Origin of the sequence: Nonomuraea sp. 3N208 (assembly GCF_052245935.1) — a bacterium.
GTDB lineage: Bacteria > Actinomycetota > Actinomycetes > Streptosporangiales > Streptosporangiaceae > Nonomuraea.
In genome coordinates this window covers 55,429-110,388 of record NZ_JBQQBR010000025.1, presented here as the reverse complement: position 1 = coordinate 110,388, position 54,960 = coordinate 55,429, and the positions used below count along the sequence as shown (strand labels likewise).

Sequence of the window (54,960 nt, the reverse complement as noted above, 5' to 3'; positions counted from 1 at the left end):
CTCCGCCCAGGGGATGGTCACGGCGGTGGCGGGGACATCCGCGGCGTCGAGCTTGGCGGCCAGGTCGGCGGCCTGGGTGGCGGGGATCATGTGGTCGCGGTCACCCTGGATGAGCAGGGTCGGCGGGAGGCCGGGCCGGGCGTGCGTGACCGGGGAGGATGCCTCGTAGCGGTCGCGGTGGCTGTCGATGCCGCCACCGAGGTAGTCGCTCGCGACGGTGGCCGCCACGCCGGGCAGGCCGTTCTCGTTGAGCAGGCGGGGCAGGTCGGTCGGCGCGTACCAGCCCATGACGGACTTCACCGGCGCCTGGGGCACCTGGCAGGAGGGCGGGAACTGGGCGTCGTCGACGGTGTAGGCGGCGATCATGGAGAGTTGACCGCCGGCCGAGTCTCCGGCGATCGAGACGTTGGACGGCGCGATGCCGTACTCGCCGGCCTTGCCACGGATCCAGCCGAGCGCGCACTTGACGTCACCCACCGCGTCCTGCCAGCGCGGCGGCGGGGCCAGCCGGTAGTCGATGGAGAAGACGGCGATGCCCTGGTCGGACATCCAGCGTAGCCAGGGTGCGCTGTCGGCGCGGGTGCCGGAGTTCCATGAGCCGCCATGGACGTAGAGCAGCGCGGGCTTGCTCGCGGCGAGCGCGCGCGGCTGGTACACGTCGACCTTGAGGTCCTGGCCGTCGACGGTGGCGTAGGTCTCGGTCGAGGTCGGGGTCGCCGCGGCCGGCGAGGCGAAGTACTCCGACCAGGAGACTTCCGCGGTACGGGCGGCCACCGCCCAGGGCACGACGACCATGAGCACGGCCAGCAGCCCGGCCAGCACACCGGCGCCGAACAGGGCATGGCGGCCGGACCGCCATGCCATCACCGCCGTGGCAGCGGCGCCGAGCGCACAGACCATCAGGAACCCGGTCAGCCAGGGCACGAACAGCGCGATCACGCCCAACGCGTCCTGCACCGGGGTGATGGGCAGGCGCGGCGCGAAGAACGCCGCCCCTAAGACGACGACCAGCACGCAGATGGCCCAGGCCGACACGCGGCCGACTCGCCGCCTCAGGCTCTTCTTCCTGGGCTCGCCCGCGTCATGCGGGAGCGCGGCCGTAGGGCTGGCGGTCACTGTCATGTTTCCTCCTCAAGCGATGCGAACACTGTTCTCGTTCGGGAACGGCGTACGCTCATGAACGTCAAGAACTCATGAGAACGTGGGATGCACGCTCAGGCGCCCGCGGGCGGCACCCATTCCACGAGCCGGACCACGACGCCGTTGGGATCGGTCAGCTGGAACAGCCGCTCCGCCCATGGCTCCTCGCGCAGCGGCATGCTGATGGGAGCCCCCCTCCCGCACGGGCCTCTCGTACTCGCCGGCGACGTCGGTGACGGTGAGGCTCACCACGACCCCGGCCACGGGCCGCGGACGCCACCGCCGCCGAGATCGGTGCCGCCGTCGCGGCGCTCGCCGCCTCGCCGGACGTGGACGTGGTCCTCGTCGTCTACACCCCGCCCTTCGGTGACGGGCTGGACGCGACCCTCCAGGCCGTCGCAGACGCCACCAAGGGCGCGAGCAAGACCGTGCTGGCCTGCGTCGTTGGCCATGCCATGCCGGCCTGATCGACGGTCGGGTCCCCAGCTACGCCTTCCCGGAGCAGGCCGTCCAGGCCCGCGCCCACGTCGTGGGCTACGCCGAGTGGCGCCGCCGCCCCCGTTGAACCACCCACCGCACGATTGCTCGGCTGCTATGGCGTGAGACTGGTGGAGTCGATCGACGTGGACTGCCCCGAGGCCGCCGCCAGGGCTGCCGCGCGTGTCGGGTTGCCCGCGGACCCCCTCGACGTCGACGTGCCGGTGAACGGTGCGGGCGATCGGGAGGATGATCATCACTCATGCCTTTCACGGGTGGAGCGGGAAGTTGCTGCGGAAGACGTTGTACGGATCGTGGCGACGCTTGATGTCGCGCAGGCGATCCAGCGCGGCCGAAGTGAAGGCGTCGGCCGCGCTCTCGCCGGAGTTGAGGAAGGTGAAGGGCTTGCGGCCGCTGACGGGCAGAGCGCCGGCGAGAGCGGCCTGCTTGCCCGTGACTGCCTCGGCCGTGGCGGGATCGGCGGGGATGCCGAACAGGTAGAGGGCATACGGCTCCATGAGCGGGCCGTGCGGGCTGTCGGACGGGCGGGTGAACGCACCGCCCAGATGCCGGATCTGCACGCTCAGCAGCGGGGCGATCGGGTCGGCCAGCAAGGTCTTGACCGCAGCGTCACCGAGGTCGCTCAGCAGTTCGCCGCGCGAGAGGCCCGCGCCGGGATCGGTGGGTTCGGCCGCGATGCCCCCGACGTCGGAGACCGGCATGCTCCGCCTGCTGTCGGACAGGGGAACCGGCAGGCAGTCCAGGAGGCCGAGCAGGTCACACGCCTGGCTCTCGGCGCCCAGGTAGGTGGCGTCGATGGCCACCATGGGGTCGGCGCCCGGGAAGTGCAGCAGGTCCAGCCAGACCGTCAACTCGGGCGGGGCGTCGGCGGTGATCTGCCGGTAGGCGTCCATCACATCCGGCGCGTGCTCGGCCGCCCACAACATCCGGCCGCCGTACAGGCGCGGGGCGGGGTGCAGGGCCAGTTCGAGGGCGGTGACGACGGCGAAGTCGCCGCCTGCGCCGCGCAGCGCCCAGAACAGATCAGGGTCGGTGCCGGCGGTGACGTGCCGCTGGCGACCCTGGCTGTCGACGATGTCGAAGGCGGTGACGCTGTCGGCGACCCACCCGTACGTGCGGCCGAACCAGCTCAACCCGCCGCCGAGGGCGACACCGGCGACGCTGACCACCGGAGAGCTGCCGGGCAGGCCGGTCAGGCCGTACGGCGCGGCGGCGGCCTGCACCCGGCCGGAAGGCACGCCCGCACCGACGCGGGCACGCCGGGCCGCCGGATCGACCTCCAGAGTCTCCAGCCGACCGGTGCGCAGCAGGATCGTCCCGTCAGTACGGCCGGTCGCCCCGTGCCCGTTGGGCTGGGTCGCGATGGCCAGCCCGGCGGAACGGGCATGCCGGACCAGCGCGGCGACGTCTTCGGCGTCGGCGGCCTCCACCACGGCCGCCGCCGGCTGCTCGATCGCCAGGTTCCAGGGACGGCGGGCGCCGTCGAAGCCGGGATCGCCGGGCAGCCAGACCCGGCCGCGGATGACGGAGCGCAGGGCGTTCAGTGTGTTCATGAGTCTTCCTCGGGTGATGGAGGTTGTCAGGCGGCCGTGCGGACGGCGGCGCGTTCGCTGGCGCCTGCGGGAACGGCCCGGCGGCGGGCGAGGGTGGAGCCGGGCGCGACCAGGACAGTGAGGGCGATGCCGGCGGCCACGGCGAACACCGCAGTGCGCGAGGCGGCACCGTTCAGCACCCGGTGCGGCTGTCGGTGATCGCGACCAGGACGGCCAGGCCGCCGGCGATGCCGACCTGCTGGGCGGAGGTGGTTGCGGAGGCAACGCCCTGCTGATGCGGGGCGTGCCGGCGGTGGCGGCGCCGAACATCAGCGTGTAGCCCGCGCCCTGCCCGATCCCGAGGATGCGTCCTTGTCTGGGAATGTGACATGAGGACACCTCCGTACGGCTGTGAGCGCACGCTTAGCCGGCGCCACCGATAACGGGACGAGGCGTCCCGTATGGCTATCGTGCGGGAACGTCTCTGTATTGTCAAACCCAACGTCCCGTCCCGATATGGTGGCACCATGAACGCACGCCGCCGCTCCGACGACCGGACCGCAACGATCATGCAGACAGCCCTCGACCTGGCCCTCGAGGTCGGCTACGCCAAGCTCAGCATGGAGGCGGTTGCCGCCCGGGCCGGCGTCGGCAAAGACACCATCTACCGCCGATGGCCCTCCAAGGCCCAGCTGTTCCTCGACGCGGTTCTCAGCTCTATAACCACAGGTCTGGAGCATCGCGACACCGGCGACATCGTGGCCGACCTGCGCGAGGTGATGACCCGGGCCGTCGACCTCCTGGCCCGGCCACCATGGGGACCGCTGTACCAGGACCTCATCGGCGAAGCCCAGCACACCCCCGAGGTCGCCGCCGCCCTCAACCAGCGCTTCATCCAGCCGCAGACCGCCAACACCCTGGCTCGCCTCAAAACCGCCAAGGAGCAAGGGCAACTGGCACCCGACTTCGACCTGGACCTGGCCTTCGAGATCCTGTCAGGCCCGTTGTACTTCCGACTGCTGATCACACAGCAGCCGATAACACACGCTTACATCGACCGCTTGCTCCAAGCCCTCTTCGCCGGGATGGCGCCTGCACCCCATCCCCGGTGAGTGCAGCTCTGGCGCGTCGTCTCCAGACCGGCGTGGCCGCCGAAGTCGCAGACCAAGAAGGTCGACGCCGCGTTTCTCGGCGAGCGCCGGCACGAACGCATGCTCCCCCGACCGCCATTTCGCGTACCAGGGCGAGGCCCCCTCGAAGAGCGGAAGCTCCGGGTGGGTGATGACCAGGTCCTCCTGCGCCTGCGCCCACGCCGTGGCAGTCCGCACAGCTCCCTTCCGGCGTGTTGCGGTCGAAATGAGCGGTCGTCAGATGCCCGGCCCCGCTCTCCGCCGCCGGGTCCGCGCCGATTCCCGGAAGGCGCGAGTACAGCAGCCCCAGGTGCCCGTCGATACCGGTGATCGTCGCGACCGTGGAGCGGGGGTTGCGGTTCAGGCGGCGCTGGTCGACCGCGAGCGTCGCGCCGAGTCCCAGGATGCGGTCGACCTTCGGCCGGTTGCGCTGGGTGATGTACTGCCGCACGAACGGCGAAAGCCCCTCCAGATACCGCAACTGCGCCTCATTGTGCAGGGTATCGATGGCCAGCGAGGTCTTGCCGCTGCCGCTCACTCCGGTGAAGGCGACAAGCTGCCCTTTGGGGATGCTCACCGACACGTCCCGCAGATTGTTGGTACGGGCCCCCACCACCTCGATGGTCTCGCACTCGATACCCGCGACGTCCCGTACGAACGCAGTCAACCTTCGTCTATCCTCTCGCAACACAGCAGAACATGGGCAGGCAGACACCCACCCATGCCGAACAAACCGATCACGCCACCACGCGGCCGCTCGTCACGATGGCGAGCGGCCGCTTCACCAGACGCCTCAGCACGTGGCCGGTTTCGATGCGGCCCGTGCTACAGATCAGGACCGCAGCACCGAAGTGAGCTTGTCGACGCCGGGGGCGTAGGCGGTCATCCAGTGCGGATGCAGCCGGTAGTAGACCACGTCGTTGTCCCAGTCGGAGAAGTCGCCGTAGAAATCCTTGAAGTAGGCGAGCAGGTCCGGCCAGTCCTCGGCCGGTTCGCTGTCCTCAGGGTTGAGGATCTCCACCGTGCCGTGGGTGAACACGCCCAGGTCCTCACCGCGCATGTGCGCGGCGCTGACGGCGGGGCGGGCGGCCAGGTGGCGGGCCTTGGCGGCGCCGCGCGCCGTGCCGAAGTGCCACTTGCCGTGCAGGAAGTGCCCGTCCACACCGCTGATCCGCGGCTCGCCCTTCGCCGTCACGGTGGACAGGGCGAGGGTGCACATTCCGGTCAGGATCCGGGTGAGCTGCTCCGCGGTCAGGGTGTTCTCGGTGACGATCGAGCGGAGGTGCAAGGTAGAGCGGGAAAGGGAGGCTTCGAGGAGAGCCTGAAGTTCCTTGAGCTCCTCGGACTTGTCCCAGCCGCCGCCCGGATTGGCGAGCGGTCACGTCGTCTCGATGACGACCCCCAGTCTTGTGGCTGGAGTTGTGGCCGTTCGTGGGTGTTCCGTTTGGGAGTCCCCCATCGGAACACCGGCGGCCCGGGTGGCCGTCTGTCCGCTGCGCTCAACACCGCTACCGACAGGGTGATCGGCGAACTGTCGGCCCGTCACCGCGCCGTCGACTTCCGCGACTTCCTAGACGAGATCGACCGCCAGGTCGAGCCGGGCCTGGGCGGTCCATCTCATCTGCGACAACCTTTCCCCGCATAAGGCGCCGGTGGTGCATGCCTGGCGGCTGGCCCACCCGCGTTTCGTGCTGTACCGGCCCGTCAACGCCCGGGAACGGTTGAACGCGGTGGCTATTGCAGGCGGATCGCCTCGGCCGCGCGGCGGCAGACCGGGTACACCGGGTTCCCGCCCGCGTCCAGCCCTTCCACCAACCGGTCATCGATCACCACGATGTCCCACTCGCCCGGGGCGGCCATGCCCACCACCAGCCCCGTCAGCCACGGCCACGACGTCTCATCGGTGTCGTCGGCCGTCAGCGGGTGGCGGACCCGCACCGGCGACGCGTCCGGGAACGGGTTTGCCTGCCGGGCCAGCGCCCCCGCCAAGGTCTCCACGCCCAGCTCCAGGTCCGACTTGGCCGCCACGTACTGATCGACCTTCGCGGCCTCGGCCACGGTCAGGTCCTGGGGCTGCCAGCGCTCGCCGATCTCGACCCACAGCCACATGTCATCGCGCTGCTCCCCGAACACCTGCTTGATCCGCCCGATGGTGTGGTCGTCCAGCAGATGCGGAGCGCGCCGCGCCGGCTCCAGAGTCCGCAACTGATCGCGGTTGGCGCCCAGCTGCTCCAGGACGACCGCGGTCATCATGTCCACGTCGCTCACCGGCCGCCACTGGGGCTCCCCCCTGCCGTCCCTGCCGCCACCATCACCACGCGCCATGCCTCAGATCGTCCCAGACCCCCACCAGCCGCCCGCCGCACCTTCACCACATCGAGACCCTGGACTGCCTCCCACACCGTGATCATTATCGGCGCCAGCCTTCTGTGCGATGGAACGGAATCCGGCGTTAACCACGTGCGGAGAACCGTAACGACAGGGGCTCGCTGACCAGCGGGAACCCCGTTAACGCCGGATTCCGTTCCAAATCTCTCTGACCCCCGACGCCCTGGCGGCCAGCGGCTACGACGAACTGGTCATGGAAAAGGAGTCGGGGTGCTGGGACTATCCGGCCGAAATTGAACGATAGGCCTCCACCGCAGGTCAGGCAGGCTTGCGAAGGATCGTGGGCGGATGGGGACGCCTACGATGCGACACGCCTGTCCTGTCTGTAGGTCATCGGCCTGGAATCGACCGGTACGATCGGGAGAAGATCACGAGTTGTCGCGTAGACGTGGCACGAGGAGTATGGTTGAGCGACAGCGGGGCCGTCGATGCTGAGGGTGAGGCCGGTGAGGCGGTTGCGCCACCTCCGTTCGAGCCGGTGCGAGTGGTGCCGACTCGGCCGGACGGCTGGCCTGACTGGCTCGGTCGTAGGCCGATCAGCTTGGCCGACCGGGACAGGATCCTGAAGGATCTGAGTGCCGATCAGGAAGCGTTGGACGCTGCCAAGCGGCAGGACGGCCTGCGTCTCGCACCGCTGTTCTCGTCCGTGACGATTGAAGGATTCGGCGGGCAAGGTGATCTACGAAAAGTGGCCCGGCTGCGAGCCGCCATCAACGCGGCGTGCCGGGTCGCGGCAGGCGATCGGCGGACCAGCTATCACGCGACCGATGAGCGCATCACGATCGGGATCGCTGGGCCGGACGCGCGTGAGCGGATCGCGGTGCTGCGCCGGCAGCTCGCCAAGATCGGCGGCAGCCGCAGCTGGACGATCACCGAAGATCTGAACTGACCCAGCTCTCTGAGTGGAACTGGGTCAGCCAGATGCCACAGTCTCACCCGCCGACTCTGCCGTCTCCAACCGCCTTGCGGTCGAACTGCTCGGAATTCAACTCGCCGTTGGAACGAGCCGTGATGAGCACATCGAAGGTGTCCATGACGCCGTTGTACGCCACCGGACCGACACGATTCCACCTGATGTCACCCGGTGCGGTTCGATGAGCTCGATCTCGATCGCGAGCACCGAACCGAGGGCCTCCTTTTCGGGGCCGGCACCTGGGCGATCATGCGGTCCCTGATCCGTCTGGCACCGCCGGTGGGGCTGCGCCTGCTGCTGCGTAGCCGGTCAGCCCTGCCCACGCGCCAGGTCCTGGCGGGCCTGTCCACCGGCGAACGTGCCACGCTGGCGGGGCTGTTCACCATGATGCGCTCGGGCCGAAGCCCGCAGCTAAGTTACTCGCGGGTACCGCCAACGGCTGTCCGCAGGTTACTCAACCCCGAACATGCCCATGCAGCCCAGCCCCACGGCCGACACCTGCAGACCTTGTCCCAGTGTCCTGATGCGCACCACTAGCTCCTTCGTATCGACGAACTGCTGCTGCCGCCCGCAGGCCGGTCGATTCGCGGGGCGCAGATGGCCTTGCCCGGGTTGCGGCAATAATCAGGCAAACCCCCTGAGCAGTACCAAGCGTTTGATGGCCATGAGCTCTGCTATGCGGTGGGGCGGGTCGGCTGCGTGCGGCTCACCCGTGCGGCCTTTCGCGCCGATCCGCCAGTTGCGGCTGTCCTATGCTCGCGGGCCGGTGTAGCGGGCCGCGAGGGTGGGCTGGTTTCCACCGGTCAACAGGGCGATTTCTGCGGCGAGCAAGGCGTCGAGGGCGGCGGCCTGATCCTCCAGGCCAGGGACACAGATGGTCTCGCCGAGGCGAAGCCCGGCCAGACTGGCCGAGACCACGTCCTCAGGCGACATGGCCCAGGGGATGGTGCGGCTGGCTCCGCTGTTCCACTCCGTGGCCACCACGCCGGGGCACACTACCTGGACACGAACCGGGGTGCCGGCGAGCTCGCAGGCCAGTGTTCGGGTGAAGCCCAAGGTGGCGGCCTTCGCGGCGACGTACAGCGTACGCCGGGGCGGCGGCTCCATGCTGCCTGCACTGAAGGCGAGCAGAGAGGCAACGGTGACGATCGTGCCTTCGCCTGCCGTGAGCATTCCGGGAAGTGCGGCGCGGACCAGCCGGATGGGGGCTACGGCGTTGAGAGTGAGCAGACGGTCGATGTCGGCCGGGTCGACATCGGTGAGCGGGGCGTAGCCGCTGGCGCCGGCGTTGCTGATCAGCATGCGGACGTCGCTGGCGGCCAGCCGGTCGGTGACGGCGATGATGCCGTCGTGGGTGGCGAGGTCGGCGGGTAGTACCTCGATGTCGGCGCCGCTGGCGCGCAGTTCCTGCGCCGGTCGTTGAGCCGGTCGGCGCCATCAAACGCTGATTTGATGTCAAACGCTTGATAGATGTGAAGTGTCGTATGCTTTGAGGGTGAGGCAAAACGATGCAGACCTGGTCACGATCGATGCGCTGGACCGGGTGACCTGGGCGCTGCGCCGCACGGAACTGGCCGTGCAAGCACTGAAGGAGCAGCGGCTACGGTCGCTGGACATGGCGGTGGCGCACTACTCGCTCCTGATCTCGGTGCACCACGAACCGGGGCTGACCGGCGCCGAGCTGGCCCGCCGCCTCAACGTGACCCCGCAGGCGGTGGCGTCACTGGTAGCCCGACTGGAGGGCCGCGGCCAGCTCGAACGCCGCGAACACCCACGCCACCGGCACGTGCAAGAGCTGCATCTCACCGACGCCGGACGTGAAGCGCTGCGCGCCGCCGACGTGGTGATCGCCGGGGTCGAGCAGCAGATCACCGATGACCTCGGTCCGGACGCAAGCGCTCAGCTTCGGGCGCTGCTCGCCCGGGTGGCCGAGACGGTTCGCGACGGTTGACGCCGAAGCTCGATCATTGCCGGTACAGGCCGGGGTACGGGGTCTCCGTGGCGGCATCCGCCGCAGACCCGACATGTTTACGCGAGCAGCAGAAACGACGGTTTGGGTCGTAGGTTGCGGCGGGTGCCGGCCCTCCGCCAGCGCGCTCGCCGCCGACCAGGCCGACCCCACCGTGGCCGAGCTCGGCTCGCACCTGCGTGCCACACTGGAGAATGCCGTCGCCACACTGCTTGACGATGCACGCTCCGGCCGAGGTCGTCGCCGAGCACATGCCGGCCATGATGGGGACGATCGAGCTGGTAGCTGTCAGCGGCCGGTCGGAAGTCCCCACGTACGGCCAGTTGGGATGTCACTCCTGGTTACGCTCGGGCTCGGTTGGTGGGTGTGGTGCCTCTGGCCAGGCCGCCATCGCTGTCTCGGCCACACGCTCCAGTGTCTTCCGTCCTGCCCCGTCGCATGCCTGCTGGTTCATCCCCTGGATAACCGCCGCGTAGAAGGTCGCCAGCCCGTCGGCGTCCGTGTCGGCGGGGAGCCGCCCCGCGTCGACGTCGGCGCGGATACAGGCGGCGATCGAAGCCTTGGTTTCCTCGCGCATCGCACGCAGCTTGGCCTTCACATCCTGCGAGCCGGGGCTGCAGTTGGTCGCCCCGGTGATGATGATGCAGCCCGGCGGGTGGCTCGGGTCGGTGTAGTCGGCGGCTAGGTGCCGCAGCATCGCGGCGATGCCCGAGCGGGCGTCCGGGCCCTTCGGCGGGGGAGATCCGTAGGTGCACGTGTACAGCTGGATGGCCTCGTCGAACAACTGCCGCTTGTCGCCGAAGGCGGCGTACAGGCTCGGCGGGTTGATCCCCATCGCCTCGGTGAGTGAGGCGACCGATGTCGTCTCGTACCCGTGTGTCCAGAACTCCCGCAGGGCGACAGCCAGGGCCTGGTCACGGTCGAAGGCGCGGCGGCTCCGCCGTGACGCGGCCTTGGCCGGGGTGTGTTTGCTGCTCATGACTACAACTTACCGCCACTTGTAGCGATCGCTAAAGACGCTCTGGTACTGTCGTCGACGTCAACTAGCTTTAGCGATCGCTAAATCTAAGTGGTCGGGCTGACCGGCCGACACCACGAAAGGGAACTCTGATGACCACGCCATCACTCGCCGCCTTCGCCCGCACGCGCCGCGGCACCGGCCCCGGCCTCCTCCTCGCCCACGGCGCGGGCGGCGGCATCGAGGCCAACTACGGACCAATCATGGAAGGGCTCACCGCACGGCACACCGTCGTCGGGGTCGACTACCCCGGCGCCGGCGCTACCCCGAAGGCCCAGGGACCCCTTGACATCGACGAGCTGGCGGACCAGCTGGTCGCAGCGGCCGACGCCGAGGGACTCGGCACCTTCGCAGTCAGCGGTTACTCACTCGGCGGAGCCGTCGCCATCCGCCTAGCCACACGTCACCCTGAACGCGTCAGCTCACTGGTGCTGAGCGCGGCGTTCTCGCACGCCGACACCCGCACCGTCCTCGTCTCCTCCATCTGGCAGCACCTGTTTGAAACCGGTCCGCACGCCGTGCTTGCCGAATACCTGAACCTGATGACGCTGAGCGAACCGGCTCTCAACTCCCTTACTCCCGCCCAAGTCGACGCCTCCGCCGAGCAGCTCGCGACCGCCCTCCCCTCCGGCACCGGCGACCAGCTCGACCTGGTCCGAAGGATCGACGTCCGCCGCGACCTCGCCGGGATCGAAGTGCCCACACTCGTCGTCGTCACCACCGCCGACCCCCTCATCTCCCCGGCCCTTCAGCGAGAGCTCGCCGCCACCATCCCCACCGCCGAGACCGCTGAACTCCCGACCGGACACCTGCCGTTCATCGAAGACCCTCAAGGGTGGTTGAAGCTCATCAGCGACTTCCTCGCACGGACCTGAAACCTCTGACAGGGCCCGTCAGTCGGTCGCGTACTCCCCCTATCGGCCTATCGGCGGGGACCTGAGACCAACCTCCGCTGCAACCAGGCGCACCGGATTCCATCAAACTCTCCTAACACACCGTAACCACTGGCGGCCAGACAACTCCCCACCGACTGGCCGCCAGTGGGGAATCACCGGCCACTGACAGATAGCCAGGCGACACCGGCATATGCGCCGTTGGTCGCCGCGGCCGAACTTCTGCTGCGTGCCAACGACCAGGCCGGCACGAGCCGCCCGGGAGTGACCGTCGACGACTTCTTCCTCGCTGTTGCCGGCCTTTTGGCAGATCGACTCCCATGGCGACTGGCAACTGCCCCTCATCGGGCTGCTGGACCTGGTCATGGACGAATGCGCGCGGGGGCGCCCGGGCCGTGGCGGACATGCCGATCCGCCCGCTCGCAGACCACCACGTCGCCGCTGTTGCGTGTCATAGCTGACCATCCAGGTCCGAGCCGCTGCGCTCGCGGTACGCGTCGATCATCGACAAGATCGGCGTCACGCCGTACGCCCGGTGGCGGCGCTCGCGGGCCTGGGCTGGGGCGGCCCCCTACCCGTCAGCGCGGTTGCGCGGATCTGGGTGAGATGAGTGCCGCCTCGGTTGAGGCGAAGTCACCACCAGTAGTTGTCCTGCGGCTGGTAGTGCTCCTCAAGCTCGGCGATCTCATCATCGGTGAGTGAGAGCTCCAGCGCCGCGACAGCGTCCGCCAAATGGTTCGCCTTCGTCGCACCCACGAGCGGGCAGGCGACCACCGGCTTGGACAGTAGCCAGGCCAGGGCCACCTGAGCCATCGGGACAGCGCGGGCTTCGGCGACCTTCTGGATGGTGTCCACGACGGGTTTGTCGACGTCCCGGTCGAATGTCTTGGCGACATCGTCCGAGGACGAGCGTGCGGTCCGTTGGCCCCAGGGCCGGGCCGCGCGTCCCTTGGCCAGCGGGGAGTACGGGGTCAGTCCGACGCCCTGGTCGAGGCACATGGGGATCATGTCTCGCTCCTCTTCCCGCTTGAGCACGTTGTACTGGTCCTGCATCGCGGAGAACGTCGTCCAACCGTTGATGACCGCGACGTGCTGCATCTTCGCGAACTGCCAGGCCCACATCGACGACGCGCCGAGGTAGCGCACCTTGCCCGCTTTGACCAGGCCGTCAAGGGTGGCCATGGTTTCCTCGACGGGCGTCTCGGGGTCGAAGCGGTGGATGTAGTAGACGTCGATGTAGTCGGTGCCCAGCCGCCGCAAGGAGGCGTCGACCTGTTCGAGGATGGCCTTGCGGGACAGGCCACTGCCGCCGGGGCCGTCGTGCATCTTTCCGCTGACCTTGGTGGCGAGCACGATGTCCTCGCGGCGGGAGAATCCGGTGATCGCTCGTCCGACGAACTCCTCCGAGGTGCCGCCCTGGTAGACGTTCGCGGTGTCCCAGAACGTGACGCCCAGTTCGACGGCTTGCCGGAAGTACGGGGCCGCGGCGTCCTCGTCCAGTGTCCACCGATGCATGCCGGCGGTCGGGTTGCCGTAGCTCATGCAGCCCAGCCCGATCCGGCTCACCTTCAGGCCGGTGTGGCCCAGCCGTGTGTACTCCACCTCATTGCCTCCAACTGATGGTGCGGCAGGGTGACGCCCTTTTGCGGTTTGTTGCGCACTGCAGTCCCGGACAGACGACGCCCGCCGGGCGGGTCCTTAGCCCACGGCCGTCTCAGTGCACATTGAGGAGGCGTTCGGCGCCGGTAAGGTCAGCCGACGCGGGCACTGGCCGTGCGGCCGGTGTTGTCGGCGGTCCAAGCCGCGAGCAGGCGCAGGCCGTCGCTGGACGGGGTGCGGGCCTCAGCGGTCCAGACGATGATCTGGAGGTCCGGCTCGGCGGCCCAGGTGACCGCGTTCCAGTCGAGGGTGAGATCGCCGACGACGGGGTGGTGCAGGTGTTTGGTGCCGGTGCCGCGGGTGGCCACCTGGTGGTCTGTCCACCATTGCCGGAACTGGGGGTACTGGGCGGACAACTCCTCGATGAGGGCGGTGAGTTGGGGATCGCCGGGGTTGGTGGAGTTGTGCATGCGCATCTGGGCGATGGCCAGGCGGGTGACGCCTTCCCAGTCCGCGTAGAGGTCCCGCATCGCCGGGTCGGTGAACAGCAGCCGGATGTAGTAACGCTGGTTGGCCGGAATTTTCCCGAAGTCGGTGATCAGTGCGGCGCCCATGGCGTTCCACGCGACGACCTCGGTGCGGGGCCCGATGACGAAGGCGGGGGTGTGCGTCATGTCGTCGAGCATCCGCTGCAGCTGGGGCTGGACCTTGTAGCGGGTGGGACGGTGATCCGGACGCCGTCTATCCCTGCCGGCCAGTTCGTGGAGGTAGGCGCGCTGGTCCTCGTCCAGGCGCAGCACCTGGGAGAGCGAGGCCAGAACGGAGGGGGATGCCTGGATACGGCCTTGTTCGAGGCGGGTGTAGTAGTCGGTGCTGATGGCGGCCAGCAGGGCGACCTCCTCCCGGCGTAGGCCGGCCACCCGCCGCGTTTGGCCGCTCGTGGGCAGGCCGACGTCGCCGGGGCTCAGCTCGCTGCGGCGGGCCTTGAGGAACTTGCCGAGGTCGTTGCGGTTCGGGTCGCGGGTCATGACTGCCAGCCTCGTACCGGATAGCTGCGTTGTGAGGGGAGATGCTCTCACGCACACGCTACCGCTCGTCGGGGGATGGCTCGGCGGCCCTGGGGCATGCACCCGAGGCCGCCGAAACAACGTCAGAGCTCATGGGTCAGCTCAGGGCTTTGACGATGTGCTGGGCCAGCGGAACGGCCGAGGCCGGGTTCTGGCCGGTGAACAGGTTGCGGTCCACTTCGACGTGCGGCTGGTACGGCTCGCCCTCGCGGTAGTCCACGCCCAGCTCGACCAGCCGGTCCTGCAGTAGCCACTTGGCCCGGTCGGCCAGGCCGTTCTGGATCTCCTCGGCGTTGCTGAGTGCGGTCAGGCGGTAGCCGGCGAACGGTGACCTGCCGTCGGCGTCGGTGGTGGCCAGCAGCGCCGCGGGTCCGTGGCAGACCAGGGCGATCAGCTTGCCGGAGGCGAGCCGTTCGGTGAGCAGCTTGCCGGACTCGGCGTTGTCGGGCAGGTCCTCCATGGGCCCCCACCCGCCGGGGTAGAAGACGGCGTCGTAGTCGCCGAGTTCGGCTTCTTCTATCCGCATCGGGTGCGCCAACTCGGTCGCCTGGCGCAGTGCGGCTTTCATCCGTTCGGCGCCATCGGGGCCGCCGTTGAACTCAGGGGTGAGGCTCAGCGCGTCGGCCGTGGGTGGCACGCCGCCCGGGGTCGCTGCTGCGATCTGGTAGCTGGCCTCCTTGAACACCTGGTACGGGCCGATGGCCTCCTCGGCCCAGAAGCCGGCCGGATGTTCGGTGCCGTCGGCCAGGGTCCAGTGGTCGGCGGCGGTGATCACGAAGAGGATCTTCGTCATGGGTTTTCTCCTCAAGGGTAGGGTTGCAGATCGTCTGGGGCTGGTGTGCTGGATGCCGTGGCGACCGGGGGATGCGGCGTCAGCCCAGGGCCGTCACGCGGGCCAGGCGCGGGAACAGGCGTCGTGCGTTGGCCGTGGTCAGGGACCGCCAGGTGCTGCCCGGCAGCGGGGGCTCGGCGGCGTCGATGGCGGCGACATGCGCGTCGGTGACCGGGGGCGGGGTCCAGCAGTAGTCGCTGCCGAACAGCAGGCGGTCCGGATCGACGAGTCCGAGCAGGGCGGGGATCTGTCGCGGGAAGGCGGTGCCGGCCATGTCGTAGGAGAACCGGCGCAGCTGCTCCACCACGTCGGTCGCGGCGGACTGGTGCGGCGGCAGGAAAAGCTTCGTGAACTCGGTGATGCGGTCGGCCAGTACGGGCAGCGCGCCGCCGCCGTGCGGGACGATGACCTGCAGGCCGGAGTGGCGGGCCAGGACGCCCTCCATCAGAAGGTCGGCCACGGTGCGGGCCGTGTCGAAGATGTACTCCACCATGGCTCGCGGTCGGCCCAGCGCCGTCTGCTCCCAGCTCGGCGGTGAGGTGGGGTGCAGGAAGACGACGGCGTGCCGGCGGCCGAGTTCGGCGAAGACGGGTTCGAGGCGCTGATCGCCCAGGTACACGCCGTGGGTGTTGGTCATCAGGGCCACACCGTCCGCGTCCAGGTGGTCGAAGGCGTAGGTGATCTCATCCAGCGTGCCGTCGACGTCCGGTAGCGGGAGAGCCACGAAGGAGCCGAAGCGGCCCGGATGGTCTCGGGCCAGCTCGGCGGTGTACTCGTTGACCTCGCGGGCGAGGCGGCGCGCGGCAGCGTCGTCACCGAAGTGCACCCCCGGCGAGGATATGGACAGCAGAGCCGTCGCGATCTCGTGCCGGTCCATCAGGGCCAGGTGTTCCTTCGCGGACCAGGACGGCCATGGGGCCATGCCGTCGGGCCGTTCGTGTCCGGCGGCGCTCGCCTGCCGGACGTAGGAATCAGTGACGAAGTGTGCGTGGACGTCAACGAAGCCTGCGCGCACGGCTGGTTTCATGATCGCCTCACGGTCGTCCTCCGGAAATACGGGAATTCGAGCTTCGACATCGCATTCGCCGGCGCGCCGAAGTCGCATTCTCTCGCTGAGTCTTTCCGCCTCCCGGGCGCCCGTGAATGGGAGAGTTTCATCCTGGGAGCCGGCTATCCAGGGAGGAAACTGTCCTCCTCACAAGGCTGGCCTGCGCTGCCATGCTGCGGAGACATGACTGCAACCCGTCGAGGAGCATGACATGTCCGACTCTGCGAACATCGCCGTCGTCCGCCGCCTGTACGAGTCCAAGGGCGACCCGGCCGTCGCTGAAGAGATCATGGCGCCGGACATCGTCTGGGACATCACACCGGGCTTTCCGGGCGGCGGCGTTTACCACGGCTTCGACAGCGTCGTGAACGACTTCTTCGGTCCGCTGTTCGGGCGGTTCGATGCCTTCTTCCCGGTGGGCGAGGAGTTCTACGCCGACGGCGACCACGTCACCGCCCTCGGGCACTACGAGGGAGCGACCAAGACGGGCACGAACGTCCAGGTGCGGTTCATCCACCTGTGGACCGTCCACGACGGCAAGCTCGCCCGGCTGCGGCAGGCCGCCGACAGCCTCGTCGTCGATCGCGCCCTGGGCGGCTGACGCTCGGTGCCTGACCAGGAGAAACGCGTCGCCTGGGTCGAGCTGTTCTTCGACCTGGTGTTCGTCGTCGCCCTCACGCAGGTGTCCAGCCTGCTGCATGCCGACCACTCCTGGCCGGGGGCGGCGCGGGCGCTGGTGGTGTTCATTCCGATCTACTGGGCGTGGGTGGGCATGACCATGCACGCCAACCTGCACGACGTCGATCGGACCCGCGCCCGGCTGGGTGCGTTCGCCGTCGGGTTGTGTGGCCTGTTCATGGCCCTGGCGCTGCCGGAGGCGTACGAGTCACGCGGTCTGTTGTTCGGGGCCAGCTACTGGGCCGCTCGTCTGGTGCTCTACGCGCTGATGTGGCGCAGCTACCGCGGTGTCGGGTTCAATCCCTTCACCGCGGCCGCGTTCGTCACCGGCCCGCTGCTCACGCTCGGCGGCCTGGCCGACGGCGGGGTACGGATGGCGCTGTGGGCGCTCGCGGCCGGGGTGGACCTGTCCGTCCCGTTCTTGGCCCGGCGGCGCATGGCCCGGATCGCGTACGAGCCGTCACACCTGCCCGAACGGTTCGGGCTGTTCCTCATCATCGCGCTCGGCGAGTCCGTCGCCGAGACCGGTGTGGTGGCCGGACACCAGCCACTGACCCCGGCCCGGCTCGCCGCGGTCGCCGTGGCCTTCGCGCTGACTTGCGCGCTGTGGTGGGTGTACTTCGCGTTCGCAGCCGGCGCCATCCGGTACGCGCTGCGCACCGCCGAGGTTGCCATCGAAGTGATCCGGCCGGTCCTGCCGTACGGGCACCTGGCGTTCGTCGGCGGCGTCATCGCGATCGCGGCCGCCACCGGCGAAGTGATCACGCACCCGCTCGCGCACCTGCACACCGACGTCGCGGCCCTGCTGTTCGGCGGCGCCGCGCTCTACCTGGCCACGTTCGGCTACACCAGGTGGCGGATGTTCCGCACCGTCTCCACCGCCCGGCTGAGTGCCGCCGCCCTGTGCCTGGCCGTGGTGCCGCTGGCTGGGCGCGTGCCGGCGCTCGCCGCGATGGCGGCGCTCGCCGCTGTGCTGGTCGCCCTCAATGTGTGGGAGGCCAGGACCGTGCAACGGGTCGAAGCCGCGGCATGAACTCGCACTCACCGGCGCGCCCGACGGCCTGCGAGCGGCTGCCGAGGCCGCCGGTGTCCGCATCGCCACCACCGCCGTGCATACCGAGCGAGCCTGGCTCGAACAGATCACGCACCTCGCAGCGGTGAAAGCCGTCGTTCCCGAGGTGGCCCAGATCTTCGACCTCGCCGACGCCGCCCAGGCCCACCGCCTCATCGAAACCGGCCATGTCCAAGGCAAGGTCGTCCTGCGGGCGTGAAATCCACGGCAGGGACGCGCGATCCATTCCCTCCCGGACCGTGCCGGACGCAGTATGCGCATAAAGGCGACCGGCCTTGCCGTCTCCGGCGGTGCGGGGTCCTGACCTGGTGCGAGTATTGGAGCCGTACGCTGGCGCTGGCGAGGGCCGGGTGCGCGGCGTGGACACCAGCCTCGGGGCTGACGGTCGTCGGGCGCTGACGGAGGCCTCGTTGACAGCCGCGGAAGCCGTGCTGTGCTGGGGAGCCTCGTCGCTACAAGGCCGCGCTGCCCGTCGGGGTCGCGTTCCAGGAGGAGAGGATCTGCAGGCCGTCGTAGGAGGCCGTGCCGGGTTCGGCGGTCCAGATGACGAGTTCCTGGTCGGCGTCGGTGCTACAGGTGAGGGTGTCCCAGTCGAGGGTGAGGGTGCGGGCGACCGGGTGGTTGAACGCCTTGGCGCCCATGGTGCGGGCGGCCACGTGGTGGGCTCCCCACCACTGCCGGAATTGTGGATTCTGCACTGACAGTTCGCCGACGAGGACGGCCAGGCGAGGGTCGTCGGGGTATTTGGTAGCGCGCATCCGCAGATGGGCGACGCACGTGCGGGCGACGGTATCCCAGTCCCCGTACAGCGATTTCATGGCGGGATCGGTAAAGAGGATGTGGACATAGTTGCGCTTCTTTTCCGGGACCTTCGCGAAATTGGTGAGCAGGGCGGCGGCAAGCGGATTCCAGGCCAGGATGTCCATGCTGCGGCCCAATACCATGCCCGGAATCGCGGTGAGGTCGTCGAGCAGTCGATGCAGCTGCGGTTGCACCTTTTGCGCGGTGCGCCGCCGCGGCCGCCCGGCCAGCTTTCCGGCCAGCTCGAACGCGTAGTCTCGTTGGCCGTCGTCCAGGTGCAGAACGCGGGCGAGGGCTGCCAGCACTGGCGCGGACGGATGGATACGGCCCTGCTCCAGGCGGGTGTAGTAGTCGGTGCTGATGGCGGCGAGTAGGGCGACCTCCTCTCGGCGGAGCCCGGCCACCCGACGCGGCGTACCGCTGTCAGGCAGGCCGACCGTACGGGGGCTGAGCTCGGCGCGCCGTGCCTTGAGGAATTCTCCCAGCTCGTTGAGATGCGCGTTGCTGGTCATACTCACCAGTTTGGCACTGCCCCCGTTAGTAAAGGGGGGAGAGTTTCCTCCCTGGATAGTTCTCTCCCAGGATGAAACCTTTCCCTGTGCGGGGCCTGCGCGATGGTGGCAAGGTCGATGACGTGACCCGTTAGCCGCCCATTCGAATGGCCGGAGGCTGTTCTCCGGCTCTCGCTGAGGGGAGAAAACGGTATGGAACTACTGGAGCAGTCGCCGACTGCAGAAGGGCCGGCCGAGTGGTTTACCGGTGACGTGTGGTTCGATGTCATCTACCGGGGCGAGGAGCCCTCCCGGGCCCGGGCGAACATGGTCAGGTTCGCGCCGGGCGCCCGTACCGCCTGGCACTCCCACGCACTGGGACAGACTCTCTACATCGTCGAAGGCATCGCCCCGGGTGCAGTCCCGCGGCGGCGAGATCATCGATGCTCACCCCGGCGATGCCGTCTACACACCCCCCGGGTGAGGAACCCTGGCACGGTGCCGCGCCCGACCAGTTCATGATCCACCTCGCGCTGTGGGAGACGGACGACGCCACATGGCTCGAACACGTCGCCGAGGAGGAGTACAACGGCCCGCGCATCAGCACCCGCACCCGCCCCTGACGCCGCGGCAGACCTGAGAAAGACCTGGGAAGGCATCATGCGAGCAACCATCATTCACGCGCCCGGTGACATCCGGGTGGAGAACGCCCCCGAGCCGAAGATCGTGGCAGCGACGGACGCGGTCATTCGCACCGTCGCCACCTGCGTGTGCGGCTCGGACCTGTGGAGCTACCGGGGCATCAACCCGGTCGCCGAGCCGCAGCCGATCGGCCACGAATACGTCGGCGTCGTCGAGGAGGTCGGCAGCGACGTATCGATCATCAAGCCCGGCCAGTTCGTCATCGGCTCCTTCGCGGCCTCGGACAACATCTGCCCGATCTGCCGGGCCGGCTACCACACCTCCTGCCAGCACGGGCAGTGGGTCATCGGCTGCCAGGCCGAGTACGTCCGCGTCCCCCTCGCCGATGGCACCCTGGTCGCCACCCCACAGCAGCCGGCCGAGGAGCTGATCCCGAGCCTGCTGACCCTGTCCGACGTCATGGGCACCGGCTGGTACGCCGCCAGAGCGGCCGAGGTCAAGCCCGGTTCGACGACCGTGGTCGTGGGTGACGGCGCGGTGGGCCTGTCCGGCGTCATCGCCGCAAAGGAACTGGGCGCCGAACGCATCATTGCCATGAGCCGGCACGAGTCCCGTCAGAAGCTGGCCCTGGAGTTCGGCGCCACCGACATCGTCACCGAGCGCGGCGAGGACGGCGTCGCCCGCGTCACGGAGCTCACGAACGGCGTCGGCGCCGACTCGGTCCTGGAGTGCGTCGGCACCCAGCAGTCGATGCACCAGGCCCTGCTGTCCACCCGCCCCGGCGGCAACGTCGGCTTCGTCGGGATGCCTCACGACGTGCAGATCGACGGCCAGCAGCTCTTCTTCTCCCACGTCGGTCTGCGCGGTGGCCCCGCCCCTGTGCGCGCCTACCTTCCCGACCTGATCGACCGCGTTTTCAGCGGCCGTATCAACCTGGGCAAGGTCTTCGACCTCACCCTGCCCCTGGAGGAGGTCGCCGAAGGTTACAAGGCCATGGACGAGCGCCGCGCCATCAAGGCACTGCTGCGTCCCTGACCTGAAGCCTGGGGCAAGGAGGGCACGGCCAGCAGCCGGCGCTGGCCCACACCCCCAACCAGCCAGCGGTAACCGCGCTCGCCCACCGCAGCCAAGCAGAACGGACCCACCGCCATGACCAGCGAGGCGATCGCCACTGTCGAGGCGTATGTGGAAGCCCTCGGCACGCGCGACATGAAGCGGATCCTGTCCCACTTCGCTTCCGACGCGACCTGGATGATCCCGGGCGATCCGGCACTGACTCCCTGGGCCGGGCGCCGCTGCGGGCCAGAGGAGATCCGGGAGTCCCTCACCGCGTTTTTCGCAGTCGTCGAGCCGCTCGTATTCGAGCTGCAGACCATGGTGGAGGCCGACGGACGGGTACTGGCACCGGGCCGATACGCCTCCCGGTTCCATCCCTCAGGACCAGGTACTCCACAACGAGATGATCCTGCGATTCACCGTCGCCGACGGTGTGATCACCGACTATCGCGTCTTCGAGAGGCTCGCTCGCAATCACACGTACTTACCTCGGTGAGCCCCTCACCACCACTCCCTCCTGGCCGCAGGTCTTCGGCCACCCTCCACCACAGCGGCGCCCGTTCGTATGCCTATCTCGGTCTCAGGAGTCCACCGCATGTCCGCCCCGCCCCCCGTGTCCCCATCGACCGCCGGTGGCACCCAACGGCGCCATCCCGCCCCCGTTTTCGCGCTCTCGGCCGCTCTGCTCGGCTTCTTCGTCATCACCCTCGACGCCTCGGTCGTCAACGTCGCCCTGCCTGACATTCGCAGCGACCTCGGCGGCGGCATGAGCGGACTGCAGTGGGTGATGGACGGCTACATCCTGATGTTCGCGGCGCTGCTGCTGTCGGCAGGGTCCCTGAGCGACCGTGCCGGCGCACGGCGTGCGTTCGGGATCGGTCTCGCGGTGTTCGTCGTCTCCTCGGCGGCATGCGGCCTGGCACCGGATCTGGCCACGCTGGTCATCGCCCGCATGGTGCAGGGTTTGGGCGCGGCGATGATGACGCCGTCATCCCTGACGCTGATCCGCGAGGCCTACAGTGACACTGTCAAGCGAGGCCGGGCGATCGCGCTGTGGACCATCGGCGGCTCTGTGGCCGCGGCGGCCGGCCCCGTGGCGGGCGGTGCCCTGAACCTGGTCAGCTGGCGAATGATCTTCTTGATCAACCTGCCGGTCGGCCTGATTGCGCTGGTGCTGCTGGCCCGCGTGGCGCACTCGTCGCGCCGTGAGGTGCCGTTCGACTGGACCGGGCAGATCGCGGCCGTGCTGGCCATGGGGGCGCTGACCTTCGGGGTGATCGAGGCAGGCGCCGACGGCCTCGGCGCGCCCCGGGTGCTCGGGGCGTTGGTGATTGCCGTCCTGGCGCTGGCCGTCTTCGTCGCCGCTCAGGCGCGCGGAAGGCATCCGATGGTTCCGCTGGAGGTGTTCCGCTCTCGAGTCGTGGTGATCGCCTCGGGGACCGGCTTTGCGTTCATCGGCGGCTTCCAGGGCATGGTGTTCGTCTACAGTCTCTACTTCCAGGAGCAGCGCGGGTTGTCCTCCTTCGCCACCGGCCTCGCCTTCGTGCCGATGACCGTCCTGTCCGGCTTCGTCAGCTTGCTGGTGGCCAGGCTGGCCGAGAGGTTCGGGCCTCGCGTGCCCATCGTCGGCGGCATGCTCCTCATGGGTGCGGGCATGACGGTGCTGGCACTCCTGCCCGCCTCCACCCCCGTGTGGGCGCTGTCCCTCGTGATGATCCCGGTGGGCATCTGCGGGCCGCTGGCCATGGCTCCGACGACGGCGGTCCTGCTGGAGGGCGTTCCCGCCGACCGCTCGGGCGTGGCCGGCGGCGTGTTCAACACCAGCCGCCAGGTCGGCGGAGCCTTGGCCGTCGCGGTGTTCGGCGGCCTGCTGGCAGGCCACGACAGCATTCTGCACGGCCTACGCCAAAGCCTGGTCATCGCCGCGGTGATCGCCTTCGTCAGCGCGGCGGCGAACCTCTTCCTGCGGCCGGCCCGAAGACCGTGAGCTTCCTTTTGCCCTCACCGGATCGAGGAAACAGGAGAAGGACCGATGACGACATGGACAAGCAACGAGCTCACCCGCATCGCCGAGGCCGATGAGTTGGAGATGGCGCCGCTCCGGCATGACGGCACCTTGCGCAAGCCGGTGCCGATCTGGGTCGTCCGCGACGGTGACGACCTGTACGTCCGCTCCTACCGAAGTGCCGATGCTGATTCGTATGGAGCTCGACGCCGTCGCGCACCGGTTCGCGCGGAACAACCGGATTCGGCTGGTCGTTGCGGGCGGGTCGCATCCGCGCTGGGAGCGGAATCTTGGAACAGGCGACGACCCGGCTACTTCAACGAGGATGCTGCCGTCACACCGGACGATCGACCTGTCGATCTCACGGGTCGTGGTTTCGGTCACCCAATCGTCCGGGGTATGAAGGCACCTCTGCAAAAGCCCTCAACCTGGCCACTTTTCCTCGGTCGGATCTCGTTGGCCTCGGCCATGTTGCGGGCGAACCGGTCGAACGTGGTCACCGTGAGGACGCTGCCGTCCCACATAGCGGCGAGGGCCTGGTCGAGGGCACCGCGGTTGCGGCAGATCTACCGCCTACGCTGCAACTCGCAGGCCACTGATCAGCAGTTACCTCAATTCGCGGCCCGTTTCCGCCGTATTCCGGTGGCACCCCCACCAGAGGCGCGGCCGGGCTCACCTGTACGAGCTGACGTGGCCGGCCCCCGGCATGGGCGGCGATGCCCTCGGTGCCTGTCACGGGCTCGGCCTGCCGCTGACGTTCGGCAACCTGACCGCTGGAGCGGCAGGACTGCTGCTTGGACAGGAGCCGCCACCAGCCGCGGCCGAGCTGTCGGCCCGGGTTCGCGCGGCATGGATGCCTTCGCCACGACCGGGGATCCGGGCTGGCCGGCGTACGAGCCACAAAACAGGCATACCTGGGTCATCGACATCGAGCCGGGCATAACAGCGTATCCGGAGGAGATCTCCCGTGGGTTGTGGGCCGGGCACGCCTTCGCCCCCCTCACGTTGCGGGCGCGGCCGTAGCCGGTCCAGCCCTGCCACATCCGCGGGAAGGAGGGCGATCGAGGTAACGCGCCATCGTGGTCAGCTCGCGGGCGATGCGTGGCAGATCCGTTCGCGAGGAGCCAGTGCTCCAGTGTTCAACGACCTGATGAGCCGCACGCCTGAACCACAAAGCGACATATATCACATTTCATGGATATTATGTGACATTTTGCAACGAATCGGGCAGTTCTAGCGATCTGGAGGAAATGGGGGATCCAACATGTGCGGCATCTGCGGATGGGTGGACTTCGAGCGCGACCTGCGGGCGGCCAGGGAGACCGCGCAGGCGATGACGGACACGATGGCGTGTCGCGGCCCCGACGACGAAGGGCTCTGGATCGCGCCGCATGCCGCGATCGGCCACCGCAGACTCGCCATCATCGACCTCGCCGGCGGACGGCAGCCGATGCTGGCGGACGACGACGGCCGGAAGCCCGCCGTGCTGACATACAGCGGAGAGGTGTACAACTATCGCGAGCTACGCGCGGAGCTGACCGCCCGCGGGCACCGCTTCCGAACCCGGAGCGACACCGAGGTCGTGCTGCGCGCCTACGTCGAGTGGGGCGAGGACCTGGCCGACCGCCTGAACGGCATGTACGCCTTCGCGGTCTGGGATGCCCGCGACGAGGAACTGCTGCTGGTCCGCGACCGCATGGGCATCAAGCCGCTGTACTATTACCCGACGCGGCACGGCGTGCTGTTCGGCTCGGAGCCCAAGGCCATCCTCGCCAACCCGCTCGCCCGCCGGGTGCTCGATATCGACGGGCTGCGCGAGCTGATGGCGTTCGTCAAGACGCCGGAGCACGGCGTGTTCACAGGCATGTACGAGGTGCGCCCCGGCCAGCTCGTCCGGGTGAACCGCGACGGCGTCCGCAAGCGCCGCTATTGGCGGCTCGAATCCCACGAGCACCCGGACGACGTCGATTCCACGGTCAAGACGGTCCGCAGCCTGCTGGACGACATCGTCGCCCGCCAGCTCATCAGCGACGTGCCCCTGTGCGCGCTGCTGTCTGGTGGCCTCGACTCCAGCACGATCACCGCGCTGGCCGCGAAGGACCTGCGGGAGCAGCACCTGGGCCCGGTCCGCTCGTTCGCCGTCGACTTCGCCGGCTACGCCGAGCACTTCAGGCCCGATCTCCTGCGCTCGACGCCCGACGCGCCGTACGTGCACCAGCTGGCCCGGCACGTCGGCGCCGAGCACACTGACGTCGTGCTCGACTCGGCCGACCTGATGGACCCTGCCGTGCGAGGAGCCGTGCTGCGCGCCCGCGACCTGCCGCTCGGCATCGGCGACATGGACACCTCGCTGTACCTGCTGTTCAAGGCGATCCGCGGGCATTCCACGGTCGCGCTGTCCGGGGAGTCGGCCGACGAGGTGTTCGGCGGCTACCGGTGGTTCCACGACGCCGGGGCGGTCGCGGCCGACAGCTTCCCGTGGCTCGCCGGCCCCGGCCTCGCCGCTCATACGGGGGCGGAGCGGCTGTTCAGGGACGATGTGGCACGTGCCCTGGACCTCTCCGGCTACCGGGACGAGCTCTACCGCGAGGCGATCGCCGAGGTGCCCCGGCTGCCCGGCGAGACCGGGCACGAGCGGCGCATGCGCGAGATCAGTTACCTGCACCTCACCCGGTTCGTGCAGATCCTGCTCGATCGCAAGGACCGGATGAGCATGGCCGTGGGGCTGGAGGTCCGGGTGCCGTTCTGCGACCACCGGCTGGTGGAGTACGTCTTCAACGCCCCCTGGTCGTTCAAGACCTTCGACGGGCGCGAGAAGAGCCTGCTGCGTGCCGCCGCCGCGGACCTGCTGCCCGAGTCCGTCCTGCGGCGCGTCAAGAGCCCGTACCCCGCCACCCAGGATCGTTCCTACGACCAGGTCCTGCGCGACCGCGCCGACGCGCTGCTCCGCGCCGGGGACCTGCCCAGTGCCCGGCTGATCGACACGGACAAGGCCCGCGCCCTCGTCGACCAGCCCGCCGACGGGACCGGGGAGCCGTCCGCGCGCGCCTCACTGGAACGCCTGCTCCAGCTCGACCAGTGGCTCAACAAGTACCAGGTCGACCTCGCCCTCTGACCTGCTTCTCGCCTCTGGGGACGGCCCCGCACCGGCTCACGGTACGTCGTTGCGCTGCAGATCGAAGAAGATGATTTTCGGCTCCTGCAGCTCGCGGCCCTCACCCTCGCGGAACCTGCCAGCAGGAAGTTGACGACCATACCGACCGCTGGGGTGAGCCGCTGCCTCGGCCGCTACGGGAGCCTCCGTCCACCGGCCGCCAGGACGGCACGTACGCAGCGGTGTGCGGCAACGACGAGCGCAACGCGAACTCGTGGCCGAGGCCGAGGCCGAGCGTACGGCGCGCACCGTGGGCGACCGCCGTGCCGCGGCCGCCGAGCAGGCCCATCCCATTACCTCTGCCTTTCCCTCCCCCATCAGCCGGCGGCGAGGCCAGTCCAGGAGATCGCCAGGTGTAGCGCTTTGACACCTCGTATGGGTAACCGCTATCTATTGGCTAGCCGTTAGGGGGTGGAATGCAGGACGCAGTGCTGGCGATGCTCGCCAAAGAGCCGTCGCACGGGTACCACCTGCGCGTTCGGCTGCGGCAGAGTCTTGGCCCGCTGGGCGAGTCGATGAACTCCGGTCAGATCTATGTGACCTTGGCCCGGCTGGAAAGAGCGGGGCTCGTGGTCTGCGAATGGGCGGATGGCCTTCCCGAGCGGCCGGAGCGCAAGGTTTATGCGCTGACGCCGGCCGGGCAGCAGCGGGTGGCCGCCTGGCTGGCCGAGGTGGGCTGGCCGAAACCGGACCTGGCGGAGTTTCATCTCAAGCTCATCGCGGCCGCCGCGGCCCGGCTGGCCGACCCGGTCGAGCTGGTGGCGGCGCAGCGCCGTGAATTGCTGCGCCGCATGCGTGAGGCGCAGCAGGCGGCGCTGGCCGAGCCGGCGGGATCGGCCGCCGGCCTGCTGCTGGAAGGGGTCGTGCTGCGGCTGCAGGCGGACCTGCGCTGGCTGGCGGCCTGCGAGCGAGCCTGGTCCAAGGGCGATGACAGAGTTGAGGGTGGATGAACGTGTCAAGTGCCGCGGTCCGGGCTCGCGGCCTGGTGAAGACGCATGGTCAGGGGCAGAGCCGGGTCCGGGCGGTTGACGCCGTCGACCTGGAGGTGCCGCAGGGACAGATGCTGGCGGTGATGGGGCCCAGCGGCTGCGGGAAATCCACTCTGCTGCACCTGCTGGGTGGCCTGGAGCGGCCCACCGGTGGGGAGGTGTGGCTGGCCGGTCGGCGCATCGACACCTTGAGCGAGCGGGCCTTGGCGCGGCTGCGGCGCCGGTCGGTGGGGTTCATCTTCCAGGCCTTCCATCTGGTGGAGGAGCTGTCGGCGGCCGAGAACGTGGAGCTGCCCGTGCTGCTGGCCGGGCGCTCGCGGCGCGAGGCCAGGCGGCGCGCGAGCCTGCTGCTGGAGCGGGTCGGGCTCGCCGACCGTGCCCGGCATCTGCCGTCGCAACTGTCCGGTGGGCAGCGTCAGCGGGTTGCCATCGCCCGCGCGCTGGCCAACGACCCGCTGGTCGTCCTGGCCGACGAGCCGACCGGCAACCTCGACACCGCGGCGACCCTCGATGTGCTGAGGATCTTCGAGGAGCTGCGTTCCGCGGGGCAGACCCTCGTGATCGTCACGCACGACGAAAGGGTCGCGGCCACCGCGGACCGGCTGATCTCGATGCGCGACGGGATGTTCGTCGACGACACCCTGCTCGTCGGCTCCCATACGCGCGGGCTCGGCGGGCTGATCGGGCTGGGGGGCTGAACGTCATGGGCTCCATCGTGCTCGTCGTGCGCCTGGTGCTGGCTGACGTGCGCCGGCACAAGGTTCAGGCCGCGATGCTCCTGCTCGCGGTCACCGTGGCCACCGCCACGATGGCACTGGGCCTGTCCCTGCGCGGCGTGAGCGACGCGCTGTACGAGCAGACCCGCGCGGCCACCGCCGGGCCGGACGTGGTGGCACTCTCCGGCGACACGGGCCCCGCCGTGACCTCGGCCCTGGCCTCGCTGGCGAACGAGACCGAGGTCATCGCCTACCATGGCCCTTATCGCATCGTCTACGCCGACCTCACCACGCGCGATTCCACCTCGTCTCCGGTGGTGGTGCAAGGTTTCGGCGTGACGCCCGGCGCGGTCAACCGGCCGCTGCTGACCTCGGGTCAGTGGGTACGCTCCGGCGGCACGGTCCTCGAACGCGGTTTCGCCACCGCGCTGGGCGTCGGCGTCGGCGACCGCGTCACCATCGCCGGCCGGTCGTACCCCGTCGTCGGGATCGCTGTCACCGCGGCCACCTCCATCTACCCCTGGGCGGCGCAGATCGGCCCGGGCGGTGGTCCCAGCGACTACAGCGGCCTGGCATGGATGACCCGATCAGATGCCCGGACACTGGCGTCGTCCCAAGATCTCCCGGTGACCTTGGCCGTGGACCTCAAGCTGCGCGACCCCGCCGAGACCGAGGCCTTCCTCGATGCCCACCGCGCCCCCACTATCAGGATCAACTTTCGCTCCTGGCAGTTCACGGCCAAACAGGACATAGTCATCCTCAAGAACAGCCAGCCGATCCTGGTCGTCGGTAGCTGGCTGCTCAGCTTCCTGGCCATCACCGGAGTGGCGGCGCTGGCCGCGGGACGCGCCGTCGAGCAGACGCGCCGGGCAGGACTGCTCAAGGCCGTCGGCGCCACCCCGGGTCTGATCGCCACCGTCCTGCTCACCGAGTACCTGGCGCTGGCGCTGGTCGGCGACGCGCTGGGGCTGCTGATCGCCCGCCTGGCCGTGCCCGCCATCGCCAGCCCCACCGCCAGCCGGATCGGCGACGCCGCCGGGCTGACCGGCGCCACCGTTGCCACGGCGACCGTCCTCGCCGTGGCGGTGGCGGTGCTGTCCACGCTGCGGCCCACGCTGCGGGCTCTGCGTACGGCGACCGTCACGGCGCTGACCGCCACCGCGCATCAGCCCCGTCACCGACCCTGGCTCACCGCGCTGTCCGCGCTGCTGCCCACGCCGCTTCTGCTCGGGCTGCGGCTGACCGCCCGCCGGCCGGGCCGCGCCGTGCTGCAGGCGTGCTCCACCGCCACCACAGTGATCGCGATCGTCGCCCTGCTGACCCTGTACGCCCAGCCGGAGAGGGGCTACGGCCTGGATGGCTCCTCCGCCCTGCCCAACCTGCGAGGCGAGCACGACCGCCAGCTGATGCTCGCCGTCACCATCCTGCTGATCGCACTCGCCGTCGTGAACACCATCACGTTCACCTGGACCACTGCCATAGAGGCCCGGGCGAACATGGCCATCGCACGTACGCTCGGCGCCACCCCAGGGCAGATCTCCGCAGGGCTGTCCACCGCCCAGCTCCTGCACAGCCTGCCCGGCGCCATCATCGGCGTCCCTCTGGGCATCGGCCTGCTCTCGCTCTTCGCCGCCAGGAATGCGGTGGATCCCCCCTCCTCCTGGCTGCTCGGCGCCGTACTCGCGATTCTCCTGGCGACAGCGGCACTCACCGCCCTGCCCGCACGCCTGGCGGCCCGCCGGCCCGTGGCACAGGCCCTCAGCGCCGAAACGGCCTGACCGGACCCAGCCCAGTATCTGGCTGATCGTCGGCCTCACCGTGCGGACCCGGCCGCCGTCATGGGGGCGTCCACTTTGATCCTCTTCCCGCTGACCTTCGTGAGCTCGGCGTTCGCGCTGCCGGAGACCTATGCCGGCCTGGGTGCAGGAGTTCGTGACCGTCAACCCGGTGACGCTCCTCATCGAGGCGGCGCGCGGCCTCCTCGACGGCGTGCCCGACGCCGGGGACATCGCGCTCGTCCTCGCGCTCTCAGGTGCCATGACGGTCGTGTTCGCCCCGATCGCGCTCCGGCTCTACAACCGCAGGGCCTGAGCGGCCCGGGGCGTCGCCGCGTCACGTACGCCCGGAGGCGGGTCGCCGCAGGTCGCGATCAGTGATGCCGCAGATAATCGAGCGCCAAACTCCAGCCGGAGTGCTGCATCGGGCCGAGAAGAATGACGCGGCTCAGGTTCTCAAAAGCTCAGACCAGATCTTCTTGATCAAGCTTGCCGTGAGCTTCCGCCGACAGGTCCTGCCAGTCGGCCCAGGTCTTGAGCCGGTCGGCGTAGACCTGCTGGAGCATTGGGTAGAAGCCCTGGCCGAAGAGCACCCGCAGGGGTGGGTTGTCGGAGTCGACGAGCTTGAGGAGTGCCTGGGCCGCGGCGGCCGGGTCGCCGGCGGGCTGCTTTCCGGCGACCGCGCCGAGGCGTCGACGGAGACCGTCGTAGGCCGGGTCGGTCTGGGCCATGTGGCCGTTGGCGAGCGGATCGGGGTTCTTGCCGTCCCTGGTGGCGAAGCCGCCGGGCTCGATGATGGTCACCTTGACGCCGAAGTCGGCGACCTCGCCGGCGAGGGCTTCGTTCAAGCCTTCGAGGGCCCACTTGGAGGCGTGGTATGCGCCGCCGAGCGGCATGGCGATGACCCCGGCCGCCGAGGACAGCTGGATGATGTGCCCTGAGCGCTGCTCGCGCAGGTAGGGCAGCGCGGCCTGGATCACCCACACCGCACCGAACAGGTTGGTCTCCAGCTGGTCGCGCAGTTCCCGCTCGGTCAGCTCCTCGACCGCGCCGACCTGGGCGTAGCCGGCGTTGTTCACGATGACGTCGAGACGGCCGAAGTGCTCCTTCGCCCGCTGCACGCTCTCGAAGACGGCGGCCTTGTCGGCCACGTCCAGCTCCAGCGGGAGCACCGCGTCGCCATAGGCGGTGACCAACTCGTCAAGGCTTGCGGTGTTCCGGGCGGTCGCGGCCACCCGGTCGCCGCGGGACAGGGCGGCCTCGACGAAGTTACGGCCGAGGCCGCGGGACGAACCGGTGACGAACCAGACCTTGCTCATGATTTCTTTCCGTTCTTTCTGCGGTGGCGGGTGTGCGGCGGTCACCACGCAACGGGCCAAGGCGATCATTCGCGGAGTTGTGTGCCGCGCGTATCGTTCGCGCTGCGTCCTGACGAGCATGAGGCGCCGGCGACCCGATCCCTGTGACAGTGCGGTCATGTGACGTGCGCCACCGATCATGGGTGTCACACAGCGGTGAGAGCCGGCGTCTTGTGTGTGGAGCAGGAGCTGAGGGCGAACAGGCAGGAGCCGGCCATGAGTGAGCGCAGCGATCCAACGACGGGCACAGCCGAGCCGATCGTTGGTGACGGCCGGGTGGACTCTGCCACCGAGGCGTTCGTCGCCCACCGCAAGCTGCTGTTCACCGTCGCGTACGAGATGCTCGGATCGGCTGCCGACGCCGAGGACGTCCTCCAGGAAACCTGGTTGCGGTGGATGAAGGTCGACGTGGGACAGGTGCGCGACCAGCGCGCCTACCTGGTCCGGATCACGACCCGGCGGTCGCTCGACCGGCTGCGCACCATGAGGCGCCGCAAGGAGGCGTATGTCGGCCCTTGGCTCCCCGAGCCGCTGCTCACCGCGCCGGACGTGGCCGAGGACTTCGAACTCGCCGAGAGTGTGTCGATGGCGCTCATGCTCGTTCTCGAGACGCTCTCGCCGACCGAGCGCGCCGTCTTCGTGCTGCGCGAGGCCTTCGATGTCGGCTACGACGAGATCGCAGCCGCCGTCGGCAAGAGCCCCGCGGCCGTCCGCCAGATCGCGCACCGCGCCCGCCGGCACGTCGAAGCCCGCCGCCCTCGCGAAGCGGTCTCCCCGAGCGAGACCCGGGCGGCTCTGGAGTCGTTCCAGCGCGCGCTCGAAGCCGGTGACCTGCAGGGCCTGCTTGACGTGCTCGCCCCTGAGGTCGTCCTGGTGAGCGACGGCGGCGGCGTCAAGCAGGCCGCGCCGCGGCCGATCATCAGCGCCGACAAGGTGGCCCGCTTCATCGTCGGTGGCATCGGCAAGGCCGAAGTCGTGCTCACCGGTGACCCCGCCGTGGTCAACGGCAACCCGGCACTCATCCTCCGCGTGGACGGCGAGATCGATGGCGTCGTTGCGATCCGTGTCGAGGACGCCCGTATCACCGGCCTCTACTACGTCCGCAACCCGCAGAAGCTGACCCGCATCGAATCCGAGACCGCGCTCACCCTGCGATGAGGATCGGTGGCGGAATAGCGGCGGCTGACCAGGCACCGCGTCCGGCTTCACCCCCGAAGAGCCCCAACGAACTCAGCCAGGTCTATTAGTGGGAGGTCATTCATGACGACGAGCGTTGCCGGCGAACTCGCCGGCTTGGAGCTGCCGGTCGAACGTGGCTGCCCGTTCGCCCCGCCCGCCGAGTACGAGCGACTGCGCGAGCAGGCGCCGATCAGCAAGGTCCGCCTGACCAGCGGCGGCGAAGCGTGGTGGGTGTCCGGGCATGAGGAAGGCCGGGCCATCCTTGCCGACCGCCGCTTCTCCTCCGACCGGCGCAAGGACGGCTTCCCGCTCTTCAACCTCGATGCGGCGACCCTGCAGCAGCTCCGTAGACAGCCGCCGTTGATGATCGGCATGGACGGCGCGGAGCACTCCGCGGCCCGGCGCCCGGTGATTGGCGAGTTCACCGTGAAGCGGCTGGCCGCGCTGCGCCCGCGGATCCAGGACATCGTCGACCACTTCGTCGACGACATGCTCGCCACCGACCGGCGCCCGATCGACCTGGTGCAGGCGCTGTCCCTGCCGGTGCCCTCCCTGGTGATCTGCGAACTGCTCGGCGTGCCCTATACCGACCACGACTTTTTCCAAAGCCGCACCGCCGTGGTGGTGCGCCGGACCTCGTCATCGGAGGACCGCCGGCGAGCCCTCGCCGAACTCCGCGCCTACATCGACGATCTGATCACTCGCAAGGAGTCCGAACCCGGCGACGACCTGTTCGGCCGGCAGATCGCCCGGCAACGCCAGGCAGGCACCCTCGACCACACGGGCCTGGTGAGCATGGCCTTCCTGCTGCTGACCGCCGGACACGAGACCACGGCGAACATGATCTCGCTCGGCGTGCTCGGGCTGCTCAACCACCCGGAGCAACTGGCCCTGATCACCGCCGACCCGGGCAAGACGCCCATGGCCGTGGAGGAATTGCTGCGCTTCTTCACCATCGCCGACGCGACCGTCTCTCGGGTGGCCACCGAGGACGTGCAGATCGGCGGGGTGAGCATCAAGGCCGGCGAGGGCGTCATCGTCTCGAGCCTGTCGGCCAACTGGGACCCCTCGGTGTTCGAGAATCCGGCCGAACTGGATCTCGAGCGCGGGGCCCGCCAGCACCTCGCCTTCGGATTCGGCCCGCACCAGTGCCTCGGCCAGAACCTGGCCCGGTTGGAACTGCAGATCGTCTTCGACACGCTGTTCCGCCGCATCCCCACCCTGCGGCTCGCCGCACCGGTCGAGGAGCTGGCGTTCAAGACCGACGCCGTCATTTACGGCGCCTACGAACTCCCGGTCGCCTGGTGAGCAGGACATGAGGCGGGTCAAAGCCGACACCGGAGTCTGCGTCGGCTCCGGCCAGCGCGTTCTGACCGGACGGTAGGTGTCAAGCCGGCACCGAGTCCGGGCAGCTCGGGGCCGTCCAGCCAGCGGTGATCGAGCCGGTCCCTTCCGAGAGACGCTTCAGGCGGTGTTTGAAGAAGCGCCCGCTCGCTGCCGGCGGGGTCGTCGTATGCCCCCGCAGGATATGTACCAGGCACATCCTGGGCGGGACTTCGACAGCGGGTCAGACGCGGCTCAGACGGAGACGCTCTCCGGATGATCGGCGAGAATCAGCTCAAGGAAGGCCGTGGCCGCTGGCGACGGTCGGTTATCCCAGATCAGGTGCTCCATCCGCGTGGGAGCATCGCGAAGACGGATGATGCGCAGGTCGGGGAAGCGCGGCGCGTACGCGGCCGGCAGCATGCCCACGCCGAGGCCCTGCCGTACCAGATCGACCATGAAGTCGGCGGACGACACCTCAAAGGGCACCTCACGTCGTACCCCTGCGGCCGCGAAGGCCTCGTCCGACTGTGCTCGCCCGGCCGCGCCGGCGCGGAAGTCGATGAACGGTTCGTCCGCCAGGCTCTGCAGGTCCAACTCACTCTCCGCCCGGTGGTAATCCGGCGCGACGACGGCGACCAGCTCGCCTCCGCCGAGCCGGCGACTCTGGACGCCCTTCGGTTCCGCGCGGGGCGGCAGGCCGAGGAATGCGACGTCGACGCCGCCCCGCCGGACCCGCTCGATCAGGTCTTCGCTACCCGCCGAGGTGAGCGTGATGTGCACCCGCGGATGGCGGCGACGGTAGTCCCTCAGGGCGACCGGCAGGTTGACGGCCGCCACCGTGGGGATGGCGCCGACGGCGAGCCGCCCGCGGATCTCCCCGCTGGCGGCCGCGACCTCGGCCCGCGCGCGGTCCGCGGCATCCAGACACTCCCGGGCCACGGGCAGGAATGCCTCTCCGGCCGGCGTCAGCCGTACGCGGCGGCTGGTGCGCTCGAACAACCGAGCGCCCAGCTCCCGTTCCAAACCGGCGATCTGATGACTGAGCGCCGATTGCACCACCCGGCAATGCTCGGCCGCCCGGGTGAAGTTGCTGGTCTCCGCGACCGCGACGACATACCTCAGCTGCTGCAGCTCCATCCAACCATCATGTATCACGATAGATCACGATGAAAAGTATGTGTTGGACTCATTGATCGATGATCGCGCACCCTTGAACACATGACCGAAACCCTGAAGCGTGTGCCCATCGCCGCGGCCCCTCCGCGGCTGCATCGCGGGCTTCTGCTTCTGATGTCGGTGGCCACCGGGCTCTCGGTCGCGGGCAATTACTTCGCTCAGCCCCTGCTCGAGGTGATCGGGCGGGAGCTGGGGCTGAGCACCACCATGGCCACGCTGATCGTGACTGCCGCCCAGGGTGGGTACGCATTGGGGTTGATCCTCCTGGTTCCGCTGGGCGACCTGGTGGAACGCCGCCGCCTCGCGGTCTTGCTCTTCGCCGGGACCTCGGCGTTCCTCCTGGTGTCCGCCCTCGCGCCGAGCGGTCCGGTCCTGCTGGCCGGTACCGCGCACGGCCTCGGGCATGCTTTCCGCACTCGGCGGCTGGCGGACGATCTACTGGCCGAACGCGATCCTCGTGGCGGTCGTCGCCGTCTTGCTGTGGCGATTCCTCCCGCGCCTGCACACCCCCATCGGGCTGTCCTATCCGGCGCTGCTGCGATCGACGCTTGCGATGTTCCGCCACGAACGGCTGCTGCGGTGGCGGATCGCGGGCCGGCTGGCCGACCGCGGATGGGTGCAGTGGGTCAGCGGGATCGGCACCGCGGTCCTGGCGCTGTCCTGGCCGATGATCGGCGCCGGAGCGGTCTCGCTGGGCTGCCTTGTCGCCGGGACCGCGTTCTTTCTTGGCGGTGCCGCCGGATCGCTGCTGACGTCCGTGGCCTGGACCGGAGCCGGTTGGACCGGGGTGAGCCTGCTCGGCGGCACGCTGTCCACCGCGACTTTCGTGCTGTGGGCGCTGGAACGCGTCCGAGCGAAGAGGAGCTGATCAATACCGTAGTTTTATTCGTTTATCCGTAAGTCTGCAACCTGAAACAATCAGAAAGAAGAAAATGACCACATACGATGAACGCCCGAACTCGACCTTGAGATCATGGCTGGGTGTTTCAGCGATCACGGCCAGTCTATTCGTCTTCCTCACTACCGAGTTGATGCCCGTTGGCCTACTTACTCCGGTAAGCACAAGCCTGGGCATATCAGTGGGAATTGCCGGGCTGATGGTTACTCTGTACGGCGTCTCAGCCGGGCTGGGCGTACCGTTCATCGTGGCATGGACCAGGCGCGTCAACCGACGCGTCCTGCTGTCCACGCTCCTGGCGATATTGACCCTGGGAAACGTGATCACCGCCATCTCGCCGAACTATCCGCTGGTCTTGACAACGCGGCTCATCATGGGATTTGCCAGCGGCGTGTTCTGGGCCATAGGCGTGAGCATGGCCATGCGCCTTGTTCCGGAACGCCACGCGAGCAGGGCGGCCGCGATCGTGATGTCCGGCATCTCGATCGCCGCGGTCGTGGGCATACCGCTGGGAACAGTCCTGGAAAGCCTCACCGACTGGCGAACCACGTTCCTCATCTGGGCCGGCCTCAGTGCGCTGGTGTTCCTCGCGGTCGTCGCCATAATCCCATCGCTACCGTCGGCGAACGCGGTTTCAGTGCGGGAAGTCTTCGGGCTCCCGCTCAAGAACGTGCCGCTACGTTCGGTGCTGTTCACCGTCGTACTGTTCGTGCTCGGCCATTTTGGTGCGTACACCTTTGTACGCCCCTACTTGGAGGACAACGCATCCGCGACGCCCTTCTTCATCACTGTGATGTTGATGGTTTATGGCGTCGGCGGCGCGGCCGGAAACTTCATCGCCGGATACACGGTGAACAAAAATTTGAGGGGCAGCTTCATCGTCGGCTGCGCGGGACTCGTGGTGTCCTTGCTGTTGCTGCTCGCGATCGGTCACGGGCAGGCCGGTTCGATCATCTCGCTGATTCTCTGGGGGATTTCCTTCGGCGTCGTCCAGTTGTGCCAGGTCAACATGACGCAAGCCGCCGCGCCTGACACCTTCGAAGCCGCGATGTCACTCAACACCATGGCATATAACACGTCTATTGCGCTCGGGGCGCTTTTCGGTGGGCTGTTCGCCGATCATCTGGGTGTCACAAGTGTCGTCTGGTTCGGCGTGGCACTGACAGCGGCTTCGCTGCTCCTCACCCTCAGCACCCGCCAGAGGACCTCACACACCGTCCCCAACAATGCGTTGGCCGCCACTGAATAAGCCAGTCCTCCCATCCTGATGAAGCAGTTGATAGAGAAGATTATCGATGCATGTGAAAGCCTTTGATCACCTGGTGCTCAACGTGCGGGACGTTGAGCGAGCACTGGCGTTCTACTCGGGAACACTCGGACTCGAGGAGGAGCGGGTTGCGGAGTGGCGGGCGGGTAAGGCGCCCTTCCCGTCGGTACGGGTCAACGAGGCCACCATCATCGACCTGGTCGACTGCCCGCGTGGCGAGTCGAACGTGGACCATTTCTGCCTTGTCGTGGATCCTGTGGACTGGCAGCAAGTGATCGATTCCGGCGTCTTCACCGTGCTGGAGGGGCCGGTCCGCCGGTTCGGCGCGCGTGGCGAGGCGCAGTCGGTGTATGTGCAGGACCCGGACGGCAATACCGTCGAGCTGCGCTGGTATCCCCAGGATGCCGAGCGGTGAGTCGTGCCGGGATCATGGTAATCCCGCCGGCCGGCTCCGTCCGCAGTTCCCGCTTCGTGGGGTAGGCCGGCCGAGGCTCCGCGCTGGACGTCGATCGTCAGCCTGCGACCAGGTCCATACGGAGGAACTCGGTGATGCGGAGCAGCCTCGGTGGGCGTGCCACCTCACCGGGGAAGGCCTGGAACGCCTCCTCCTCCCCGACGAGGCGTGGGGCGGTGAGTTCCATCTCCCTGCTGTCGGCCCGGAGCCGGGCACCGCCGGCGGCCAGGACGTTCTGCACCCAGTCCGAGCGCGATCCATACACCAGAACGAACAGGTAGCCGCCGTCGACGGGATGCGCATCGAGCGGTGTGCGGTACGTCGCGCCGGAAAGGCGACCGACGTGAATCAGCACCGGCCACCTCCCGCCCGCGATCGCGCGAGGGTTGAACACCCTCTTGTTCACGTGCCCCCACCACCTCGGCATCGGCATCGGGATCTCCTTCTCCGGCCCCGGCGGGGCGTGTCGTGGGTCAGACGTTCGCCGAGCCCCAGCTGACGCCAATCCGGGAGGACTTCCATCAGTAAGGCGGCTTACGTGTGTAAGGCTGGCTTACGCTTGTAAGGTTGTCAACCCGCCCATCCCCGGGAGCCGTCGTGTCACCACCACCACAACCGCTCAGCAGAGGTCTCGTGCTGCAGGCCGCGATCCGAGTCGCGGATCGCGGCGGCGTGGAGGCGATCACGATGCGACGGGTGGCGCAGGAAGTGGGCGTGGAGGCGATGTCGCTCTACCACCACGTACCGAACAAGGACGCGATCCTCGACGGCGTGGTCGACATGGTGTTCGCGGCGATCAAGTTGCCCAGTGTCGAGTGCGACGATTGGCGCGAGGCGATCCGTGCGCGCGCTTCCTCCGCGCGTGCGGTCCTGTCGCAGCACAGCTGGGCTCTCGGCCTCATGGACTCCCGTCGCAACCCGGGGCCGGCGACGCTACGCCACCACAACGCCGTCCTCGGTGTCCTCCGGGAGGCGGGGTTCACGCTGCCGATGGCCGCGCACGCTGTCTCGCTCATCGACAGCTACATCGCCGGGTTCGTCCTCCAGGAGGCGAATCTGCCGATGACGACGCCGCACGATGTCGAGGAAGTGGCCGGCGGCATTCTCGAACACCTGCCGGCGGACGAGTTGCCGTACCTCACAGAGATGATCGTCGACCACGCCCTGCGGCCGGGCTACGACCACACGAGCGAGTTCAGCTACGGCCTGGACCTGATTCTGGATGCGCTCGAAGCTCGCCGGAGGTAGAGCGCCCGAGAGCGAGGTGGCCACGTTCATCGCCTCGCGGGCACGCAACAGCCGCGACTCGCGCCGGGAGCGGCCCGGATACGCCGGGCGGCGCAGAGGGTCGTGTGCGTGCCGTTCGCTCACACGCTGAGATCGCTCAGTGGGGCATCTTCTCTCCGGCCTCGATCGCGAAGGGGAGCCGGTTGGTCGATGGCGGCAGTGGGCAGATAGGGAAGTGCTCGCTGAACGCGCAAGGCAGGTTGACGGTGCGGTTGAAGTCGAGCATCACATTGCCCTCGCTGTCCGGGCTGGGGATGTCCAGGGAGCGGCCGGCCCCGTAGGTGGTGACGCCGCTGGTGGCGTCGGTGAAGACCGTGAGCAGCATTCCGTGGGAGCTGAGCACCTGGAGGGTGTGCTCGGTGCCCGCGTACTCGAAGTGCACCAGGCCGGGCGTTTCGTGGGTGTGGGCGCTCCAGTCGACGGAGTCGAGCGTCACGGAGGTGGGCGAGTCGTAGCGTTCGAGTCGGCCCGGGAACACCCATCGCGGGCTGGGCTCGTAGATGGGCACGCCGTCGAAGTCGCGTCGTGCCGGTGAGTTCGGGTCGTAGGTCACGATCAGGTACGTGCCCCGGTAGGTGATGCCCACCTCTCGTTCGCCCATGATGACCCGGAGGTCGTCGGGGGCGCCGGCGAGGGTGAGCCGGCGTTCGGCGGTGAAGGTTTCCTCGCCGAACGCCATCGGCGTGCCCTGCGGGTCGATGTGGATGGCGTCCCCGTGCTGCCACCACCGGCCGGGCAGCCCGGGATAGTGCCGGGGCGTATCGTCGAGCCATTCGTGCGAGGTGGCGGCCAGCCAGCCCAGGGGCTGGGTGAGCCATTGCTCCCAGCCGGCCCTCCACTGCTGCCAGGCGCGTGTGAACTCCTGCGGGCTGGTGTCGTCGCCGGTGATCGGGCTGGTGGGAACGTGGGCGTCGCTCATCGTGGTTCTCCGTTTTCTTGTATGTGCCGGTCAGTGCGTGGTCGTGGTGGGGCGGGCCCACGTGGCGAAGAGGGTCAGGGCGAGCAGGGGGAAGACGACCCCGGCGGTGAGGGCTGTGGCGATCGCCCCCGCCTCGCCGGCTCCCCCGGCGGCGGCGCTGCCGTACACGGTGGTCATCACGGCCAGGCCCAGCGCGCCGCCGAGCTGCTGCATGGCCTGGTTGAGGCTGGAGGCGGCACCGAGATGGGCCGCAGGCGCCTGGTGCATGATGACGGCGGTGAGCGGCGCGACGGTCAGCCCCGCGCCGAGGCCGAGCAGGACGAACGGCCCGAGAAGTCCGCCGGCGAAGGTGTCGGCGGCGTCGATCCGCGACATCCACAACAGCCCGGTGAGCAGGCCGAACATTCCGAGGGAACCGACGATCCGCTCCCCGTGTCGCGTCACCATGCGGCTGGTCAGGATGTTCGTGACGAGCAGCGCGGCGCTGAAGGGCAGAACGGACAACCCCGTCTGGAGAGGGGTGAAGCCCAGGGCGTTCTGGGTGAACAACGCGGCGAAGTAGAGGAAACCGGCCTGGCCCGCCGGGATCAGCATCATGGCCAGCAGGGGGGCGGCGCTGCGCGTCCTGGTGAAGAAGCTCAGCGGTACGACCGGGGCGGCGTGGCGCCGTTCGATGAGGACCAGGGCGAGCAGCCCGGCGATCGCCAGCGCGAACGAGACGAGGACCGGTGGGCTGGCCCAGCCCTGCGACTCGGCATTGATGAGGCCGTAGACGAGGGCGGTCATGCCGGTCGTGGATGCGACGGCCCCGCCGACGTCCAGGCGGGCCGGCGCGCGGGGTGCCTCCGGCACCAGCAGGCGTACCCCGACGAGGACGACCAGGCCGATGGGGATGCTGACGAACATGACCCATTCCCAGCCCAGTGACGTGGTCAGCAGCCCGCCGAGGAGCAGACCGAGTGCGGCGCCGATGCTGATGGCCAGAACGAACACGGTCATCGCCCGGCTGCGCTGGGGGCCCGGCCTGGTGATCCATATCAGCAGCACGAGCGTGCCCGGGGCGGCGAGCGCCGCTCCCAGACCTTGCAGGACGCGGGCGGCGATGAGCATCGCCGGCATCGTGGCCGCCCCGCCCAGCGCCGAGGCGACGATGAAGATCGACACTCCGATCAGCAACGCGCGCCGCGGGCCGATGATCGACCCCACCCTGCCGCTGAGCAGGACCAGACCGCCGAAGACCAGGGCGTAGGAGGTGACCACCCAGGACAGGCCGGTCGCCGAGAAGCCCAGCGCGTGCCGGATCTGCGGCAGCGCGACGTTCACCACGCTGTTGTCGATCACCAGGATGAGCTGGGTGAGGCACAACACGATGACCGCCGGGTACTGCAGGCGTTGTGAGGAGGGTGGGTGGTCGCCGCTCTCCGCCGGCCGTTGATCCGGCGGGATGACGCGGTCGTCGCCCGGATCGTGGCCGGCGCTCTGGAGGGGTTGGGTACTCACCGTGGGCGTCCTTTCTGACTGTGGCCAGTGCTGACTGTGTTCGGCGCCTGGCAGGCGTCGCACGGCTGCGAGTCTGCGTCACCCCCGGAAATGGACGCACGAAAAATTGCCGGCCCGGCAAGAGACGCCCCGAGGGAATTCGAGCGCATACGTGGACGGTTGACGCCATGGCCCGATGTGGACCCGCGTGCGGCGCTTGCATTCCGCGTTGCCGAACCAGCAAGGATGGCCACTGTGGACGACGATCTCGACGCCGCGCTGACGGCCCTGGGTCCGAGGCTTCGGCGGATGCGCCGCCATCGCGGCCTGACCCTGGCCGACCTGGCCACGGAGACCGGCATTTCGGAGAGCACCCTGTCGCGCCTGGAGAGCGGCGGGCGGCGGCCGAACCTCGAACTCCTCCTCCCGCTGGCCAGGGCCCACGGCATGCCACTGGAGGAGCTCATCGGGGCACCGCAGACCGGCGACCCGCGCGTTCACCTGCGGCCGATCCAGCGCGACGGCATGACGTACATCCGGCTGACCCATAAGGCGGGCGGCACCCAGGCGTACAAGCTGATCATTCCCGGGGCGACGGGCCCTGCGGAGCCCGATCCGCAACGCCATGAAGGGTATGAGTGGCTCTACGTGCTCAGCGGCCGGCTACGGCTCGTGCTCGGTGACCGGGACCTCATCCTGGCGCCTGGTGAGGTGGCCGAGTTCGACACGCATGTCCCGCACTGGATGGGGAACGCCGGGGCCACGCCGGTCGAGCTGCTCATCCTGTTCGGGCCCCAGGGGGAACGCGCTCACGTACGTGCCCGGCCGCGCCCGAGCGGCGGCTGACGCGCGGGAGCCTCCCCGAGGCCATCGAGCAGGCGCACGCCGAGTTCGCCATGCTCCAGGCCGGTACGCCAACACCCCCGGGCGGACCGCTCAGCACCGTCTCCCCCGCGCGCACCCACAGCCGTTCCTCGATCAGCCGGGCGCGCGGGTTGCCCCGCTTGTCGGCACCGACGGCGTAGACATCGCGCCGCCGCAGCGCCGCATGCAGCGCCTCCAGGATGCAGAAGGTGCGGGCTTGATGTACATGTCCCAGTAGTGCGCGGCGAGGTCGTCCGGGTTGACGAGCGGGCCGACCGTGTCGTGCATCGCCGATGCGGCCATCTCGCCCATCTCGCCCATCTCGCCCATCTCGCTGCCGGCGATGAAGGCCGCGATGAACAGGGTCCCGGCGTAGATCCCGGCCTCGGCCGGGCTCGATCACCGCCGCCGACGTCTCAGTCGAGAATTACCTCATGTCCTGCGCCGTTCAGGATCGGGTGCGCTCACCGTCACTGAACGGCGGGATGTTGTGGTTGATACGGAAAAGGTGGTTCGGGTCATACTTCGCCTTCAGCGTGGCCAGCCGCCGGTAGTTCGCCTCGGTGTAGGCCCGCCTGACCCGCTCTGGAGCCGAGTCGTGGTCGAACAGGAACCCCGGAAGCATGGCGCCGGTGTCCCACAGCCGGAGCCGCTCCAGCACCTCGTCTGCGGCCTTGCGCGTCGCGTCGGCTTGCCCGGCCGGCATCCGCAGCCACAGGTGGAAGGCCGCGCCCTGGGTGCTGACCGCGTGCGAGCGGCCGGGCGGCCGGTTCAGCGCTCCGCCTAGGTGACGCAGCTCGATGCCGAGGAACGGGCCGCCGGGCGTCGACGGGTCGATGAGCGAGACCAGCTCCTCCACGGCCTCGTCATCCAGTTCGTGCAACAGCGCGCTGCGCAGGTGCGTCATGACTGGGTTCTTGGGGTCTTGGTAGATCTCGGTGATCTGCGTGTACGGCATGGCGCCGCAGGTGTCCTTCTCCGGGCCGAGCGCACGCAACGGCTCCACCAGCCGCGCGCCCTGCTCCTCCTCCCCCGTGTAGACCACCCGGACCTGCGCGAACGAGCGGCCGCGGAACTCCTCGGGCAGCTGCGGCGCGTCGGGGAAGCGCAGCAGCGTCACAGAGGACGACATCTCCTCCGGCTGCTCCTTGGCCCAGGCCAGGTAGGAGCCGAGCACGTGGGCGGCGTGCCTGGGGTCCTCGCCCGGGTAGTAAAGCTCACCACCGTAGATGGTGCGCAGCGGCAGCAGCTCGATCTCGGACGCGACCACGACACCGAAGTTGCTCTTGCCACCCCGCACCGCCCAGAACAGGTCGGGCTCCTGGGTGGGCGTGACGGTGCGGAGCCGGCCATCGGCGGTGACGATGTCGAGCGAGCGGACGTAGTCGGCGGCGAAGCCGTACGTGCGGCCGGTCAGTGGGAGCCCGCCGCCGGTTAGGTAGCCCATCACCCCGACCTGGCCGGAGGAGCCGCACAGGGGCGCGAGGCCGTGCTCGGCTGCTGCGGTGAGCACTTCACCCCACCGCAGCCCGGCTCCGATCCTTGCAGTGCCGGCACGCGGGTCCACCGACAGCTCGCGCAGCTCCCCAGTGGCGATGAAGACGGCTCCATCCGCAGGCACCGACTTGCCGTGCCCGGTCGACTGCACCGCAACCGAGCGTCCTGCCTCCACCGCGAACCGGACGGCAGCGGCCACGTCATCGGCGTCGGCGGCGACCACGACCGCCGCGGGCCGGTGCTCGACCGTCAGCAACCAGCCGGAGCAGGCCTCCTCAAAGCCCTCGTCACCGGGGTAGAGCGTGCGCCCACGGATCGGCGCGCCCAGGCTCACCAGGGTGTGCCAGGCTGCCTGCCCGCCGGCGAGGCGGTCGCCGGTGAACGCGGCCGAGGTGGTGGTGTGCACCAGCACGCCGTCGGGGGTGTACACCCTGGCGGTGCCGATCCCGCGATATACGGCCCCCTCGAGGTGAGCCTCGACATGGATCTGCACGCGGCCCGAGTGGCCTGCCGCCGGAGTGAAAATCTCGGTGAGCTCGTAGGAGAAGCGGCCGGGCTGCCCAGCGCTCCACACCCCGGTGCCCACGCTGCGGGGGGTGCGCAGCGCAATTGCGCCATCAGGGGCGAACGAAATGGTGAAGGAGTCGGTCTGGTCATCGTGGTGCATCAGACCGGTCCAGACCCCCACGGGGCTCTGGGCCGCGTCGGTCGCGGAGTTCGTATCCAGCATGTCAGTTATCTGCCTTTCCAGCGTGTCAGTGGCCACGGTGCCGAGCGCCATCCAGCGACGTGGTGGCGGCGCGCTGCCGGGCAGGCTGCCTGGCGCACTGATGGTGGCTGTGCTCAGGAGAGATCACGCCTCTCCACGACGAAATGTTGGACAGACCAACGTTGGCTCGGCCAACCATACACGTAATCGTGGGTGCGGCCAACAACTTGCTAGATTGCCCTTGTGGACACCGCAGAGGGAACGCTGCCGCAGCGGCTACGCACGCTGCCGAGCAGGTTGACCAACCATGCAGCACTGATCGCCAACCGGATCGTGGATCAGGCGCTCGCCCAAGCCGGCGTTCGGCGCTACCACTACGCCCTGCTCGCCGCGCTGGAGGAGTTCGGCCCGGCCAGCCAGGCAGCCCTCGGTCGCCGCACCGGCATCGACCGCAGCGACATGGTGGCGACCGTCAACGACCTCGCCGAGCGGCAACTCGTCAAGCGCGCACCCGACCCAGAAGACCGCCGACGCAACATCATCACCATCACCGCGGCAGGCCGAAGCCAAATCACCCATCTCGACCGGCTGCTCGCCGCCGCCCAAGACGAGTTCCTCGCCCCGCTGCCCGCGGCCGACCGGCGGGACCTGATCGACCTGCTCACCCGCCTCGTCGATCGTCACGGCGACAAGCACAACTGATGTGTCATTCGATGATCGGGAGTACGCCAACCCCTCCCACCGCTGTATCCCCGCGCCCGGCTGCTGAACGGTGCCCAGCGGCAGGCGGTGCGCGAGGACGTGCTGGCGGGCCTGAACCTGGAGGCCCCGGTCGAGGAGCACCTGGCCGATCGGGTGCGGTGCTGGATGCCGCCTGGCGCCTCTTTCCGGTGGACAGCACCCGAGCTGTTTCTTGGATTGGATATTGGTTCTGTAGGTGTGTTCAGACCCGACCACCTCTACGCGGCGATGTGCGACGCCGAATGGAGCCATGGACACCTTCGACGGTTTCTGGGTCTAACGGAGTGAGGTGGCCGGTGGTGCACCTGGCAGGTGACTGGAGCGCCGTCGTGGATGCGAGGGCGGCGGAGCGTGGGGTCAGGATTCCGCGTGCCGGTCGAGGCCGAGCGTGGCGATGAGGTCTTCGTGGAGCTCGAACCAGACACGATGGCAGGAGTCGACGTCGGTGCGGTCGACCCAGATGCCCTCCCCGGATCGGGCGCGCGCCAGGGCTGTGGTGAATCGTGTGTCGTAGCCGCGGAACCGTGTGAGGACGCTCCCGAGCCGGTCTGCGAGTGGCGTGAGTGCGCGGTCGATGCCGGCGAGCTCGTAGAGGACTCGGGCGTCCCAGGCGTAATCGGAGTGGTCGTTGACGGCGAGCCGATCGCCGGCGGTGGGCCGGAGTTGCCAGTCGGTGCAGGCTCTTAGTAGGAGGGCGTTCAGCGGGAGGAACTCGCGGTAGACGTCGCGGACCTCGTCGGCGCCGCCCACGCGTGCGAGCTCGGCCGCGAGCTGGCGCTCATTCTCGGCTCGGCCCGGTTCGGTCAGCGACCAGCCTCCGGTGCCGGCGAAGGCGGTGTGCTCGACCCAGCCACGTGCCTCGGCGTCGAGTAGCACCTCTTTCGTCTCGGCCGCATCGAGGCCGTACCGCTGAGCGATCACCGGGGTGTCCGCGAACCCGGTGATGCGCACAGCGTGCAGGACCAGGAGGGCGGGTTGAGAGTCTGGCGTCACGAGTCGGCGTCCTGTCGTGCTGTCAGGCGGGTGAAGTGCTGCTGGCACGCCTGCGGGGAGTTGAACTCCATCGCGTGCGCCATCTGTGCCCAGGTCAGCCCTGCGCTCCGGGCGATGAACAGCAGGGCGGATTCGAGTCCTTCGACCTCGGCGCGTGCGGCGGGCAGGAGGGCGAGCGCGCTCAGGATGTCCTCCGGGTCCAGATCAGCGTTGCGCCAGACGGCGAACTGCACAAGGTCGACCGCCGACGGCGGGACGGGCGGGGGTCGCCACGGACGGGCGTCGAGCGCATCCGCGCCCAGGCCCAGAAGACGCTCACGCGCGTCCCGCTCACGCTGGGCCTGGTCGTGGTCGGCGTGCGCGCTGTGAGCGGTGATGTCCTGCTTGCGTGCCATGCGACTCATGATGCACAATCAACAAAATGTTGTCAACAACCTGTTGAAAGGCAAGCGGATGATCGTACCTCTCATGGAGGCTGTCGCCGATACCTGCGGGGGCAAGGCCGGCACACTTGGCGCGTTGCTCCGCGCGGGTCTGCCGGTTCCTGATGGCTTCGTCGTCTCGTTCGCCGCTTACCGCGCCGCTGTCGGCGACCTAGGCCTCGAACGGTTCGCCGGCGAGCCGGACGATCTTGCCGCGGCACGGCAGGCGATCGCGGCCCGCCCACTCCACGCCACCGTGATCGACGCGCTGGGACGCGCGCTTGACGAGCTCGGCGACCCGCCCGTGGCGGTAAGATCATCGGCGGCAGATGAAGACACCGGTCAGGCGTCGGCGGCCGGTCAGCACGAGAGCTTTCTCGCTGTGCACGGAGTCAGCGAGGTCGCCGATGCCGTACGCGCCTGCTGGGCCTCGCTGTTGTCCCCACGTGCCATCGCCTACCGGGCTGGCTCCGGCCGCGACGACCAGCCATGCAATGATCTTGCGATGGCCGTCATCGTCCAACACCATCTGGACGCCGAGGTGTCCGGGGTCATGTTCACACCCGCAGGCCCGAACAACGCGACCGAGATCGAGGCGTCCTGGGGCCTGGGCCCCAGCATCGTCGGAGGCACGGTCACGCCTGATGCCTACCACGTCGCCGACGACGGGACGGTCACCCGCACCATCGCAGACAAACGGACCCGCCTCGACCGGCGTGGCACGCAGCTCGTCGTTCGCGACGTGCCCACCCGTGCCCGGCACCAACCGACGATCGACGACGCGACCGCCACGCAGCTCGCCGAGCTGGGCAAGGAGATCGCTGCCGTACTTGGCGGACCGCAGGACATCGAGTGGGCGATCGTCGACGGCCGCACCTGGGTTCTGCAAGCACGGCCGATCACCGCCGCACCCCCACGGCGGCCTTTGCCATCCGGCACCTCCGATATCCCGGCCGCCACACTCACCGGGACACCGGGTAGCCACGGGACCGTGACCGGCACCGCGAGGATCGTCCGCGGCCCGGGCGACTTCGCGCGCGTGCACCCGGGCGACATCCTCGTCTGCCCCTTCACCGACCCCGCTTGGACACCGCTGCTGCGCATCGCCGCCGGCGTCGTCACCGAAACCGGAGGCGTGCTGTCCCACGCCGCGATCGTCGCCCGCGAGCACGCCATCCCCGCCGTCCTCGGCATCCCGAACGCAACAATCAGGCTCCACGACGACACCCTCATCACCATCGACGGCACCACCGGCACCGTCACGGCGACCAACGCGTGACCGATCACTTCCGTCCCTGGCCGGGAGTCATCGCCAGAAGCCGCACGCCGCCGACGTAGCAACAATGTCGGCAGTCGCAACGGGTACCCGCCCCGCCCCATTCGCCGACGACGATCGCGCCGCCCGGCCGTGCAGGGCCTCCTCTGCCTCTGCCAGACCAACGGCCGACCCCACCGAACCCACGCCGACGGAGCGAAAGGAGAGGGACGGCGGCCCCGCACGGGCACCGCTCCCCCAACTGCTGATGACAACGCGACACCTCTACCTGGCACGCCACGGCGCGGCCGACGCGTTTGGGGAGCTCACCGGCATCGGGCGCCGGCAGGCGGGCCTGCTGGGCGAACGGCTCGCCGGCGTACCGGTCGACGCCGTGTGGCACTCTCCGCTACCACGCGCCGTAGCAAGCGCGCACGAACTCGCCCGGCATCTGCCGAACGTGCCCGTGGCTGAGGCCGCCGAACTCGTCGACCACGTGCCCTACGTCCCCAGCGCGGCCGAAACACCCCCGTCCTGGGCCGGCTTTTTCGACGGCTACGACGACACCGAGGCAGCCTCGGGCCAAAGGCTCGCCGAGGCTCTGGTCGCCCGGTTCGCGAAGGTCCCCGACATGACCGCGGAAGGGACCCGGCCCGACACACACGAGGTCCTGGTGACGCACACCTACCCGATCGCGTGGCTGATGCGGCACGCGCTGGATGCGCCGCCGTCCCGGTGGCTCGGCCTGAACAGCGCCAACACCGCGCTGACGGTCATCGAGTACCGCACCGGTCTGCCGCCCACGATCGTGATGTTCAACGACATGAGCCATCTCCCGGCCGACCTGCGCTGGACCGGGTTCCCCGAAAGCGTGAGGCCGTGAGGTGGCTCCTGCTGTCCGTACGCGTTCCTCCGCGGCAGCCACCGCACGGCCCTGACCACCAGCCCCTGCACCGGGTTAGACCCGGGCAGCGACTTGCCCCGCCCCGGGCTGGCATGACGGCTACCTGAGTCGTGTGTCGCTGACCATCCTGGCGCGCCGCGGCCAGCGTGTATGCGCCCTCGACCAAATTCTTCCGCAGCCGGCTGTGCCCTGGCCCTCACAGCGCGTTCATGGGCGGGTCCGCGGACGCCTGCGACCGTGTGGGAGCGGGACGGAGCCGGTGCCAGGGACGACGGTGTTGGAGACGGTGCCGAGGACGTCGGCGGTGAGGGTGACGGTGTCGCCGGGCTTCAGCGGCGGCGGTGTCTGCGCGCCCCGTACGCCCCAGAGCTCGGCCAGGCAGCCGCCGTTGCCGCAGGTGCCCGAGCCGAGCACGTCGCCGGGCCGGACGACGGTGCCGCGGGAGGCGTAGGCGATCATCTCCTCGAAGGTCCAGCTCATGTTGGACAGCAGGTCGCGGCCGACCATCTCGCCGTTGACCTCGGCGGTGAGGGCGAGGCGGAGGAAGCCGTCGGCGTCCCGGTACGGCTCGACCTCGTCGGGGGTGACCAGGTAGGGGCCGAGGGTGGTGGCGGTGTCCTTGCCCTTGCACGGGCCGAGGCCGACCTGCATCTCGCGCGACTGCAGGTCGCGGGCGGACCAGTCGTTGAACAGGGTGTAGCCGGCGATGTGGTCGCGGGCCTGCTCGGGGGTGAGGTCACGGCCTTCGCGGGCGATGACCACGGCGACCTCCAGCTCGAAGTCGAGCACGTGGCTGCCGGGCGGGACGGGCACGTGGTCGTGCGCGCCGATGAGGGCGTGCGGATTGGTGAAGTAGAAGGTGGGGGCGTCGTACCAGGCGTCGGGCACACCCGCGGCGGTGTCGATGCTGCGTCGCACGCCTTCGACGTGTTCCTCGAATGTGACGAAGTCGCGCATGGAGGGCGGCTGCAGCGGGGGCAGCAGCCGCACCTCGGAGACGTGCGGGCCGGGCGGGTCGCCGAGCGCGGCGGCGCCCGTCTCGTACAGGGTGTCCAGGCCGCCCGCGCGCAGCGGCTCCAGCAGCGAGCCGGTCCCCGGGAGGGGGTGGAGGGCGCCGCCGTCGGCGACGGCGGCGACGTGGCGGCGGTCCCGGTGTTCGTACGTGGCGAAGCGCATCGAGTCTCCGAGCGGGTCAGACGGGCGGGGCGGTGAAGCAGCCGGGGTCGGGGTCGTTGAAGGATTCCTTGGCGACCAGCTCGTTGATCGGGTTGGCGGTGCCCCACTGGTCGGTGACCTCGGGCTGGGAGAAGTCGTAGACGTGCGGGTGCCAGGTGTCCTCGTCGAGTTCCTCCAGCTCGGTGGTGTACTCGACGGTGTTGCCGTGCGGGTCGAGGAAGTAGGTGAAGGTGTTGTCCCCGGCCAGGTGGCGGCCCGGGCCCCAGATCTTGCGGAAGCCCGCGCGCATGACGCGGCCGGAGCCGCGCATGTACTCGTCCAGGCCGCGCATCTCGAACGAGACGTGGTGCAGCGAGGCGTGCGGGCCCTGCGCTATGGCCATGGAGTGGTGCTGAGAGCTGATCCGCATGAAGTGCATAACCTCGCCCATGCGCGGATGGCCGAGGGTGTCCGACAGCCGGAAGCCCAGGTGCTGTTCGTACCATTCGCGGGTGCGGTTGAGGTCCGCGGAATTGAGCACGACGTGCGACAGCCGTACCGGGATCGACTCCTTCTCCTCGATCCGGCGGTGCTGCCTGGCCTCCACGTCGGCGGAGACCTCGATGGTGCGGCCGTCGACGTCGAAGAAGCGGAAGCCGTAGCCGCCGCCGGGGGTGTCGAGCTTGCCCGGCGGGGTGATCAGCTGGACGCCGCCGGCGAGCAGTTGCTCGGCCAGGGTGTCCACGTCCGCTGGGCTCGCGGCGCCGTACGACACCAGGTCGAGGCGCTTCTCGGTGGCCCGGCGCAGCCGCACCACGTACTGCTCGGGGCTCCCCTCGGCGGCGAGGAAGGAGATGCCGGAGTCCTCGGCGACCGTGGTCAGGCCCCAGACGCCGGAGTAGAAGTCGAGCTGCTTGTCGTAGTCGGGAACGGCCAGGTCGACGTGCCGCAGATGGGTGAGCAGGCGTTGGCTCATGTCGTCTCTCCTGTCAGGTTCAGCAGGGCCGCGGCGGTGCCGCCGCGTATGGCGTGCAGGTCGGCGTCGGGGAGGGCGGCGGCGCGCAGCGCGGCCACCGGGTCGTCGGCGCCCATGTCGAACGGGAAGTCCGAGCCCAGCAGCACGCGGTCGGCGCCCGCGGCGCGGACCAGCTCGCGCAGGACGTGCAGGTCGTGCACGAGGGAGTCGAAGTACAGCCGCCGCAGGTAGGCGCTCGGCTCGTGGGCGCAGGTGTGTGCGTCGGGGCGGGCGCGCCAGGCGTGGTCGGCGCGGCCGATGTGGGTGGGCAGGTAGCCGCCGCCGTGCGCGGCGATGATCTTCAGGTCGGGGTGGCGGTCCAGGACACCGGCGAAGATCAGGTGCGACAGCGCGACGGCGTTCTCGACCGGCTGGCCGACGCTGTTGGACAGGTACCACTGGTCCAGCCGCTCGTCGAGAGTGCAGCCGAACGGGTGCAGGAACAGCACCGCCCCGGCCTCCTCCGCCCGGGCCCAGAGGGGCTCGTAGGCGGGGTCGGACAGCTCGCGCCCCGGGGCGTGGCTGGAGATCTCCACACCGAGCAGGCCGAGGGACAGGGCGTGGTCGAGCGCCTCGACGGCCAGGCCAGGGTGCTGGAGCGGCACCAAGCCGAGGCCGCGCAGCCGGTCGGGGGCCTGGGCGCAGTGTTCCGCGGTGCCGTCGTTCGCGATCCGCCACACCGTGCGGGCCAGCTCCGGGTCGGCCCAGTAGTGGTAGTGCGAGGGGGACGGCGAGACGAGCTGGACGTCCACCCCGGCGGCGTCCATGGTGACCAGTCGCGCCTTCACGTCGGCGAGCTTCGCGATCCGCTCCCGGATCATGGCCGCGTTGACGGCGAGCGCCTCGGGGCCGTTGCGGCGCGCGTCCAGCTCGCGGGCGGCGGCCAGGCCGGGATGCCCGGCCACGGCGGCCTCGACCTCGGGCAGCAGGACGTGCGCGTGCACGTCGACGGTGGGGATGCCCCGGCTCATGGGCGCTCGCTCAGCACGGACATGGTGCGGTACATCAGGCCGGGCACGTCGGCGTCCCGCACCCCGTCGAGCAGCCACCGGCACAGTTGCACGGAGCCCTCCACCACCAGCCGGACGCGGGGAATGCGGCGTTCGCGGTACTCGGTGAGCAGCGCCTCGTCCAGGGTGTCGCGGGTAGTGAGCAACGCGGCCAGGACCGAGGCGTCCTCCAGCGCCATCGCGGCGCCCTGGGCGAGGGTGGGCGGACAGCAGTGGGCGGCGTCGCCGACGAGCACGACGCGGCCGCGATGCCAGGCGCCCTCGACCAGCATCCGGTCGAACACGGTGTAGTTGACCCGGGACGCATCGGTGATCGACTCGCGGATCTCGGCCCAGGCGCCGCCGTATCCCTGGGCGAGGCGGCGCATTTCAGCGGCGGCGTCGAGACACTCGAGGCTGTCGCGGTCACGGCTGGGTTCGGCCAGGTAGGCGTAGATCGTGTCCTGGCTCGTGGGGCAGTAGCCGGCGATGTAGCACGGGCCGCCGTAGGTGAGGTCGGTGCGTGTGACGCTCGCCGGACGCGGGGCGGGGGTGCGCCAGATGCCTATGCCGAGCGGTTCGGGTTCGTCGGGGATGCCGACCAGGGCGCGGGCCGCCGACCGGCGTCCGTCGGCAGCCACCACCAGGTCGTACCGGCCGGTCGTGCCGTCGGTGAAGGTCACGTCGACGCCGTCGCCGTCCTCTTGCACCAGGCTCTTGACCGTGCAGCCGAGGCGCACCCGGGCGCCGCAGGCGCGGACCGCGTCGGTGAGGATCAGCTGCAGGACGGGGCGCTGCATGCCGAGGGTGGCGGGCAGGTCGGGGCCGCCGGTGAGCATGTCCTCGGCGACGTGCAGCACGGTCCCGTCGAGGGCGGTCAGCCCCGTGGTGTGGAAGCCGAACCCGTGCTCGCGTACCTGCTCCCAGACTCCGACCTCGCGCAGCACGCGCAGCGCGTTGCCCTGCAGCGTGATGCCGGAACCGCGGACGTTCCAGTCCGGCTGGATCTCGACCAGGTCGACCTGGACGCCCGCACGGCGCAGCAGCACGGTGAGCGCGTTGCCGGACGTGCCTCCGCCCACGACCAGGACGGTGTCCACAGCGGGCATGCTGTACTCCTTCACTCGACGGTTCACTTGATGGCGAGGGGGTTGACCGGGGAGCCGACGGCTCCGGTGATGGGCAGGGGCGCGGCGGTGAGCCAGAACTCGTACACCCCGTCGGCGGCGCAGTCGTCGGCGAGGCCGTCCAGGTCCCACATCTCGCCGATGAGCAGCCCGATGTTGGGGATGGCGACCTGGTGCAGCGGCTGGAAGGCCTGGTCGAACTCGTTGGGCCGCACTTCGAAGCCCCAGGTGTCGGTGGCGATCGCGGCGATCTCGGTACGGTGCAGCCATCCGGCGGTGGTGAACGACAGCCCCGGCGAGGGGCCGCCGGCGTACTCCCCCCAGCCCTCCCGGCGGGCGCGGGCGAGCCGGCCGGTGCGCACGCACACGATGTCGCCCCGGCCGACGGCGACGCCGTGCGCCTCGGCGGCGGCAGTCAGGTGCTCCTCGGTGATGGCGAACCCGTCCGGCAGCTCCCCGTCCTCCCCGATGACCCGGCCGACGTCGAGCAGGACGCCGCGGCCCGCGACGTGTGGGGCCATGTGTTCGATGCCGGTGACCAGGTCGCCGTCGGAGGTGACGACCTTCTCGGCCGGGCGGCCGTTCCAGGCCATGCCGTGGTCGAAGATGTGGCCGAGGCCGTCCCACTGGGTGGAGCACTGCAGCGGCATCGCGATCACGTCGTCGGCGCCGCCTATGCCGTGCGGGAAGCCCTGGTTGCCCAGGGCGGCGTCGGTGCCGGTGTCGAGCATGGTGTGCACAGGGTTGGTACGCCGCCGCCAGCCCTTCTGCGGGCCGTCCATGTCGAACCGCTGCGACAGCGAGAAGCTCACCCCCCGCCGCACCAGCGCGGCGCCCTCCCGCCGCTTGCCGGCGGTGAGGAAGTTGAGCGTGCCGAGCCGGTCGTCGGCACCCCAGCGGCCCCAGTTGGAGTACGCCTTGGCTGCCTCGGCGATCGCCCCTTCGGGATCCGTGCGGTCGATCATTGTGGCTGCTCCGCGACGCAGCGGGTGCGCTGGGCGCCCAGGCCGGCGATGGCGCCCTCCATGACGTCGCCGTCGCGCAGCAGCCGGCCCCAGTGCATGCCGTTGCCGGCCGGGCTGCCGGTCAGGACGAGGTCGCCGGGCAGCAGCTCCACCGTCTGGGAGGCGTAGGAGATCAGCCGCGCCACACCGAAGATCATGTCCTTGGTGGACTCGTCCTGCATGACCTCGCCGTTGAGCTTGAGCGTCACCCGCAGATCGCCCGGGTCGCCCACGAAGGCGGCCGGGACCAGCCAGGGCCCCAGCGGGGTGAAGCCGGGGGCGTTCTTGCTGCGCAGCCAGTCGGAGCCGATCTGCGGCATGTCGCGGCGGAACACCACCTCGCGGGCGGTGATGTCGTTGGCGATCGTGTACCCGGCCACGTGCGACAGGGCCTGCTCGACGCCGACGCGGTGTGCCGGGCGGCCGATCACCGCGACCAGCTCCAGCTCCCAGTCCGGCTTCTCGCACCACGACGGCAGCACCACGTCGTCGTACGGGCCGATGATCGCCGACGGCAGGCCGATGAACATGTACGGCTGGTCCTCGGTGGCCCGCCGATCCAGCATGGCCGCGGCCTCGGCCCGCACTTGCCCGGCCGGCCGGCCGCCCTCCGGCTCGTGCGCCACCGCCAGGTCGATCACGTGGGTGCGGTAGTTGGCGCCGGCCTGGAGGATCTGCCGCGGCTCCACCGGCGCGTGCACGCGCAGGGTCTCCAGCGGCAGCCATTCCCGGCCGACCTCCCCGGCCAGCTCGCCCAGGCGTGGCAGCGTCTCGTCCCACCGCTCCAGCAGCGCGCGGGTGGTCAGCCCGGGCTCGCCCAGCGCGGCGGCGAGATCGAGCACCCGGCCGTCCGGGACCACCAGACCGGCGAACGAGGGCTTGCCGGCGGCGGAGAAGGTGCCTACGGCGAAGGGACCAAAGAACCCCGGCGGCACCGGTGCGGATTTCATCGAGATGACCTCCTGGTTACGTTGGCACTAATCTGACCTGAGGCATCGGGATTTGAGAAATCAATTCTTCGAATGCTGACCATCCGTGCGGTGGATACCGCGGTCGACCTGCACTGGGGGCGCGTCATGAACCTGGCCAGCCTGGACCTCAACCTTGTCGTCGCCCTGCGCGCCCTCCTCGAGGAGCGCAACGTCACCCAGGCCGGGAAGCGGATCGGCCTCAGCCAGCCCGCGATGAGCGCCGCCCTGGCACGACTGCGCCGGCACTTCGGCGATGACCTGCTGTCGCGGGCCGGCGGGCGCTACGAGCTCACCGCCCTCGGCATGACGCTGCTCGACCGCACCACCACCGCCTGCGACATGCTGGAACGCGTCTTCAGCAGCCAGGCCACATTCGACCCCGCCCAGGAGGAGCACGAGTTCACCCTCATCGCCTCCGACTACGCGGTGACGGTCTTCGGCGCCGAGCTGGTCCGCGCCGCACATGCCGAGGCACCCGGGGTACGTTTCCACTTCCGGCAGGTGTCGCCCGACGTCGACCAGAACACGGGGACGCTACTGAGCACCTCCGACGGGCTGCTCATAC

The 54,960-nt window shown here is 69.3% G+C and carries 55 protein-coding genes and 3 pseudogenes (2 of these 58 cut by a window edge); 31 read left to right on the top strand and 27 right to left on the bottom strand.

What is annotated here, in order from left to right; genetic code table 11:
• On the bottom strand, positions 1-1,122 hold the 5' portion of the coding sequence (locus ACTWPT_RS33975; protein ID WP_443181594.1) for an alpha/beta hydrolase fold domain-containing protein. 93 nt of this gene lie to the left of the window's left edge; only the first 1,122 of its 1,215 coding nucleotides appear in the window; the start codon lies at positions 1,120-1,122; its stop codon lies beyond the left edge, outside the window.
• 347 nt (positions 1,123-1,469) lie between these two features.
• Here ACTWPT_RS33975 and ACTWPT_RS33970 point away from each other — a divergent pair, with 347 nt between their 5' ends.
• Complete coding sequence (locus ACTWPT_RS33970; RefSeq protein WP_443181593.1) at positions 1,470-1,607, top strand: hypothetical protein; 138 nt, start codon at positions 1,470-1,472, stop codon at positions 1,605-1,607.
• A gap of 279 nt (positions 1,608-1,886) precedes the next feature.
• On the opposite strand, the gene ACTWPT_RS33965 is transcribed toward ACTWPT_RS33970, so the two are convergent.
• Positions 1,887-3,191 (bottom strand): FAD-binding protein, encoded by a 1,305-nt coding sequence (locus ACTWPT_RS33965; RefSeq protein WP_443181592.1) that lies wholly within the window; start codon positions 3,189-3,191, stop codon positions 1,887-1,889.
• A 26-nt stretch (positions 3,192-3,217) separates the two neighbouring features.
• Positions 3,218-3,370, bottom strand: a complete 153-nt coding sequence (locus ACTWPT_RS33960; RefSeq protein ID WP_443181591.1) for a hypothetical protein — start codon at positions 3,368-3,370, stop codon at positions 3,218-3,220.
• A gap of 327 nt (positions 3,371-3,697) precedes the next feature.
• Between ACTWPT_RS33960 and ACTWPT_RS33955 the strand changes: the two genes are divergently transcribed.
• A complete protein-coding gene (locus ACTWPT_RS33955) occupies positions 3,698-4,282 on the top strand; it encodes a TetR/AcrR family transcriptional regulator (RefSeq protein WP_443181590.1) in 585 nt (194 codons plus the stop codon).
• A gap of 850 nt (positions 4,283-5,132) precedes the next feature.
• Here the strand turns inward: ACTWPT_RS33955 and ACTWPT_RS33950 are convergent.
• Both ACTWPT_RS33950 and ACTWPT_RS33945 read right to left on the bottom strand, forming a co-directional pair.
• Complete coding sequence (locus ACTWPT_RS33950) at positions 5,133-5,588, bottom strand: pyridoxamine 5'-phosphate oxidase family protein (RefSeq protein WP_443181589.1); 456 nt, start codon at positions 5,586-5,588, stop codon at positions 5,133-5,135.
• 446 nt (positions 5,589-6,034) lie between these two features.
• On the bottom strand, positions 6,035-6,625 hold the full coding sequence (locus ACTWPT_RS33945; protein ID WP_443181588.1) for a hypothetical protein: 591 nt from the start codon (positions 6,623-6,625) through the stop codon (positions 6,035-6,037).
• Positions 6,626-7,094: 469 nt separating this feature from the next.
• On the opposite strand from ACTWPT_RS33945, the gene ACTWPT_RS33940 reads away from it, so the two are divergent.
• Complete coding sequence (locus tag ACTWPT_RS33940; protein ID WP_443181587.1) at positions 7,095-7,577, top strand: hypothetical protein; 483 nt, start codon at positions 7,095-7,097, stop codon at positions 7,575-7,577.
• A 195-nt stretch (positions 7,578-7,772) separates the two neighbouring features.
• The gene (locus ACTWPT_RS33935) at positions 7,773-8,138 is read left to right on the top strand and encodes a hypothetical protein (RefSeq protein ID WP_443181586.1); all 366 of its coding nucleotides are present in this window, start codon (positions 7,773-7,775) and stop codon (positions 8,136-8,138) included.
• 213 nt (positions 8,139-8,351) lie between these two features.
• Here the strand turns inward: ACTWPT_RS33935 and ACTWPT_RS33930 are convergent.
• Positions 8,352-9,017: pseudogene (locus ACTWPT_RS33930) on the bottom strand (SDR family NAD(P)-dependent oxidoreductase); the annotation flags it as partial.
• Positions 9,018-9,096: 79 nt separating this feature from the next.
• Here ACTWPT_RS33930 and ACTWPT_RS33925 point away from each other — a divergent pair.
• On the top strand, positions 9,097-9,552 hold the full coding sequence (locus ACTWPT_RS33925) for a MarR family winged helix-turn-helix transcriptional regulator (RefSeq protein ID WP_443181585.1): 456 nt from the start codon (positions 9,097-9,099) through the stop codon (positions 9,550-9,552).
• A gap of 349 nt (positions 9,553-9,901) precedes the next feature.
• Here ACTWPT_RS33925 and ACTWPT_RS33920 read toward each other — a convergent pair whose 3' ends face one another.
• The gene (locus tag ACTWPT_RS33920) at positions 9,902-10,549 is read right to left on the bottom strand and encodes a TetR/AcrR family transcriptional regulator (RefSeq protein ID WP_443181584.1); all 648 of its coding nucleotides are present in this window, start codon (positions 10,547-10,549) and stop codon (positions 9,902-9,904) included.
• A 131-nt stretch (positions 10,550-10,680) separates the two neighbouring features.
• On the opposite strand from ACTWPT_RS33920, the gene ACTWPT_RS33915 reads away from it, so the two are divergent.
• Entirely contained in the window at positions 10,681-11,463 is a 783-nt protein-coding gene (locus ACTWPT_RS33915; RefSeq protein ID WP_443181583.1) for an alpha/beta fold hydrolase, read from the top strand.
• Positions 11,464-12,114: 651 nt separating this feature from the next.
• Here the strand turns inward: ACTWPT_RS33915 and ACTWPT_RS33910 are convergent.
• From ACTWPT_RS33910 to ACTWPT_RS33895, 4 genes are all read right to left on the bottom strand, one after another.
• Positions 12,115-13,083 carry an aldo/keto reductase gene (locus ACTWPT_RS33910; RefSeq protein WP_443181582.1) on the bottom strand — a complete coding sequence of 323 codons (969 nt, stop codon included), beginning with the start codon at positions 13,081-13,083 and terminating at the stop codon, positions 12,115-12,117.
• A gap of 149 nt (positions 13,084-13,232) precedes the next feature.
• On the bottom strand, positions 13,233-14,108 hold the full coding sequence (locus tag ACTWPT_RS33905) for a helix-turn-helix domain-containing protein (protein WP_443181581.1): 876 nt from the start codon (positions 14,106-14,108) through the stop codon (positions 13,233-13,235).
• A gap of 136 nt (positions 14,109-14,244) precedes the next feature.
• Positions 14,245-14,940: a type 1 glutamine amidotransferase domain-containing protein gene (locus ACTWPT_RS33900; RefSeq protein WP_443181580.1), complete on the bottom strand. Its 696-nt coding sequence runs from the start codon at positions 14,938-14,940 to the stop codon at positions 14,245-14,247.
• A 79-nt stretch (positions 14,941-15,019) separates the two neighbouring features.
• Positions 15,020-16,006 (bottom strand): amidohydrolase family protein, encoded by a 987-nt coding sequence (locus ACTWPT_RS33895; protein WP_443181579.1) that lies wholly within the window; start codon positions 16,004-16,006, stop codon positions 15,020-15,022.
• A 232-nt stretch (positions 16,007-16,238) separates the two neighbouring features.
• On the opposite strand from ACTWPT_RS33895, the gene ACTWPT_RS33890 reads away from it, so the two are divergent.
• From ACTWPT_RS33890 to ACTWPT_RS33880, 3 genes are read left to right on the top strand one after another with little or no spacing between them, the layout of a single operon-like run.
• Positions 16,239-16,628, top strand: coding sequence for a nuclear transport factor 2 family protein (locus ACTWPT_RS33890; RefSeq protein WP_443181578.1), 390 nt, complete (start codon positions 16,239-16,241; stop codon positions 16,626-16,628).
• A gap of 6 nt (positions 16,629-16,634) precedes the next feature.
• Positions 16,635-17,738, top strand: coding sequence for a low temperature requirement protein A (locus tag ACTWPT_RS33885; protein WP_443181577.1), 1,104 nt, complete (start codon positions 16,635-16,637; stop codon positions 17,736-17,738).
• Positions 17,692-17,976 carry a zinc-binding dehydrogenase gene (locus ACTWPT_RS33880; protein WP_443181576.1) on the top strand — a complete coding sequence of 95 codons (285 nt, stop codon included), beginning with the start codon at positions 17,692-17,694 and terminating at the stop codon, positions 17,974-17,976. Before ACTWPT_RS33885 ends, ACTWPT_RS33880 begins: the two co-directional genes overlap by 47 nt.
• Before the next feature lie 253 nt (positions 17,977-18,229).
• Here the strand turns inward: ACTWPT_RS33880 and ACTWPT_RS33875 are convergent, their stop codons facing one another.
• Positions 18,230-19,090 carry a helix-turn-helix domain-containing protein gene (locus tag ACTWPT_RS33875; protein ID WP_443181575.1) on the bottom strand — a complete coding sequence of 287 codons (861 nt, stop codon included), beginning with the start codon at positions 19,088-19,090 and terminating at the stop codon, positions 18,230-18,232.
• 437 nt (positions 19,091-19,527) lie between these two features.
• Here ACTWPT_RS33875 and ACTWPT_RS33870 point away from each other — a divergent pair, with 437 nt between their 5' ends.
• The 10 genes and pseudogenes from ACTWPT_RS33870 to ACTWPT_RS33825 all read left to right on the top strand — a co-directional run bounded on the left by ACTWPT_RS33870 (position 19,528) and on the right by ACTWPT_RS33825 (position 29,722).
• Positions 19,528-19,692, top strand: coding sequence for a hypothetical protein (locus tag ACTWPT_RS33870; protein WP_443181574.1), 165 nt, complete (start codon positions 19,528-19,530; stop codon positions 19,690-19,692).
• Positions 19,693-19,729: 37 nt separating this feature from the next.
• Complete coding sequence (locus tag ACTWPT_RS33865; RefSeq protein WP_443181573.1) at positions 19,730-20,746, top strand: zinc-dependent alcohol dehydrogenase family protein; 1,017 nt, start codon at positions 19,730-19,732, stop codon at positions 20,744-20,746.
• A 114-nt stretch (positions 20,747-20,860) separates the two neighbouring features.
• Positions 20,861-21,145, top strand: a pseudogene (locus ACTWPT_RS33860) (nuclear transport factor 2 family protein); the annotation flags it as partial.
• A gap of 217 nt (positions 21,146-21,362) precedes the next feature.
• On the top strand, positions 21,363-22,754 hold the full coding sequence (locus ACTWPT_RS33855; protein ID WP_443181572.1) for an MFS transporter: 1,392 nt from the start codon (positions 21,363-21,365) through the stop codon (positions 22,752-22,754).
• A 45-nt stretch (positions 22,755-22,799) separates the two neighbouring features.
• Complete coding sequence (locus tag ACTWPT_RS33850; protein ID WP_443181571.1) at positions 22,800-23,795, top strand: DUF2255 family protein; 996 nt, start codon at positions 22,800-22,802, stop codon at positions 23,793-23,795.
• A gap of 241 nt (positions 23,796-24,036) precedes the next feature.
• Positions 24,037-25,887: an asparagine synthase (glutamine-hydrolyzing) gene (gene asnB / locus ACTWPT_RS33845; RefSeq protein WP_443181570.1), complete on the top strand. Its 1,851-nt coding sequence runs from the start codon at positions 24,037-24,039 to the stop codon at positions 25,885-25,887.
• A 455-nt stretch (positions 25,888-26,342) separates the two neighbouring features.
• Positions 26,343-26,876, top strand: a complete 534-nt coding sequence (locus tag ACTWPT_RS33840; RefSeq protein WP_443181569.1) for a PadR family transcriptional regulator — start codon at positions 26,343-26,345, stop codon at positions 26,874-26,876.
• The gene (locus ACTWPT_RS33835) at positions 26,873-27,613 is read left to right on the top strand and encodes an ABC transporter ATP-binding protein (protein WP_443181568.1); all 741 of its coding nucleotides are present in this window, start codon (positions 26,873-26,875) and stop codon (positions 27,611-27,613) included. The genes ACTWPT_RS33840 and ACTWPT_RS33835 overlap by 4 nt, the downstream gene beginning before the upstream one ends.
• 5 nt (positions 27,614-27,618) lie before the next feature.
• Positions 27,619-29,409, top strand: coding sequence for an FtsX-like permease family protein (locus tag ACTWPT_RS33830; RefSeq protein WP_443181567.1), 1,791 nt, complete (start codon positions 27,619-27,621; stop codon positions 29,407-29,409).
• A gap of 142 nt (positions 29,410-29,551) precedes the next feature.
• Entirely contained in the window at positions 29,552-29,722 is a 171-nt protein-coding gene (locus ACTWPT_RS33825; protein WP_443181566.1) for a hypothetical protein, read from the top strand.
• Positions 29,723-29,870: 148 nt separating this feature from the next.
• Here ACTWPT_RS33825 and ACTWPT_RS33820 read toward each other — a convergent pair whose 3' ends face one another.
• Positions 29,871-30,725, bottom strand: a complete 855-nt coding sequence (locus ACTWPT_RS33820; RefSeq protein ID WP_443181565.1) for an SDR family NAD(P)-dependent oxidoreductase — start codon at positions 30,723-30,725, stop codon at positions 29,871-29,873.
• Between the two features lie 255 nt (positions 30,726-30,980).
• On the opposite strand from ACTWPT_RS33820, the gene ACTWPT_RS33815 reads away from it, so the two are divergent.
• Positions 30,981-31,922, top strand: coding sequence for an RNA polymerase sigma-70 factor (locus ACTWPT_RS33815; protein ID WP_443181564.1), 942 nt, complete (start codon positions 30,981-30,983; stop codon positions 31,920-31,922).
• Positions 31,923-32,024: 102 nt separating this feature from the next.
• Complete coding sequence (locus tag ACTWPT_RS33810; protein ID WP_443181563.1) at positions 32,025-33,251, top strand: cytochrome P450; 1,227 nt, start codon at positions 32,025-32,027, stop codon at positions 33,249-33,251.
• Between the two features lie 270 nt (positions 33,252-33,521).
• Here the strand turns inward: ACTWPT_RS33810 and ACTWPT_RS33805 are convergent, their stop codons facing one another.
• Positions 33,522-34,406, bottom strand: a complete 885-nt coding sequence (locus ACTWPT_RS33805) for a LysR family transcriptional regulator (RefSeq protein WP_443181562.1) — start codon at positions 34,404-34,406, stop codon at positions 33,522-33,524.
• 81 nt (positions 34,407-34,487) lie between these two features.
• Between ACTWPT_RS33805 and ACTWPT_RS33800 the strand changes: the two are divergent.
• The 4 genes and pseudogenes from ACTWPT_RS33800 to ACTWPT_RS33785 form a co-directional block, all read left to right on the top strand.
• Positions 34,488-34,796 (top strand): annotated as a pseudogene (locus tag ACTWPT_RS33800) (MFS transporter); the annotation flags it as partial.
• A 52-nt stretch (positions 34,797-34,848) separates the two neighbouring features.
• On the top strand, positions 34,849-35,313 hold the full coding sequence (locus tag ACTWPT_RS33795; protein ID WP_443181669.1) for a hypothetical protein: 465 nt from the start codon (positions 34,849-34,851) through the stop codon (positions 35,311-35,313).
• A 64-nt stretch (positions 35,314-35,377) separates the two neighbouring features.
• Positions 35,378-36,592 carry an MFS transporter gene (locus tag ACTWPT_RS33790; RefSeq protein WP_443181561.1) on the top strand — a complete coding sequence of 405 codons (1,215 nt, stop codon included), beginning with the start codon at positions 35,378-35,380 and terminating at the stop codon, positions 36,590-36,592.
• Between the two features lie 46 nt (positions 36,593-36,638).
• The gene (locus tag ACTWPT_RS33785; protein WP_443181560.1) at positions 36,639-37,025 is read left to right on the top strand and encodes a VOC family protein; all 387 of its coding nucleotides are present in this window, start codon (positions 36,639-36,641) and stop codon (positions 37,023-37,025) included.
• 97 nt (positions 37,026-37,122) lie between these two features.
• Here ACTWPT_RS33785 and ACTWPT_RS33780 read toward each other — a convergent pair whose 3' ends face one another.
• The gene (locus ACTWPT_RS33780; RefSeq protein WP_443181559.1) at positions 37,123-37,497 is read right to left on the bottom strand and encodes a nitroreductase family deazaflavin-dependent oxidoreductase; all 375 of its coding nucleotides are present in this window, start codon (positions 37,495-37,497) and stop codon (positions 37,123-37,125) included.
• A gap of 200 nt (positions 37,498-37,697) precedes the next feature.
• On the opposite strand from ACTWPT_RS33780, the gene ACTWPT_RS33775 reads away from it, so the two are divergent.
• Positions 37,698-38,312 carry a TetR/AcrR family transcriptional regulator gene (locus ACTWPT_RS33775; RefSeq protein WP_443181558.1) on the top strand — a complete coding sequence of 205 codons (615 nt, stop codon included), beginning with the start codon at positions 37,698-37,700 and terminating at the stop codon, positions 38,310-38,312.
• Positions 38,313-38,448: 136 nt separating this feature from the next.
• Here the strand turns inward: ACTWPT_RS33775 and ACTWPT_RS33770 are convergent, their stop codons facing one another.
• Both ACTWPT_RS33770 and ACTWPT_RS33765 read right to left on the bottom strand, forming a co-directional pair.
• Positions 38,449-39,270: a DUF1684 domain-containing protein gene (locus ACTWPT_RS33770; protein ID WP_443181557.1), complete on the bottom strand. Its 822-nt coding sequence runs from the start codon at positions 39,268-39,270 to the stop codon at positions 38,449-38,451.
• Positions 39,271-39,300: 30 nt separating this feature from the next.
• The gene (locus ACTWPT_RS33765; RefSeq protein ID WP_443181556.1) at positions 39,301-40,770 is read right to left on the bottom strand and encodes an MFS transporter; all 1,470 of its coding nucleotides are present in this window, start codon (positions 40,768-40,770) and stop codon (positions 39,301-39,303) included.
• Between the two features lie 234 nt (positions 40,771-41,004).
• Between ACTWPT_RS33765 and ACTWPT_RS33760 the strand changes: the two genes are divergently transcribed.
• Complete coding sequence (locus tag ACTWPT_RS33760; RefSeq protein ID WP_443181555.1) at positions 41,005-41,595, top strand: helix-turn-helix domain-containing protein; 591 nt, start codon at positions 41,005-41,007, stop codon at positions 41,593-41,595.
• A 132-nt stretch (positions 41,596-41,727) separates the two neighbouring features.
• On the opposite strand, the gene ACTWPT_RS33755 is transcribed toward ACTWPT_RS33760, so the two are convergent.
• Positions 41,728-41,934, bottom strand: coding sequence for a hypothetical protein (locus tag ACTWPT_RS33755; RefSeq protein ID WP_443181554.1), 207 nt, complete (start codon positions 41,932-41,934; stop codon positions 41,728-41,730).
• Positions 41,935-42,061: 127 nt separating this feature from the next.
• A complete protein-coding gene (locus ACTWPT_RS33750; protein ID WP_443181553.1) occupies positions 42,062-43,840 on the bottom strand; it encodes an FAD-binding oxidoreductase in 1,779 nt (592 codons plus the stop codon).
• A 222-nt stretch (positions 43,841-44,062) separates the two neighbouring features.
• On the opposite strand from ACTWPT_RS33750, the gene ACTWPT_RS33745 reads away from it, so the two are divergent.
• On the top strand, positions 44,063-44,521 hold the full coding sequence (locus ACTWPT_RS33745) for a MarR family winged helix-turn-helix transcriptional regulator (RefSeq protein ID WP_443181552.1): 459 nt from the start codon (positions 44,063-44,065) through the stop codon (positions 44,519-44,521).
• A 396-nt stretch (positions 44,522-44,917) separates the two neighbouring features.
• Here the strand turns inward: ACTWPT_RS33745 and ACTWPT_RS33740 are convergent, their stop codons facing one another.
• The gene (locus tag ACTWPT_RS33740; protein ID WP_443181551.1) at positions 44,918-45,553 is read right to left on the bottom strand and encodes a transcriptional regulator; all 636 of its coding nucleotides are present in this window, start codon (positions 45,551-45,553) and stop codon (positions 44,918-44,920) included.
• Complete coding sequence (locus ACTWPT_RS33735) at positions 45,550-45,948, bottom strand: DNA-binding protein (protein ID WP_443181550.1); 399 nt, start codon at positions 45,946-45,948, stop codon at positions 45,550-45,552. The genes ACTWPT_RS33740 and ACTWPT_RS33735 overlap by 4 nt, the downstream gene beginning before the upstream one ends.
• A 73-nt stretch (positions 45,949-46,021) precedes the next feature.
• On the opposite strand from ACTWPT_RS33735, the gene ACTWPT_RS33730 reads away from it, so the two are divergent.
• Positions 46,022-47,254 (top strand): PEP/pyruvate-binding domain-containing protein, encoded by a 1,233-nt coding sequence (locus ACTWPT_RS33730; protein WP_443181549.1) that lies wholly within the window; start codon positions 46,022-46,024, stop codon positions 47,252-47,254.
• A gap of 244 nt (positions 47,255-47,498) precedes the next feature.
• Positions 47,499-48,113: a histidine phosphatase family protein gene (locus ACTWPT_RS33725; protein ID WP_443181548.1), complete on the top strand. Its 615-nt coding sequence runs from the start codon at positions 47,499-47,501 to the stop codon at positions 48,111-48,113.
• 228 nt (positions 48,114-48,341) lie between these two features.
• Here the strand turns inward: ACTWPT_RS33725 and ACTWPT_RS33720 are convergent, their stop codons facing one another.
• The 6 genes from ACTWPT_RS33720 to ACTWPT_RS33695 are packed head-to-tail and all read right to left on the bottom strand — an operon-like array spanning position 48,342 to position 54,374.
• The gene (locus tag ACTWPT_RS33720) at positions 48,342-49,310 is read right to left on the bottom strand and encodes a fumarylacetoacetate hydrolase family protein (protein WP_443181547.1); all 969 of its coding nucleotides are present in this window, start codon (positions 49,308-49,310) and stop codon (positions 48,342-48,344) included.
• A 16-nt stretch (positions 49,311-49,326) separates the two neighbouring features.
• On the bottom strand, positions 49,327-50,265 hold the full coding sequence (locus ACTWPT_RS33715) for a VOC family protein (RefSeq protein WP_443181546.1): 939 nt from the start codon (positions 50,263-50,265) through the stop codon (positions 49,327-49,329).
• Positions 50,262-51,275, bottom strand: coding sequence for an amidohydrolase family protein (locus tag ACTWPT_RS33710; RefSeq protein ID WP_443181545.1), 1,014 nt, complete (start codon positions 51,273-51,275; stop codon positions 50,262-50,264). Before ACTWPT_RS33710 ends, ACTWPT_RS33715 begins: the two co-directional genes overlap by 4 nt.
• On the bottom strand, positions 51,272-52,402 hold the full coding sequence (locus ACTWPT_RS33705; protein WP_443181544.1) for an FAD-dependent oxidoreductase: 1,131 nt from the start codon (positions 52,400-52,402) through the stop codon (positions 51,272-51,274). Before ACTWPT_RS33705 ends, ACTWPT_RS33710 begins: the two co-directional genes overlap by 4 nt.
• A 23-nt stretch (positions 52,403-52,425) precedes the next feature.
• On the bottom strand, positions 52,426-53,385 hold the full coding sequence (locus ACTWPT_RS33700; protein WP_443181543.1) for a cyclase family protein: 960 nt from the start codon (positions 53,383-53,385) through the stop codon (positions 52,426-52,428).
• Complete coding sequence (locus tag ACTWPT_RS33695; RefSeq protein ID WP_443181542.1) at positions 53,382-54,374, bottom strand: fumarylacetoacetate hydrolase family protein; 993 nt, start codon at positions 54,372-54,374, stop codon at positions 53,382-53,384. The genes ACTWPT_RS33700 and ACTWPT_RS33695 overlap by 4 nt, the downstream gene beginning before the upstream one ends.
• 90 nt (positions 54,375-54,464) lie before the next feature.
• Between ACTWPT_RS33695 and ACTWPT_RS33690 the strand changes: the two genes are divergently transcribed.
• Positions 54,465-54,960, top strand: the 5' portion of a protein-coding gene (locus ACTWPT_RS33690) for a LysR family transcriptional regulator (protein ID WP_443181541.1). Its footprint extends 485 nt past the window's final position; only the first 496 of its 981 coding nucleotides appear in the window; it begins with the start codon at positions 54,465-54,467; its stop codon lies beyond the right edge, outside the window.

Coding starts and splice junctions, on each gene's coding strand:
- ACTWPT_RS33805 (WP_443181562.1), bottom strand. CDS start 34,406: ATGGAGCTGCAGCAGCTGAGGTATGTCGTCGCGGTCGCGGAGACCAGC.
- ACTWPT_RS33945 (WP_443181588.1), bottom strand. CDS start 6,625: ATGGCGCGTGGTGATGGTGGCGGCAGGGACGGCAGGGGGGAGCCCCAG.
- asnB (WP_443181570.1), top strand. CDS start 24,037: ATGTGCGGCATCTGCGGATGGGTGGACTTCGAGCGCGACCTGCGGGCG.
- ACTWPT_RS33855 (WP_443181572.1), top strand. CDS start 21,363: ATGTCCGCCCCGCCCCCCGTGTCCCCATCGACCGCCGGTGGCACCCAA.
- ACTWPT_RS33715 (WP_443181546.1), bottom strand. CDS start 50,265: ATGAGCCAACGCCTGCTCACCCATCTGCGGCACGTCGACCTGGCCGTT.
- ACTWPT_RS33705 (WP_443181544.1), bottom strand. CDS start 52,402: ATGCCCGCTGTGGACACCGTCCTGGTCGTGGGCGGAGGCACGTCCGGC.
- ACTWPT_RS33720 (WP_443181547.1), bottom strand. CDS start 49,310: ATGCGCTTCGCCACGTACGAACACCGGGACCGCCGCCACGTCGCCGCC.
- ACTWPT_RS33915 (WP_443181583.1), top strand. CDS start 10,681: ATGACCACGCCATCACTCGCCGCCTTCGCCCGCACGCGCCGCGGCACC.
- ACTWPT_RS33700 (WP_443181543.1), bottom strand. CDS start 53,385: ATGATCGACCGCACGGATCCCGAAGGGGCGATCGCCGAGGCAGCCAAG.
- ACTWPT_RS33750 (WP_443181553.1), bottom strand. CDS start 43,840: ATGCTGGATACGAACTCCGCGACCGACGCGGCCCAGAGCCCCGTGGGG.
- ACTWPT_RS33840 (WP_443181569.1), top strand. CDS start 26,343: ATGCAGGACGCAGTGCTGGCGATGCTCGCCAAAGAGCCGTCGCACGGG.
- ACTWPT_RS33710 (WP_443181545.1), bottom strand. CDS start 51,275: ATGAGCCGGGGCATCCCCACCGTCGACGTGCACGCGCACGTCCTGCTG.
- ACTWPT_RS33865 (WP_443181573.1), top strand. CDS start 19,730: ATGCGAGCAACCATCATTCACGCGCCCGGTGACATCCGGGTGGAGAAC.
- ACTWPT_RS33850 (WP_443181571.1), top strand. CDS start 22,800: ATGACGACATGGACAAGCAACGAGCTCACCCGCATCGCCGAGGCCGAT.
- ACTWPT_RS33890 (WP_443181578.1), top strand. CDS start 16,239: ATGTCCGACTCTGCGAACATCGCCGTCGTCCGCCGCCTGTACGAGTCC.
- ACTWPT_RS33695 (WP_443181542.1), bottom strand. CDS start 54,374: ATGAAATCCGCACCGGTGCCGCCGGGGTTCTTTGGTCCCTTCGCCGTA.
- ACTWPT_RS33880 (WP_443181576.1), top strand. CDS start 17,692: ATGTGTGGGAGGCCAGGACCGTGCAACGGGTCGAAGCCGCGGCATGAA.
- ACTWPT_RS33785 (WP_443181560.1), top strand. CDS start 36,639: ATGCATGTGAAAGCCTTTGATCACCTGGTGCTCAACGTGCGGGACGTT.
- ACTWPT_RS33730 (WP_443181549.1), top strand. CDS start 46,022: ATGGAGGCTGTCGCCGATACCTGCGGGGGCAAGGCCGGCACACTTGGC.
- ACTWPT_RS33895 (WP_443181579.1), bottom strand. CDS start 16,006: ATGAAACCAGCCGTGCGCGCAGGCTTCGTTGACGTCCACGCACACTTC.
- ACTWPT_RS33830 (WP_443181567.1), top strand. CDS start 27,619: ATGGGCTCCATCGTGCTCGTCGTGCGCCTGGTGCTGGCTGACGTGCGC.
- ACTWPT_RS33815 (WP_443181564.1), top strand. CDS start 30,981: ATGAGTGAGCGCAGCGATCCAACGACGGGCACAGCCGAGCCGATCGTT.
- ACTWPT_RS33770 (WP_443181557.1), bottom strand. CDS start 39,270: ATGAGCGACGCCCACGTTCCCACCAGCCCGATCACCGGCGACGACACC.
- ACTWPT_RS33755 (WP_443181554.1), bottom strand. CDS start 41,934: ATGGGCGAGATGGGCGAGATGGCCGCATCGGCGATGCACGACACGGTC.
- ACTWPT_RS33790 (WP_443181561.1), top strand. CDS start 35,378: ATGACCACATACGATGAACGCCCGAACTCGACCTTGAGATCATGGCTG.
- ACTWPT_RS33795 (WP_443181669.1), top strand. CDS start 34,849: ATGCTTTCCGCACTCGGCGGCTGGCGGACGATCTACTGGCCGAACGCG.
- ACTWPT_RS33875 (WP_443181575.1), bottom strand. CDS start 19,090: ATGACCAGCAACGCGCATCTCAACGAGCTGGGAGAATTCCTCAAGGCA.
- ACTWPT_RS33820 (WP_443181565.1), bottom strand. CDS start 30,725: ATGAGCAAGGTCTGGTTCGTCACCGGTTCGTCCCGCGGCCTCGGCCGT.
- ACTWPT_RS33905 (WP_443181581.1), bottom strand. CDS start 14,108: ATGACCCGCGACCCGAACCGCAACGACCTCGGCAAGTTCCTCAAGGCC.
- ACTWPT_RS33780 (WP_443181559.1), bottom strand. CDS start 37,497: ATGCCGATGCCGAGGTGGTGGGGGCACGTGAACAAGAGGGTGTTCAAC.
- ACTWPT_RS33870 (WP_443181574.1), top strand. CDS start 19,528: ATGCCGTCTACACACCCCCCGGGTGAGGAACCCTGGCACGGTGCCGCG.
- ACTWPT_RS33955 (WP_443181590.1), top strand. CDS start 3,698: ATGAACGCACGCCGCCGCTCCGACGACCGGACCGCAACGATCATGCAG.
- ACTWPT_RS33920 (WP_443181584.1), bottom strand. CDS start 10,549: ATGAGCAGCAAACACACCCCGGCCAAGGCCGCGTCACGGCGGAGCCGC.
- ACTWPT_RS33900 (WP_443181580.1), bottom strand. CDS start 14,940: ATGACGAAGATCCTCTTCGTGATCACCGCCGCCGACCACTGGACCCTG.
- ACTWPT_RS33735 (WP_443181550.1), bottom strand. CDS start 45,948: ATGGCACGCAAGCAGGACATCACCGCTCACAGCGCGCACGCCGACCAC.
- ACTWPT_RS33835 (WP_443181568.1), top strand. CDS start 26,873: ATGAACGTGTCAAGTGCCGCGGTCCGGGCTCGCGGCCTGGTGAAGACG.
- ACTWPT_RS33965 (WP_443181592.1), bottom strand. CDS start 3,191: ATGAACACACTGAACGCCCTGCGCTCCGTCATCCGCGGCCGGGTCTGG.
- ACTWPT_RS33810 (WP_443181563.1), top strand. CDS start 32,025: ATGACGACGAGCGTTGCCGGCGAACTCGCCGGCTTGGAGCTGCCGGTC.
- ACTWPT_RS33725 (WP_443181548.1), top strand. CDS start 47,499: ATGACAACGCGACACCTCTACCTGGCACGCCACGGCGCGGCCGACGCG.